Origin of the sequence: Prevotella sp. P3-92, from assembly GCF_002251205.1 — a bacterium.
In the GTDB taxonomy this organism is placed as follows: Bacteria; Bacteroidota; Bacteroidia; order Bacteroidales; family Bacteroidaceae; genus Prevotella.
In genome coordinates, this window is record NZ_NPJE01000047.1 from 1 (window position 1) to 57671 (window position 57671).

The window sequence follows — 57671 nt, forward strand, 5'->3', positions numbered from 1 at the left end:
TATTATATGTAATGTGCAAAGATAAACATAAAATTCCGATTTATAGGGTTCTTTTGAAAAAAATAGCCTTTAGCATGTATATTTTTCATGAATTTATACTACCTTTGCGTTACAAAAGTTAACACCAAATACATTTTAAATATGAGAGTTATTATTGAATCTGATTATCAGAAATTGTCGCAATGGGCTGCAGAACACGTTATTGAGCGTATTAATGCTGCCAAACCTACCAAAGAACATCCTTTTGTACTCGGTTTGCCAACTGGTTCTTCACCAGAGGGAATGTATGCTTGTCTGGTAAAAGCCAACAAGGAAGGTCGTGTGTCGTTTAAGAATGTGCTGACATTTAATATGGATGAGTATGTAGGATTGCCTGAAAGTCATCCTGAAAGCTACCATTCGTTTATGGCTCGTAATCTTTTTGACCATATTGATTGTCCGAAAGAGAATATCCATATTCTTAATGGTAATGCAGAAAATCTTGCAGAAGAGTGTGCTCGTTATGAGCAGATGATAGCCGAAGCAGGTGGTATAGATCTTTTTATTGGGGGTATAGGTCCTGATGGTCATATTGCTTTCAACGAACCTTATTCTTCGTTGACATCTCGCACTCGTGTCAAGACATTAACAACCGATACGATTATTGCCAACTCTCGTTTCTTTGACAACGATGTAAACAAGGTGCCCAAGTTGGCGCTTACTGTAGGTGTTGGTACTGTGATGGATGCTCGCGAAGTGATGATTCTCGTCAACGGCCACCATAAGGCTCGTGCCATGAAGGCGGCTGTAGAGGGTGCTGTTACTCAGGAGTGGACTATTTCTGCCCTTCAGATGCATCAACATGGTATTATCGTGGCTGATGAACCAGCTGCTGACGAACTGAAAGTTGCCACCTACAAGTATTTCAAGGATATAGAGAAAGACAATCTGTTGTAATCAGACAATTGCGATGAATGTCAAAGGCGAATAGCTGTCAGACTTTCGTCGTCTGAAGACAAACGGACAGATAAACGCAAGCAGGATTATCGAAAATGATAATCCTGCTTGTATTTTATCCTCTTGTTTGTATGGTACATCCCCAATCAATATAGGAATTGGAATGTGTACGATTGGAGTTGATGTGTTATTGTTTCAGTTTGAAAGAGTTTTCGATGCTGGTCACTTCTTCTACAAATGCCTTATCAACTTTCATGCGCTGGTCTATCGTATTGCAGCTGTGAATGACTGTTGAGTGGTCGCGACCACCTACCAACTGTCCAATTCTCGATGCAGGCATCTTGGTGTATTTCTGTGCGAAGTACATGGAGAGTTGTCGGGCAATTACAAATTCGCGTTTGCGAGAACGGCTCATTACGTTGGGTTGGGTGACATTATAGTGTGCGCATACCTTTTCGATGATATCGTCGATGGTCAGGGGACGGTTGTCCACCTTCACGGCACGTTTGATGACACGTTCAGCGAGGCGCATGTCAATATCGCTATTATATACAATAGAGTATGCCATCAATGAGTTGACCACTCCTTCCAATTCACGTACAGAACTATTGGCGGTTTCGGCAATAAACTGAATGACGTCGGCAGGGAATTTTAGACCGTCACGGCGACATTTGGTATTGAGGATGTCAATGCACAATTGCACGTTGGGTTTATGCAATTCGGCTATCATACCACATGAGAAGCGAGTCAGCAAGCGATCCTTCACACCTACCAAATCAACTGGTGGACGGTCGGCAGCCAATATAATCTGCTTTCCACAACGGAACAGATGATCGAATACGTGGAAGAATGTGTCGAGGGTCTTGGTGGCTGCAGCCCATTCCTGAATGTCGTCAACGATGAGCACATCGATGGTTTGATAGAAATGAATGAAGTCGTTGACCGTGTTCTGACGTACCGCATCGGTATATTGCACTTGGAACAATCTGGCAGATACGTAGAGTACACGTTTCTGTGGATAAATCTCTTTGCAGCGCACACCAATAGCATTTATAAGGTGTGTTTTACCGCTACCTGACGGACCGTAGATAAAGAATGGATTGAAAGTGGTGCGTCCGGGGTGCTCGGCAATGGAGAGACCGATGGTGCGTGGCAACTTGTTGCTATCGCCTTCGATGTATCGCTGGAAGTTCTTATGGGGATCCAGTTGTGGATTTAAATCCTGTGGGGTTGCTGCATCGAGGGTGGTGGGGGATTGGTTGGCACGTGTTGAAACCTTTGGCTTGTCGATAGCAACAGATTCGCTACCTTCTTCGTCAACGGTAAGACCGTGTGCTTTGTCAACCACAACACGATATTTCAGCGCAATATTAGTGCCGAAACAGCGATGCAGTACTTTGCTTAGCAATTCCACATAATACTGCTCCAATACTTCATAGACGTAGCGGCTTGGTATTTGCACGACAAGTGTCCTGTTGTCTTCGTCGTAAGAGTCGAAGACAATAGGTTCAAACCATGTTTTGTACTGTTGCTCAGAAACGTTATCTCTTATTAGCGAGAGGCAGTCGTTCCAAAGCAGTCTAGGAGCTTTGTCCATTATGGAATTTCTTTAGTATTTTTAGTTAAAAGATACGGTTGCTTTTCGTTAAGCGGATACAAAGTTCGCACTTTTTTTTCAATTAACCAAATCTTTATTTTTTGTTTGTTATATATATATTCCTCTAACTGCCTATTCCTGTGGTATTTACGGGATATGGCTTGTTTTTGTAGTCGTGAAACACTATTGTAATAATGTAACTCCTTATATAATAGTCTATTAACGCCGTGAATCAAGACCTATTGCAGGTCTGTTCTGCTATCTCTCAGATGGTCACGAAATCGTCTGATAACGAGCATAAGACCTATCTTTTTGGGTCATGTGCTTCTGATGGTTGTTATTTAGACTAATTAAAAACAAGCATCTCTCTTATTTATCCTTCTTTCCGAACACAGAGAAGTGTACGTAACGCTTAGGATGTGCTTTCAAGTCGATGAGTAGAGAATCTGCACTTGCAGCAGTTGAACTGAGTCTGTAGTAGAGTTGAGGATCGCTCATGAGCAGTCCGAGTGTGCCCTCTTTGCTGTTGAGCCTGTTGGTCATTTGCTCTACGTTATCCAGCGTTTGGTTGACTTTTGCCGTCATAGTGGCAATATCCACGGCGCTGAGGTTTGCTGTGAGTTGCTCTGTATTGGTGAGAACTCCATCTGCTTTTTTCATAACCGATGGGACATCTCTGTTCAGACTGGCAGATAGTGATTTGAGTTCTACGCTTGTTTTATTGAGATTGTCGGTCATTCCTTCCACGTTGTGCAGGGTGTTGCGTAGTGCAGGGTCTGCCAATAGGATGTTGAGGCTTGCCATGATGGAGTCGAGTTTTGGGAGCATACGTTCTACGGTCGGCATCATTTGTCCCACTTGGTTCATGAGTCCCAGTTCCATTCCGCCTTTGATAGAGTCGCCGGCAGCCATGAGTTGTGTGGGGTTGCCCGACAGAATCAGGTTGATTTTGATATTGCCGAGCAGATCACTTGCCAGTTCGGCACGTGATCCGACAGGTATGCGCATGGCTTTATCAAGTCCTACAACAGCCACGATATTGTTGGGGTCGTTGTAGTTATAGTCTATGCGTTCCACGACACCTACTTTATATCCGTTGGCATAGACAGGCGATGAAGCCGACAGTCCACTTACATCGTTGAACACGAGATAGTAGGTGTTGGTGTTTGAGAATATGTTGAGTCCTTTAAGAAACTGCAATCCATAGAAAAGCACGAGTATGCCGAAGATGGCAGTTAGTGCGATTTTGACTTCTTTTGTGAAAAATTTCATATTTAAGTTTTTTCTTTATTTCTTGTTTTTGTTTCTTCTGTATTCTTGTATTGCTTGTTGCACATTGGCCCTACGTCCGTCTTTGAAGGCGATGATGAATGCTTCGGGGAAGCGTTCTGATAGTGACTTGCGGAGTTGGTAAATCTCCTGATAGTCGGTTGATGCGCCTACGGTATATTTGAACATGCCGTTTTCTTCGTAATAATCTACGTTTTCCAAATCTTTCAGCATGGGGCTGTTTGGATTCTGACGAGCTGAACTGGCAAGTATCTGTACCTTGAATATGGGTTGTCCGCTTGTCTGTTGAGGTGTGAAAACGGTATTTGCTGGTTTCTCAACCGTCTTTACTGTTGGTTTTGTCGCAGTTTTTACGGGTTCTGCTTCAGTCTTTTGTACTGGTTTTGCCGCAGTTTCGGCATTTTGTTCCGCCTTTGGGGTTGGTGGAGCAACGGTTTTGTCGTGACGTACTTCTGTCTTATGAACGGGTTTTTCTACTGGTTTTACTTCCGCCTTTGGTGTTGGTTTTGAAGCCGGCATTATTGGTTCTCCTTGTTGAGAACTGTTTTTCCCTGTCTGGTTATTGCGAGTTGGATCTGCCATGAGGATAGAATCCACATCGGTTGATGGCTTTTTATTGTTGTCGTCAACGGTTGTTCTTCCTGCTCTGGCGTTGGCCAGTTCCTGCAATACCTGATTTTTTTGCGTCTTGTTGTCTGTTTTTGGCTTTGCCTGCGGTATGTTGTTTGCCAGCGGTTTGTTGTCCGTTTTGTCGTTTTTGGTCTTTGGCGCTTGTTGTTTTTGGCTTGGCGTGGCTATTGTCGGCACGTTTACCTTTTCCGGTTCCTGTATTTGGTATGAAGGTTGTGTTGCCGCGTCTGATTTTTTTTTAAAGTCGAGAAATGCTTGATAGATGCCGAAACCGAGTTTGTCAATACCGTCTTTAGAGTTCAGAAAGCGCTCTTCGTCTGCAGTAGAGATGAAGCCTAACTCGATCAGACAACTGGGCATCGATGTTTCGCGGAGTACAAGAAATCCGGCTTGCTTAACGCCTTTGTTGGGTCTGTTGGCTGATGCGCATGTGCGGCGTTGTACTGCTCGGGCCAGTTCGACGCTCTTCTCCATGTTTTTGTCTTGTATGAGTTCAAACATTATATAGCTCTCGCTTGACCGTGGGTCGAATCCCTGATAGCGTTGCTTATAGTCTTTTTCCACGAGAATAACTGAGTTTTCTCGTTTAGCTACCTCTAAGTTGTCGTTGGCTCTATGCATACCGAGGGTATAGGTTTCGAGTCCTCGTGCTATGCGTCCACCGGGTAGTGAGTTGGTGTGTATGGAGATAAAGAGGTCTGCTTTGTTTCTGTTGGCTATGTCAGCACGTGTGTGCAACGGTATGAAAACATCTGTTTTGCGAGTATAGATGACTCTTACGTCTGGGCAGTTGTTTTCTACGTATTTTCCGAAGGCGAGTGCAACATTGAGGTTGGTGTTTTTTTCCTTAGAAAAAGAGCCTACTGCACCAGCGTCGTGACCGCCGTGACCTGGGTCGATGACAAGGGTGAATCTATCTTTGGCGGCTGCCTGTAAGGCCGTCGCCACCATTATTAATAATAGGTATAAGGTATTCTTTTTACACATATTAATTGTTTACCGTTTGCAAAAGTACGCATTTTCAGTCAAAAACCAACTGCTAAAGCATAGTTTTTTGCTCATTTGTCATAATTACCCTTACTCCGGCTCCCTCGCAATCAGCTCCCATCGGTGGATTTTTCTTGATGATGTTGAGGTCGATTTTTGTAATGTTGGGGTATGTGTCGAAGAGTTTTTTGCAGATTCTTCCCGCCAGATGTTCAATCAGCTTTGATGGAGTCTGCATCTCCTGACTTATTGTTTGATAGACGTCAGCATAACTGATGGTATGGCTCAGATCATCAGTTTGCATGGCATGAGTGAAGTCGTATCCTATCTGGATGCTAACCTCATAATCGTTTCCGACGGTCTGTTCCTGCGGCATGACGCCGTGGTAGGCATGGAAGCGAGCTTTGTTGATGATGATGCTCGTATCAAATGGTGTCTTCATTCTCCTTTTCTGTGAAGGTTCCATCGTTGACGTATTTCTTGAGTGCACGTTCCACGCCGATCTTCCATGTATTGATGCTTTCGTTTTGGAGCTGGAGCGACCCTACCAGTTTTACCACATGTGCGATGGGCATGCGGTAGCGCAGCACACCAGAAATCAGTTTCGCGTAGTTCCAGTATTCTGGGTTGAACTTCTCAGATAGTCCTTCAACGGTTGTTTTGTATCCTCGTTTGTTGACGAACTGGAAGTCATAACGCTTTGTTCCATCTTCGTTTACCTGTTTTACGATTTTTCCGTGTGTGACCGATTTAGGCAACATAATGCCTTCGTCGTCGTCTTGCAGACCAGTAAAAATCTCGTAAGGGTATCCGTCGAGCAGTCCTACGAGTGCCACCCATTTGTCTTTATTGTTTTGAAAGCGCACCACGTCACATTCCAGTTCCTTAGGCCTGACCTCTGTCACTTCTGGTCTCGCCGCCTTGTTGACTACGTGTGAAATCAGTTGGAACATGAAGTTTGCCTGTTCCGGTTCTAGTGCGTTGAGACATGTGTGTAGTATCTGGCTCATAGAGTCAGCGTTTATGATATGTCCGATAGACGTACTGATATCGGCCAATTTACCTGCCACATTCAGCACTTCGTCTGTCTTGGCTGGTGTTTGTTCGTTTATCTTTTCTGTTTGCATACTCATTTTGCAAAGGTACGAATAAGCGAGCGTAATACAAAGAAAAACTCGTTTTTTCTTTTATTACCGAGCGTAAGTAGCTTGGACGCTTAGCGTCAGAGGTAAAGAATAAGCGAGCGTAATACAAAGAAAAAACTCGTTTTTTCTTTTATTACCGAGCGTAAGTAGCTTGGACGTATAGCCTCATAAGGCATTTATATAGACCTAAAGTCCAAATACAAACTTATTATGGGTTGCGGAAAAGTTACATTCGCTGTTCGATAGATTCTGAAAGTTCAAATTTATATAAGCGGTAAATCTACGCTAAGTTTATAATGAAACTATTGGAGTTCTTGACTTCTCGATGTGTTCGGGATGCATTCGGGATGTGTTCGGGATGAAGGTGCTAAAAGAAACAGAGGCGGTACGTCCCAAGTTCCTCCCATGTACGTCCCAAGTAAGTCCCATTTTTTGCAGAGGGAATGGGAATACGATGGGAGGGGGGAGGGAGAAGAGTGTAATTGTTGCCTATGCGAGGATGTTACGCAAAAACAACCATCGGGAAGTCGTATAAGCGTTTAAAATACAGACAAAATGGCATAAATATCTGCCTAAATGGCGCAAAATACAGTTCGGCACAAGTGTTGAATAATAGATAAGTGAACAAGTAACAACAGAAACAAAAATAATTAGGAGGACAAGAATATGACATTTGACAAGTTTACAATCAAAGCACAAGAGGTGGTGCAAGAGGCCGTCAATACTGCTCAGATGAATGGGCAGCAGACCATTGAACCAATCCATGTGCTCAAAGGTATTCTGACGAAAGCCAAAGACGTATCGACTTTCATCTTTCAGAAGTTGGGAGTCAATGCCAATCAAGTAGCTATGCTCGTAGATCAGGAGATTCAGCATCTGCCCAAAGTACAAGGCGGACAGCCCTATTTGTCTAACGATGCTAATAGCGTGCTCACCAAAGCCATGGATACTGCCAAGCAGATGGACGACGAATTTGTTAGCGTAGAACCTATCTTGTTGGCGCTGTTGACCGTGAATAGTACTGCCAGCCGTATCCTTCGCGATGCGGGTTGCAACGAGAAAGACATGCGGGCTGCGATTCAAGAGCTACGCCAAGGACAGAAGGTGCAGAGTCAGAGTGGTGACGAGAATTTCCAAAGTCTTGATAAATACGCCAAAAATCTGGTAGAGCAAGCACGCTCAGGCAAACTTGATCCTGTCATTGGACGTGATGAGGAAATACGTCGCGTGTTGCAGATTCTATCGCGCCGTACCAAGAACAACCCTATATTAATAGGTGAACCAGGTACTGGTAAGACCGCTATCGTAGAGGGATTGGCTCAGCGTATAGTACGTGGAGATGTACCTGAGAATCTGAAAGACAAACAACTCTACTCACTCGATATGGGTGCGCTGGTGGCTGGTGCGAAATATAAAGGTGAGTTTGAAGAACGACTCAAAAGCGTCATCAACGAAGTGACCAAGAGCGAAGGACGCATCATCCTTTTCATCGATGAAATACATACCCTCGTGGGAGCAGGTGGAGGCGAAGGCGCTATGGATGCAGCAAACATCCTTAAACCAGCATTGGCTCGTGGCGAACTGCGTGCCATTGGTGCTACTACGCTCAATGAGTATCAGAAGTATTTCGAGAAGGATAAGGCATTGGAACGCCGTTTCCAAACCGTCATAGTAGATGAACCAGATGAGCTCAGCGCCATTTCTATCCTGCGTGGACTAAAAGAACGCTATGAAAACCACCATAAGGTGCGTATTCAAGACGATGCCTGTATTGCCGCCGTGAAACTCTCCGAACGATACATTAGTGACCGCTTCCTGCCTGATAAAGCCATCGACTTGATGGATGAGGCTGCAGCCAAACTACGTATGGAGCGCGACTCTGTACCTGAAGAACTCGATGAAATCACTCGACGCCTCAAACAACTGGAGATTGAACGTGAAGCCATCAAACGCGAAAACGATCAGCCCAAACTACAACAACTCGACAAGGATATTGCCGAGTTGCGCGATCAAGAAAAACAATATCGTGCAAAATGGGAGGGAGAAAAAGCGTTGGTCAACAAGATACAAGAGGACAAACAGCAGATAGAAAACCTCAAACTGGAGGCTGAACGTGCTGAACGTGAGGGTAACTACGAACGTGTGGCAGAAATCAGATACAGCAAACTCAAAATGCTCGAAGATGATATCAAGCACATTCAGGAACAACTCAAGAGCACACAAGGCGGAGAAGCTATGGTGCGCGAAGAAGTGACCGCCGACGATATTGCAGAGGTGGTAAGTCGTTGGACCGGCATTCCTGTAACTCGTATGATGCAGAGCGAACGTGAGAAACTGCTCCATCTGGAGGAAGAACTCCATCATCGGGTTATCGGACAGGATGAGGCCATTCAAGCTGTGAGTGATGCTGTGCGCCGCAGTCGTGCTGGTCTGCAAGACCCTAAACGGCCAATAGCATCGTTTATCTTCCTCGGTACTACCGGTGTTGGTAAAACCGAACTCGCCAAAGCGTTGGCAGACTATCTGTTCAACGATGAAACCATGATGACGCGTATTGATATGAGCGAATATCAAGAGAAATTCAGCGTTTCACGCTTGATTGGTGCGCCTCCGGGATATGTTGGCTATGATGAGGGCGGACAACTGACAGAGGCCGTGCGTCGCAAACCATATTCTGTGGTGCTCTTCGATGAGATAGAGAAGGCCCACCCAGATGTGTTCAACATCCTGTTGCAGGTGCTCGATGACGGTCGCCTTACTGACAACAAAGGACGTACGGTAAACTTTAAGAACACCATCATCATCATGACGTCAAATCTGGGTAGCCAGTTTATCCAGCAGGAGTTTGAGAAACTCAACGCCACCAACCGAGAAAGCATCATCGCCAATACGAAAATGCAGGTGATGGATATGTTGAAAAAGACCATCAGACCGGAGTTCCTCAACCGTATCGACGAGACCATCATGTTCTTGCCGCTTACCAAAGCGGAAATTGCAAACGTGGTTCGGCTCCAGATGAATGCGGTCAAGAAGATGCTCGAACCACAGGGCTTTACGCTCCGCGTTACCGATGCAGCTATCAACTATCTTGCCGATCAGGGATACGACCCCGAATTTGGTGCTCGACCTGTAAAGCGTGCCATCCAACGACTGGTGCTCAACGACCTGTCGAAAAGGATATTGGCCGAGGAAGTCAGTCGCGAACAGCCAATCACAATCGACGCCAACGGTGCAGGATTGCAGTTCCGCAACTGATCAACGGACAGTATATCATCAATCATTCTGTTACGGTATCGCCTGTAATACATACAGACGGTATCGTTTTTTTATGTTTGTAGAGTACTCTCGTTCGGGAACAAAAAAGAAATTTGCGTATTTCTTTTTGTATTCCGCTCACTTATTCGTACCTTTGACGCTACGCATCCAAGGTACTCTCGTTCGGGAATAAAAAAGAAATTTGCGTATTTCTTTTTGTATTCCGCTCACTTATTCGTACCTTTGTTCCCATAATATTAATAATGTATAATGCAATATGAAGAATCTTTTGACCCGTACATCAATACGCAAATATAGTGATAAACCAGTTGAAGAAGCCTTGCTCGACCGCTTGATGAATGAGGCGGCACGAACACAAACCATGGGAAATCTACAACTCTATAGTGTTGTGGTGACTCGTTCCGACGAAATGAAACGAAAACTCGCACCTGCACATTTCAATCAACCCATGGTGACTGAGGCGCCGGTAGTACTCACCATCTGTGCCGATTTCCATCGCACATCTGTCTGGGCACGTCAGCGAAAAGCCGTTCCTGGGTACAATAATTTCCTGTCGTTTGTCAATGGAGCCATCGATGCACTACTCTATACGCAGACTCTCTGCAATCTTATGGACGAAGAGGGACTCGGTTACTGCTACTTAGGAACTACCGTCTATATGCCACAGATGATTATCGATACACTCAATCTGCCGCAACAAGTAGTACCTTTGGCAACTCTGACCGTTGGATGGCCTGCCGAAAAACCACAGCAGACTGACCGACTGCCCTTGGATAGCTTTGTCCATCGGGAGACCTACCACGACTATACGGCTGATGACATCAACAGATACTATCAATTGAAAGAGAGTTTGGAAGAAAACCAAAACTTCTGCAAAATCAACAATAAAGAGACTTTGGCGCAAATATTTACCGATATTCGCTATACGAAGAAAGATAATGAGGCGATGTCTGCCGGACTCTTGGAAGTGCTCCGCAAACAGGGTTTCATGGAATAAAATAGCTCATGAAAAAACAAGTAAAGACTGCATCTGCCTTTCTGATGCTTATATTGGGCCTCGTCATTCTGGCCATGACAACCTGTCGCGGATCTCATAACAAGCCGCAACAGGTTGCCAACGATACACTCGGAGTGATGGTCATGCAGATACAGAAATGTAGCAGACTCTATACTGCAGAGGCTCAGGTGCGTAAAATAGTGACGCAAGACGATCAGATGCGCTTGCAGGGATCTATCTTCAGTCATAAGTTTGACGTTCATGTACCTGGTTCTGAACGAAAAGTTGCAATCCCCATCGATGCTACTGTTAAGGCTTACATTGACTTTGGATCTTTCAGCAAAGAGAATGTGGTGCGACATGGCGACAGAATAGAGATAATCTTGCCAGACCCGCAGATGGTGATGACCAGCAGCCGTATAGACCACGAACACATGAAAGAACATGTGTCATTGGCTCGCAGCAACTACTCTGATAAAGAACTGGCGCAACTCGAACAGCAAGGACGCGATGCCATCATCAAGGATATTCCCCAGCTGGGACTTATAGAAACGGCGCGACTTAGTGCTGCCAATATCCTAATACCGATGCTGAAGGATATGGGCTTTGCCGAACAGCATGTTACGGTGACTTTTAGAAAAGATTTCAATGTCGACAAATCACAGTTGAAAGTGGTGTCCTCTGACGTCGAACAACAATAGTGATGAATTATGATACGAACAATAAAACGAATCGGCATCTGTCTTATCCTATTAGCCTTTCTGGCTTTTGGAGGATGGGTGTTCTGGATGAACAAGGATAACGAGGTGGCTGTAGAACCACAACAGCAAGTGGAACTATCGCCTACACAGGTGCGCTCGATAGAGGCAATAGGTCAATGGGAGTTTCTTGCCGTTAGCGACGAAGAATTGGTGGATACTATTCGCAAAGGCTTCTTCTCCGACGATCAGTTGACACGAATCTATTATGGCACACTTCGCCTGGGGGTTGATATGAGTCGGGTACAGGAAGGATGGGTCACCATGCGTGGCGATACTATTGTCTGTACGTTACCTCCTGTGCAGTTGCTCGATAAAAATTTCATAGACGAAGCGCGTACACGTTCTTTTTATGAGAGTGGGAAATGGAGTAATGCCGACCGCGAAGCACTCTATCTTAAGGCTTGTGACATGATGCGTCGTCGCTGTCTGACCGCTCAGAATATGAATACCGCACGTGACAACGGGCGCACACAGTTCAGACATTTGCTTCAAACCATGGGCTTTGACAAGGTCGTGGTTAAGTATGAAGATAATTAATCAGACAGTTCCAATAGCCTTATGACCCAATTGGCGATAATCTGTTTTTATGGTCTATAAAAAACAAATCGGTCATTATAGGTGTGTTTAATCCGCGGTCATGCATGTAATATAATGACCGATTGAAGATAGATAAGTGAAAAGGGAAGAGCATAGCTCTTCCCTTTTCTCAGATGATTATTGTACCAATCGGTCTTGGCAACCGAAATGGAATGATGATAATATCTTTTCTTTTTTGGTCTTATTCAAACAATCAGACTTTGTGATTATTCAACCACGATGGGCTTGTATTTTGGAACGAGCACCTTCATAATAGTCCAACCAATGATGTAAGCTATGGCACAGATGCAGAAAACAATCATGTAGCCTGCAGGTTTGCCTTCAAAACCGAAGAAGGTGAAGTCTGCACCCTGCTGTTCTGCATAGGTAAAGAGCTTACCCGAACATTTGTTGATAAGCATCGACCCCAGTCCTCCAGCCATAGCACCGATACCGGTAATAGTGGCAATAGTAGATTTCGGGAACATGTCGCCAATGGTTGAGAACAGGTTGGCTGACCATGCCTGATGACCTGCACCTGCAAGGCCAATGATGATGGCGGGCCACCATGCGGGGTCGATAGGAGAAGCCTCCCATGCTGCCAGAGGCTGAGCAAGCAGAGCAGTCATCGGGAAGAATGTGAAGAGCAACATAGCACGCATGCGACCTGCATAGGCTCCCATACCCTTCTTCTCAACAAAGTATTTGGGCAGATATCCACCAAAGATGGACAATACGGTTACTATGAAATAGAGGGTGAAGATGAGCAACTGACCCATACCTGACGATGATTTGTAGCCAAACTGGTCAGAGAAATAGGCAGGAGCCCAGAACAGGAAGAACCACCATACACCGTCGGTCATGAATTTACCCACGATGAATGACCATGTCTGACGATAAGTGAAGCAGTTGAGGAAGCTGATCTGTGGACCTTCGTCGTCTGCATCCTTAGGATCTGCATCGGTTTCGGCATCCTGATTGATATAAGTGAGCTCTGCAACATTCACATGGTTGCTCTTGTTGGGTTTCTCATAGAATACTACCCAGAAGCCCATCCATACAAAACCGAGCACACCGATGATGATGAATGCCATCTCCCAACCGAACCACTCTGCCAATGGGGGAATAGACAGCGGGGCGACAAGAGCACCTACTGATGCACCGGCATTAAAGATAGATGTGGAAAATGCACGGTCTTTTTTCGGGAAATACTCGGCTGTTACCTTAATAGCGGCAGGGAAGTTTCCTGATTCACCCATCGCCAATACCGAACGGCAGAACAGGAAGAGATATACGCTGATGGTGGCTATCGACAAGGCTGTGGCAGATCCTGCTTGTACGGCACGAAGTGCTTCTACCGAGTCAAGACCTTCATACTTCATCGTTATCCAACCGCATACTGCATGGAGACATGCACCCAGCGACCATACGAAGATAGACCAAAGGTATCCTTTCTTAGTGCCCATCCAGTCGATAAACTTACCGGCAAACAGACAGAATACGGCATACAGGATGGAGAATACTGCCGTAATCGTACCATAATCGTCGTCGGTCCAATGAAATTCAGGAGCGATAAAGTCCTTCCAAGTCAAGGAAAGCACTTGTCGGTCCATGTAGTTGATGGTTGTTGCAAAGAACAACATCGAGCAAATTACCCAACGGTAATTGGTCATTTTTGTGGTCTGTACAGAACTCATATTATTGTTTTTATTGATGTTTTAGCGTAGTTTGGATGCAAAGTTACTAATAAAAAATGAAAAAAAAACGAGTGTGTGGACCTTTTTCACGTAAACGATAACGTTTAGAAGATTGTCCACACACCCGATTGTGTTGTATGTTAGTCTTGGAAATAGACTTTCTTTACGCGATTGCTCACACCAGTCAGTACTTCATAAGGTATGGTGTCGAGCACATCGCTCAGTACTGTTACCGGCAAATGTTCGCCGAATATCTCTACGCTGTCGCCTTCCTTACAGTCAATATCAGTCACATCAATCATAGCTACGTCCATGCAGATATTACCAACATAAGGTGCTTTCTGTCCATTCACCAAACAATAGCAGGCGCCACGACCTAAGTGTCGGTTCAGTCCGTCGGCATAACCGATGGGGATAGCGGCTATGATGGAGTCACGCTCCAATATACCACGGCGGCTGTAGCCTACGGTTTCGTCCTTCGGCACATGGTGCATTTGTAGTATGGTGGTCTTCAGTGTGCTGACGGTATGTAGTATTCTATTGTCGCGAGGATCGATGCCGTAGAGCCCAAGTCCCAGTCGGCACATGTCGAGTTGGCGTTCTGGAAAGTGTTCGATACCTGCAGAGTTGTCTATATGACGCAGTATCTTGTGAGAGAAGGCTGCTTGCAACTTACTGCTTCCTGCATCAAATTTACGGAACTGCTCTGCTGAGAAAGCATCAAAGTCATCGCTGTCGCTACCTACGAAATGCGAGAACACCGAACGGGGGATGATGGCACTCTGTTGTTTCAGTCGGGCTATCAACTCTTCGATATCTTTTTCTGGATCGAATCCAAGTCGATGCATACCTGTATCGAGCTTGATATGTACAGGCCAGCCGGTAATACCTTCTTTTTCTGCGGCATGGATAAGTGCATCCATCAAGCGGAATGAATATACTTCAGGCTCAAGATCATAGTCAAACATGGTCTTGAATGCAGTCATTTCGGGGTTCATGATGATGATATTCTGTGTGATTCCGTTGCGACGTAGGGTTACACCTTCATCGGCAACTGCCACAGCAAGATAATCCACGCAATGGTCTTGTAGGGTTTTTGCCACTTCTACAGCTCCTGCGCCGTAGGCATCGGCTTTTACCATACATACCAGTTTTGTCTCAGGTTTGAGGAACGAACGATAGTAGTTCAAGTTTTCAACTACCGCATTGAGATTCACTTCGAGTATGGTCTCATGAACTTTCTGTTCCAGCAGTTCGGTCAATTGGTCGAAACCAAAGGCTCGTGCGCCTTTCAGCAGTATCACTTCATCGTGTAACGAATGGAATGTTTCACTCTGTACAAACTGATTGGCATCGGTAAAGAAAGCCTTATCAGCAATGGTGATACAATCAGCACATTTCATAAGCATCGGACCAATGCCGATAAAGCGTGCCACACCGCGTTGCTGACAGAGGTTGTTGACTTCGTCATACAGCTCGAAATCACTTTTTCCACTCTGTTGTATGTCGCTCAGTATGAGTGTGCGCTTACGGCCCTGATGGTCTGGACGCCGGTTCATGAAGTCGAGTGCGATATCAAGTGAGTTCACATCTGAGTTGTAGGAATCGTTGATGAGGGTACAGCCATGGCGACCTTCCTTCACTTCAAGGCGCATTGCTACTGGTTCGATTGCCTGCATACGCAAGTCAAGGTCTTCGTTTGTCACACCGAGATAGCGTGCTGCTGCAGCACAGGCTATGGAACATTCCACCGATGCTTCATCGATAAATGGCAGATGATATATTCCGCGTTCTCCTTTATATATATAAGCCACTTCTGTCAAACCGGGTTTTTCGTTAGAAGGCTTAACGCTTGCCACATAGAAAGGTGCCAATTCGTTCTCACGGCTCCATCCTATTTTCTCACCGTCATAGCCGGAACGGCGTATACAACGGCTCACGGTGTTGTCGTCGCTATTATAGAAAATCACCTTTGCTCCGTGGAACAGATGGAGTTTCTCTGTACATTTCTCATCCATCGAGCGGAAATTCTCCTGATGTGCATCACCAAGGGATGTCAAGATGCCAATGGTGGGCTGGATGATATCGCGCAGACTTTCCATCTCTCCTGGTTGGCTGATGCCTGCCTCAAACACACCAATGTCTGTTTGTTCCGACAGCAACCATACCGACAGGGGCACGCCAATCTGCGAATTATAGCTACGTGGTGAACGGGTTACTGTCATTTGTGGGGAAATCAGTTGGTACAGCCATTCCTTGACCATGGTCTTTCCGTTCGAACCGGTGATGCCCACAATGGGGATATTAAACTCATCACGATGGCGTTCTGCCAAGCGCTGCAAGGCAGAAAGGGTAGAGGGTACAATCAGAATGTTTGCATCGGTATATGTTGTAAGGTCTTCACCTTCCACTTGCAATTTTTCCACAACAAAGTTACGAACACCTCGTCGGTAGAGGTCTTTGATATAGCGATGTCCGTCGTTGCGCTGTGATTGCAGTGCAAAGAACAGCGATTCTTCGGGGAAACACAACGAACGGCTGTCGGTAAGCAACCATCCTATCTGAGCATCGGTATTACCGATACGACGCGCGCCAATAAGCGTGGTAATCTTTTCAATAGAGTAAATCATAACGCAAAATTACCATATTTTTTTCTTAGTTCTTCTACTTTTAACATAGTTTTATTCATAAAAGTGCGATAAGCTTCTGATTCTGGCGCAAAAGGCTTATGTCCTAGTGCCTGTTTCACAGGTTGCCATTCGCTTAGAAACTGTCGGGCACGATCACTGAGATATGTTTCACAGAGCCGTTCCCAAATATAATCCACTGCTTGCTCAGAGGGATGGAGCATGTCTGCGGCATAGAAACGGTAGTCGCGCAACTCATCGTTGACAATCTCGTAGGCAGGGAAATAGTGCACATTTGGCATTTTCGCCACTTCGTCGGCTGCCAGTAATAGAGTGGCTTTCGACAGTTGGCTGCCATGGTAACCGTATTTCCTATAGCGGATAGGACTGACTGTTAGCACCACTTCCACATCGGCACTGCGACTTTGCAATAGTGCTATGGCTTGTCGCAGATAGTCGGCACACTGACTGACCGTCAATGTTTCCTCTTGAAAGAGGTGGTGTGGGCGTTTCTCGCAGTTATCTACAATTTCGCCAGTTTCCTTCAACCGATACACATGGTTGGTGCCGAGTGTGAAGAAGGCCACGGGGAAAGTATCGCTGGTTCGCATCACCGTATGGAGAATGGATACTGGATTATACATCACACCATAGGGATTGACCGTCGCACGAAACTTATTTTCCACAAACCGCTGACCGATATTGTCGGCGAAGCAAGAGCCTACAAACAGTATCTGTTCTAAGGGCTCTATGCGGAATGATGGTTCCGTGATAGTGACAGGTGTTCTGAAATCCATATATCAGTTTCTATTATTTTATGAATACGTTCTTAGTTTCTATGACTTGGCTTGTCGCTGGCAACGAATATATTCAGCAATCAATACCACAATCAGCAAGAGCATGATGCCCATAGCAATATAGGCGATGGTTTCAGTATGTGTGATGCTCTTCGGTTTAAAGGTGAGCACCACCTGATGGTGTCCGGGCTTCACGTTCAAGGCACGGAGCACATAGTTGACACGTCCCAGCTCTTGTTGCTCGCCATCTACTGTGGCAGTCCATCCTGGATAGTATATTTCAGAGAATACCACCACTCCGCCTTTGCCAGACTGCACTTCGTAGGTCAGTTCGTTGGGTTGATAGTTCTTGAGTGTGACAAGGCTAACAGCATCTTGCTGTGTGCTGTTGCCCAATATATCCTTGAACTTGCTGTCAGCAACTGCATGATGACGCAGGTCAATCTTATCGAGTGCGTCAATCTCGGCATTGGCATTCTCCACATAATCCACTTGGTCCACAAACCAAGCATTGCCATAGCGGTATGGGTTTTCTATCGGTACCGTTTGGTTGGCTTGCAGTGGCAGAATGAAATATTTGGTGTTGAGCATGTTGAGCACTGGATAAATCGAGTCGCCATTTACTTTGGTCATATCACCCTGTGCCTTGTTGAAAGCTGTTGCGAGACCTAGAATCTCCTTTTTGATATGTTCGTCAATGAGCTCCTGATAACGGCGCAACTTAGCAGCATGGTATCCACCGATACTCTTCAGGTAGAAACTTGTCTCGTTTTCGTTGAAGGTGTCGCCTGCCAGATTGAGCACACGGAAGTCGAGTGTCTTGTCCTGTAGGATATGGTCAATGGCAGCCGACTTCTGTACAGGTTCTTCACGTACCGTCTTTGAAACAAACATTTCATCGTTGAGGTATCGTTTGTTCACTTGCCACATATCCACCAGACAGAGCACAACCAATGCTCCCACGAGCCATTCCTTGCGTATTTTCTTCATGCTGAAAAGAAGCAGTAGTGCAGTACCGATAGCAATGATGACAAATGATCGAATGCAGTCGGCAGTGAATACGGCTTTGTGCATAGCGGCCAGACTTGGCAAGATGCGCGGATATATATTCTGCTGATAGTTGGCAAGCATATCGGGATAGTTGCCCAACACATTTGTCAATTGAGCGTTGAGTCCATTGATGGCATCTGCATCGTGTATGGAATTGAAGTCAAAGAATACGTCTGGCAGTATCGCAAACAATAGTGCCAGTCCACCGGTAAGTCCGAATGAAAGATAAAACCACTTCTTCTGTGTTTTCAGTATTTCGGGTTCATCCACTATTTTTTTCAGTGCCAACATGGCAAGCAGTGGAATGGTAAATTCAGCAATGACAAGAATAGATGCCACCGTTCGGAACTTAGCATACATCGGCACATAATCGAGGAAGAAATCGGTAAACGGCATGAAGTTTCTACCCCATGATAGGAGGATAGAAAGAATAGTGACTGCCAGTAATGCCCACTTCATGGGGCCTTTGACGATAAACAGTCCGAGGATAAACAGCATCAATACAAAGGCACCGACATATACAGGTCCTGCAGTCATAGGCTGTGTACCCCAGTATTCCGAGAAACTGCCGTAGATATTCATGTTGAATGTATTCTGGAAGAAGTCGCTCACCTCTGCATCTGCTTTTTTCATGGCAGTGGGATCAGAGGCAATGCTCACGCTGGCACCACCTTTAGTGTTGGGCACCAACAGGGTCCAAGTCTCGTCTATTCCGTAGCTCCATTGTGTGATATAGTCACGATCCAGTCCGCTTGATGTTTGGTTAGCGGTATTCTTCTTCACCAGTTCGCTTTGTCCACGCATCGTCTCCTTGCCATACTGCCATGTATGGTAGAGGTTCGACATGTTGATGCAAATACCGATTGTAGCACCCGCTATACATACACCAGTAGCTTTAGCCAGATGTTTCCAGTCTTTCTTCATCGCACCTTCTATGATGAAGGCAATAGCCATTGCTACTACAACAAACAGGTAATAGTAGGTCATCTGCACATGATTTGCCAATACCTCCAGTGCAGAGAATAGTGCAGTGACCAGGAGTCCCAGCATATATTTTCGCCTATAAGCCAATACTACACCGGCAATCATCGGTGGTAGATAAGCCAGTGCAATGACTTTCCAAATGTGTCCAGCGGCAATGATGATAAAGAAGTAGCTGGAGAATGCCCATACAACAGCGCCCAGTGTAGCAAGATACCATCTGAAATCGAATGCTCTCAACAGAATATAAAATCCCAATAGATAGGCAAACACATACCATACGTTTTCCGGCAGCCATAGATGGTAGGCATTGCCCACTTGTGCAATGGTGTCGGTACTATGATATGATGGCGACGTCTGATAGGTAGGCATACCTCCGAAGAGCGAATTGGTCCATCTTGTGCGTTCTCCTGTACGTTGATAATACTCTGATGCTTCCTGTCCGGCGCCGCGTCCTGCCGATGAGTCGTGCCGGTATAGGATACGTCCTTCAATATCTGCAGGGAAGAAATAGGCAAACGATATTGCCGCAAACAAAATCACTACCAAGATGTCTGGTAGCCACTGTTTCAAACTTTTCATAACCGTTTTGTTTTTGTTTCTGAGTGCAAAGATAACCATTTTACACAAATTTTCGTAACTTTGCACGCATAAATCAATAGAAACAAAACATGAAAATAGGAATTATCGTTGCAATGGACAAAGAATTGCAACAATTACAACACCTCTTCACCGATGGCAACGTGGTTGTTGAGAAGTGTGGCATTGGTAAGGTCAATGCAGCTTTAGGTGCTGCCGAAATGATTCGCAGGCACCATCCCGATGTCATTGTGTCGAGTGGATGTGCTGGTGGCAACGGCGATGATATCCATGTTCAGGATGTTGTGGTAGGTGCAGAAGTGAGTTACCATGATGTGTATTGCGGTACTTCAATCGATCAAACCACTGTTTATGGTCAGGTGCAGGGAATGCCTGCCCGTTATAAAGCCGATGGACAATTATTGGCGAAAGCCTGTCGAGTGAAGTGTGAAGGCTTTTCTGTCCATCCCGGATTGATTGTCACTGGCGATTGGTTTGTTGATTCCAAAGACAAGATGCGTGACATCATCAGCCATTTCCCCGAAGCCAAAGCCGTTGATATGGAGTCGGCAGCCATTGCCCAAACGTGCTATAAGTATGGAGTACCCTTCATCTCGTTTCGTGTGGTGAGTGATATTCCTCTTCGCGATACCGATGCTTCCATGTATCATGACTTTTGGAATACCATTGCCGAAAACTCTTTTCAAGTAACCAAGACATTTGTAGAATCGCTATATGAATAAGATACCCAGTTTTACGATAGACCATGAGCGTTTGCTCCGTGGCATCTATGTGAGTCGCAAAGACCAAGTAGGTGGTGAGACCGTTACCACTTTTGATATCCGTATGAAGGAGCCCAACCGTGAACCCGTGCTCCACAATGGTGCCATCCATACTATCGAACATCTTGCTGCTACCTATCTGCGCAACGATGCTGAATGGAAAGATCGCATCATCTATTGGGGACCGATGGGCTGTCTGACTGGTAATTACCTTTTGATTCGTGGTGATTACGAGAGTCGTGACATCCTCGAACTCATGCGCCGCACCTTCCGTTTCGTTGCAGATTATGAAGGCGAGATACCCGGTGCTGCACCTCGCGATTGCGGCAACTGGTTGCTCCACGACCTTCCCATGGCACGTCTTGAAGCCCGCCGCTATGTAGAAGAGGTTCTCGATCATGCTACTGATGAGAACCTCCACTATCCGGAATAACCCAGACTTATTATTTATCCTCCATCGGTCTGTTTGCCGATGTGGGATATATCCGATTCATATATCCTCGGTTACGACTTATTAGCCTTTTTGCGCTGGTCGTGGTCGAGGATAATTTTACGCATACGCATTGACTTAGGAGTAACCTCTACGAGTTCGTCTTCCTTGATATACTCCAAGCACTCTTCGAGCGACATCACTGTCTTCGGTATGATGCGAGCCTTATCGTCCGAACCTGAAGCACGTACGTTGGTCAGCTGTTTGGCTTTTGTCACATTCACCACAAGGTCGTTGTCGTGAACATGTTCGCCGACTACCTCACCGTAATATACATCTTCGCCTGGATCGATGAAGAACTTACCACGGTCTTGCAACTTGTCGATAGAGTAGGCGAAAGCAGTTCCAGTTTCCATGGCAATCATCGAACCGTTGGAACGTCGCTCTATATCGCCCTTGTAAGGTTGATATTCTTTGAAGCGGTGTGCCATGATAGCCTCACCTTGCGATGCTGTCAATACATTGGTACGCAGTCCGATAATGCCTCGTGAAGGGATATTAAATTCGATATCCACACGTTCTCCGAGATTGATCATCGAGGTCATGTCGCCTTTGCGTCGTGTCACCATGTCAATCATCTTAGAGGCAAATTCCTCAGGCACATTGATGGTGAGTTCTTCGATAGGTTCGCATTTCACTCCGTCAATCTCTTTATAGATTACCTGAGGCTGTCCCACCTGCAGTTCATAGCCCTCACGACGCATGGTCTCGATGAGTACCGAGAGGTGCAGCACACCACGTCCGCTTACTATCCAGCGGTCGTTAGCGTCTTCCACTTGCCTTACGCGCAGCGCAAGGTTCTTCTCCAGTTCCTTGTTCAGTCGCTCGCTGATATGTCTTGAAGTCACAAACTTACCCTCTTTACCGAAGAATGGTGAGTCGTTGATAGTGAAGAGCATCGACATGGTGGGTTCGTCGATAGCGATAGGAGGCAGTGCTTCGGGATTTTCTGCATCGCAGATGGTATCACCGATTTCAAATTTCTCCAATCCGATTACGGCACAGATGTCGCCGCAATCTACTCGTTCTGTGCGCTGGTGGCCCATTCCATTGAACACGTGCAACTCTTTTATCTTTGTTTTCTCCTGCGAACCATCGCGGTGGCAGATGGTCACTTGTTGTCCGTCTTTCAGATATCCACGGTGTACACGTCCCACAGCGATACGTCCGGTATAGCTGCTGTAGTCCAAACTTGTAATAAGCATCTGTGGAGTGCCCTCAATCTGTTTTGGTGCTGGAATCACCTCAACAATCTTGTCGAGCAGATAAGTGATATCGGTGGTAGGCTTGTTATAGTCTTCGCCCATCCATCCGTTTTTAGCTGATCCATATACTACAGGGAAGTCGAGTTGGTCTTCTGTAGCATCGAGAGAGAACATCAAGTCGAACACCATTTCATATACTTCCTCTGGTCGGCAGTTGGGTTTATCTACTTTGTTCACCACCACGATAGGTTTCAGACCGATTTCCAATGCCTTTTGCAGCACGAAGCGAGTCTGTGGCATAGGTCCTTCAAACGCATCGACCAGTAGCAGACAACCGTCTGCCATGTTGAGTACGCGTTCCACTTCGCCTCCGAAGTCGGAGTGTCCTGGAGTGTCTATGATGTTGATTTTTGTACCTTTCCAGTTAATACTTACGTTTTTGGAAAGAATCGTGATGCCTCTTTCGCGTTCCAAGTCATTGGAGTCCAATACTTGGCTACTCAGGTCTTGTCCCTCACGGAATAAGTTTCCTGCCAGCATCATCTTGTCCACGAGCGTAGTTTTGCCGTGGTCCACGTGTGCGATAATCGCAATGTTACGGATATCCTGCATTCTCTTAATTTTAAAATCGACTGCAAAGGTACGAATAAGTGAGTGAAAAGCAAAAGAAAACGGAAATTTTCTTTGCTTTTCCGAACGAGAGTACCTTCGTCGCATAGCGTCAAAGGTACGAATAAGTGAGTGAAAAGCAAAAGAAAACAGAAATTTTCTTTCGCTTTTCCGAACGAGAGTACCTTCGTCGTGCAGCGCCTACCTCCGTCTTATAGCGTTCAAAGTTCTATCAATATGTGGTTGTTTGACGTTAAAACTTCTCAATGCTGCCTATTCTTTTCTGTTTCTTTTATCGATATTCTCCTCTTATATATCTCGCGTGTGTATGCGCACGCACACGCGCACGCGACGTCATCATTTTGTTACCATCGACCACCTTTTGTTCTAATATGCAGAGATTCAAAAGTATATGGTGTGGTCGATGTTGGGCAATTGACCACCGATTGACCACCATTCGACCATCGTTAGAACAATTAAGCAACCGGCAGTTGGGGCATGGAGAATAACAACAAAGGGAAAGGTTGTTGACCTTTCCCTTTGTCTGTATCTGGTATGACGATGCTGTTTACTGTTGTTTATTGCTATCGATGGCTTTGATCTTTTCGCGCACCAACTGCACTTGGTCTTTCAATTTCTGTACTTTTCTGTTCATTTCGTCAATGAGTGAATTTCCTTTCTTAGATGACGCATTGAGGAAACCGAGATTGTTTTCGTAGGTCTGCACCTCGTTTTTCAACTGCTCATACTGTCTCATCAATCGTGCCCGCTCGTTGTCGAGGGCGTTTTCACCACGTCCAGCCACCTGTTTGAGGTTGTCTTTGAAATTGTTGAGTCGGCGCTTGGCAGAACTGATGTTCAGTGTCTTGTAGAGTTTATCCAGTATGGCATGATATTCTTCATAGATTTTGTCCTTCTCTTTGTAGGGTACATGACCTACGGCTTGATATTCTGCCACGAGTTTCTGCACCTTAGACTGAAGGTCGTCGCCAGCTTGTTCGGTGAGCGCTTTGAGTTGCTCCACAATTTCGCGCTTCTTGTTGAGGTTCTGGTGCTCCGCGCTTCGTGTGCCCGCTCCAGCAGCATTAGCCGCTTCGAAGAACTTGTTGCAGATGCCGTTGAACTCCTGCCACATTTGGTCGCCCATTTTCTTGGGCACAGTACCGATAGTTTTCCACTCTTTTTGCAGATTGATAAACTTATCGCTTGTCGATTTCCAATCGGTAGAATCCTGCAAGGCTTTCGCTTTTTCTATCAGTGCACGTTTCTTATCGGCATTGTTCTTATATTCTTCCTTTCTGTTTCTGAAATATTCAGCTTTGTTTTTGAAGAATTCGTCGCAGGCCTTACGGAAGCGCTCGAAGATTTTGACGTTCATCTTCTGTGGCGCAAAGCCAATGGTTTTCCACTCGGCTTGCAACTCCATAATAGCCTTGGTATGTTTATCCCAATCGTTGCTGTTTTTATTGTCTTCCTTAACGACTGCCTCTATTTTTTCACAGAGTGCAGTCTTGCGGGTGAGGTTTTCTTCCTCTTGTGCCTTTCGTTCATCGAAATACTGCTGGTGCTTCTTGTTGATAACGGTAGATGCAGCTTTGAATCGTGCCCATATTTCTTCGCGTAGCTCTTTAGCCACAGGACCAGTTTCGCGATACTCTTGATGAAGCTGTTGTAGTTGATGGAATGCACTGATAGCATCGGGTGTTTCAGCGAGTTTCTCCGCAGCTTCGCATAGACGTGTTTTATTTTCAAGGTTCTTCTTGAAGTCTAATTCGCGTGCTACACTGTTGAGTTTGAGCAGATCGTAGAACTGTTCCACATAGAGCTGGTAGTTTCGCCACAGTTCGTTGGCTTTTTCTACGGGCACATTTTTTATTTCTTTCCATTCCTCTTGCAGTGCTTTGAAGTCTTTATACGACTTGTTTGCCTCTTCAGGCGATGTAATCATCGCTTTGATTTTCTCTATGATATCGAGTTTCTTCTGCAGGTTGTCTTGTTTTTCCTGCTCCTGCTCGAGGAATAGTTTCTGTCTTCTTTCCTTGATGATGCTCATCTCTGCTTTGAAGGCCTCCTCTGTTTCGTCGGGTACGATTTGGTAGGTGTCGGGGTTTCCTCCATTGGCAATATAATCTTTGAGCTTAGCTTCGCGTTCGGCAGTGTGCAGTTTGTAGAATACCGTTTTGAGGTAATCCACTTCGTCTTTCTGTGGTGCTTCATCGCTTTGTGCTATTTCGCGCACGCGTTCGAGCACTTCCTGTTTGTTCTGATACTGCTTACGCTCGTGCTGTTGCAGTGCATTTTGCTCTGTTTCAGCCGTTGGCTGCTGGATGTTGCGCTCTTGTTCGAGCGTTTGTTCTTGAGAGTCCATCATCTTAATGTTTGAGTTCATGAAAATGGGTTAGAGTACACATAATAGGCTTCAAAAGTACGCAAAATATCTGAAACAGCCTAATTTTAGGTCAGAAAATTGATGTTTTTCCCCTTAAATGAGTCGTTTATGTCTGAAAACTGCCCATGATGCCACTGATATAATGAGTGACAGAATGATGGCGATGGCGAAGCCTATGGGACTTGTCTCCATGCCGTTGATGAGGTTCATACCGAAGAAACTTGATATGAGTGTGGGTAGCATGAGTATGATGGTTACCGATGTGAGCGTACGCATGATGGTGTTCATGTTGTTGTTGATAATGCTCTGATAGGTATCCATTGTTGATTCGAGAATGTTGGAATAGATATTGGTAGTTTCCCGTGCCTGTGTCATCTCGATGTTTACATCTTCGATGAGGTCGGCGTCGAGTTCGTCAATCTGCAGTTTAAATTTCAGTTTGGAGAGCAGCACCTCGTTGCCACGGATAGATGTGTTGAAGTAAGTGAGTGAGTCTTGCAGTCTTGACAGTCCGATAAGACTCTCGTTGTTTACTTCGCGGTCGAGATTTCGTTTGGCTTTGTCGATGAGCATAGAGATTTGCTTGAGTCGTTTCAGATACCAAACAGCCGACGACAGGAAGAGTCGGAAAATCATATCGACATGGTCGGTGAATCCCTCAGCTCTTTTTTGCTGGAACGAAACGAAGTCGATCATCATATTGGTTTCGTAGTAGCATACGGTGATGGTGACATCGCGCTTATGGATGATACCCAGTGGCACGGTGGTATATGGCGTACGTGAGCGTACCTCTTTGACGTAGGGGATACGCAGGATGATGAGCATCCAACCATCGTCGTACTCATAACGTGCCCGCTCATCGGTATCGCTGATGTCGGATAGGAAATAATCGGGAATGTTATACTGTTCTTCGAGCAGTTGACTGTCTTCCTCTGTTGGGCATGTAACCTGTATCCAACAGTTGGGCTGCCACTCTTTGATTTGGGTCAGTCCGTTGTTAGTGTTCCAGAATGTCTTCATTGTGCTAATCCTTTTTTGGTGCAAATGACTTTGTGGCAAGAGGATTAGCTGTCTTGCCATGCTGCTCCTCACGCCTTACGAATTGTAATTATCCGCCGGGTAGTCGTCCATTTTATGTTGTTACTTTGGTTTTATTGCTTGCAAAATTACAATAATCAGTTGAAAATGCAAAGGTTTTTTCGTTTTTTCTTTCTCTTTAGGCAACAAAAAAGTCAATGGCAGACACATCAGGTGTCTGCCATTGACGGGTATGATACGGTCTTTCGGTGCTGTTTGTTTGCATGCACCGACCGTTGGTTGTTATTTCTCAGGAATATCAGCCAGTGTTTTCTTGAGCAGTTGCCAGAAGGGTTCCACGGTGCTGATGAGTGCGCGTTCGGTCGTGGTGTGAGGTGATTCGAGCGTCGGGCCGAGGCTCACCACATCGAGGTGTGGGTATTTGCCGAGTATGACGGAGCACTCCAGTCCGGCGTGTACTACCTGTACGACACCGTCTTTTCCGAACAGCTCCTTATACTCTTTGAGCAGCAGACCGAGGATTTCTGAGTCGGGGTTGGGGTCCCAACCGGCATAATCGCCAGTAGCTTCTACCTTCATGCCAGCCATGTTGAAGCAGCTTTCGAGGGTCTTCACGAGATTCTCTTTCATGTCTTCGCGGCTTGAGCGTACGAGAATCTTCATGGCAGTCTTACCCTCCGCAATGTCGATGATGGCAAGGTTGCTCGATGTCTCTACTACGTCGAGATAGTGGGGAATCATGCGGAACACACCATTGTGGCATGCGTAGATGACGTTGATGAGATTGTCTTGCAGTTCTACGGGCACCTGTTTGGCTGGTGTTGCCACTTCTTCTACGGTCAACTGGATGTTCTTTTCAATGGGAGCATACTCCTCTTGGAAGTCAGTGAGCCAGTCGGCAGCCAGTTCTTTGAGTGCCTCTACATTCTCTTTCGGCAGGGTGAGCACCACTTCAGCCTTGAATGGAATAGCATTGCGCATGTTTCCGCCGTGCCATGAAGCCAGCCGTGCTTCGGTCTCTTCGATGGCTTCGCGCACAAAGCGCACCATCATCTTGTTGGCGTTGCCGCGTCCTTCTTGGATTTCCAGGCCGCTGTGACCGCCGCGGAGTCCCTGCAGTGTCACCTTAACGGCAACATCTGTGGGGTCGGTATCCACTTCCTGATAGTCGAGCGTGGCAGTAACATCCACTCCACCAGCCGAACCAATGACAAATTCGCCCCATAGCTCGGTATCGAGATTGAGCAGGATATCGCCATGGAGTTCGCCACTGGGCAGGTTGTTGACACCCACCATGTGGGTCTCCTCATCGGCAGTGATGAGTGCTTCCACAGGTCCGTGCACGAGCGATTTGTCTTCCATTACCGCCATGATAGCTGCTACGCCGAGTCCGTTGTCAGCTCCGAGTGTGGTGTTTGTGGCTTTCACCCATTCTCCGTCAATCCATGGTTGGATGGCATCGGTCTCGAAATTGTGTGGTGAGTCTGGTGTTTTTTGTGGCACCATGTCCATGTGAGCCTGTAGGATGACGCCTTTTCTGTTTTCCATGCCCGGTGTGGCAGGTTTGCGGAAAACGATATTTTCTGCTGGGTCCTTGAATGCTTCGACCCCAACCTGTTTGCCGAAGTCGAGTAAGAACTGCTGAATTTTCTCCAGATGTCCACTTGGGCGTGGTACTTGTGTCAGGGCGTAGAAGTTTTTCCAGATGCACTGTGGATCCAGTTTTGTGATTTCGTTCATAGTCTTTGAAATTTTATAATTTGTTGAACAATGTTGTTTCTGATGTTTTTTCCCCGATGCTGTTGTGACGATGGGTAAAGGCAAGCGCGATGCAGGCATAGATGCCGAGTGCCACCACGAGTAGTGTCTGTATGGTGTGTACGATAAACACGAAGCAGAGTGCCTGCGTGTCTGCCACGCCGTAGAGTATCAGCATGGTCTTTACGGCAAAGTGCCAGGGCCCGGCTCCGTTGGGTGTCGGTACGATAACTGCAATGCTTCCTACGATGAAAGTGACCATGGCACATCCTATGCCGAGGTTTGCTGTGAAGTCGAAACAGAAGAATGTGAGGTAATAGTGTAGGAAGTAGCTCAGCCAAATGGCAACGGTAAAGACGATGAACAGTGGCACATTGGCTACGTCTTTGAGCGAGATGACTCCTTGCCAAATGCCTTTCAGCGTGGCTTTCACCTTATCGTAGAACGAGAGTTTGCGCAGCAGAAAGTGGAGCAACACCATCAGTGCCAGCAGACAGATAGCCACCACGAAATAGCCTGTCCATGAGAAATGGTGGAGAATGGTGCTGAGGTTGGTGCCTGTCTTATGGAAAAACATGCCGAAAGTGCTCATTTCGAAGAGCAAAACCACAGCGGTTATGCCCATGACGAGTAGTGAGTCGATGGCGCGCTCGGTGACCACCGTCCCCAATGCCTTAGGAAACGAGATGTTGTCGTAGCGCTTCAACACGCCGCAGCGAGTAAACTCGCCCACGCGCGGCACGATGAGTGAGGCTGCATAGGATAGAAAAACGGCATGAATGCTGACGGAGTGGCGAGGGTGCTCGCCCATTGGTTCGAGCGTTTGACGCCATCTCCACCCTCTGAACATCTGTGCGAGTATGCCGAAAGGAAAGGAGAGAAGCATCCACGTCCAGTCCATTTCGTCGGTCATAACGTGTTGCATCTCTTGCCAGTTTTCCCCACGATACATCCAATAGAGTATCGCTCCGCCCAGCACAAGAGGCATCAGTATCTTGATGATGATGTTTGTTGTCTTCATGTTTCCGTAGGCAAAGGTACGAATAAGCGAGCAGAATAAAAAAGAAAAAAGCAATTTTCTTTTTTATTCTTGAGCGTGAGTACCTTGGGCGCGTAGCGCCAAAGTCTGTTTCTCCTCCCTCCCTACACCTTATTATACAATATACTGCCGTATGAAGCACTATGAATCCGATATTCCCCAGCTATATAGTTACATTTCCGTGAAAATGTATTGATACATGTCAAATCTTTGATATGGGTCAAAGAATAGGGTATTTTTGTGTTGTTTGCGCACACAATGCTTGCAAGGTTGATATTTAGTGCGTACCTTTGCATCGCATTAAGAGAAATGCACAGGATAACAATTACAGGATAACACAAATTAAAAAGAAAGGAAGAACATGACTTTAGTATTGTTAATTGTGGCTGTTGTAGCTATTACGATTGCTGAGGCAGTCAGAGTGAACAACAAGGTTAATCTTGGTAAGTAACTCATTTAAGAGATGAAAAAAACGAGGCGAGCCTTCGGGCAGACCTCAAAGTAATAACAAAACACAAAGAAAGGATAACTATTATGGTAGTATTTGAAATTATGGCAATTGCCACTGTTCTCTGCGCTGCAGCTGTTGCAACAGGTGTAGTAATCGATATGAAGTTGCAGAACAAAATCTAAAAACGTACGCGCGACATCTTTGTCGCAGTACTAATCGAAAATCAACAAACATGATGATAATGGGGAAGTTGCCTAAGGGCGACTTCCCCTTTTTAGTGTGTTGTGGTATCATGACGATGATAAGTGATATTTGTCAATAGATCGTGAAACGCGTGTAACTTGCAGAAATATAGCATGTTGTTGCGCTTTAGACGGAGTATGGGTGAGCAAATCAAATTGATTTGCTGAGGAAATCAAATTGATTTGCTCAGCAAAATAAATTGATTTGCTGAGGAAAACAAATTGATTTGCTGCCCCAAACAATATTGATAGGGTAGTTATGGGGTATGAAAAGATTTGCTTTCGCTATCGTTTTTTGCTAATTTTGCAGTCACAATTAACTCATATCATTTAAACACACGAAGATTATGGCAGTAAAATTTATGTTGGTAAAGGGAGAAATTAAGTCTCGCAATCATTATGGCATGTACTATGCCCACACCATACGTGGTGCAGAATTGACGCTCGAACAGATAGAAGAACGGATACAAGCCAACTGTTCGGCAAAGGTTTCCGATGTGCGGATGGTCATGGCAGAACTCTTTTCCACCATTCGATTGGCATTGAGTGAAGGACAAGTGGTCAACCTTGGCGACTTGGGAAAACTCTATCTCTCAGTGACCAGTAAACCCGTGGAACGCCCGCAAGACTTCTGCGTAGATAAGCACATCACCGGAATTAAGTGCAAATACATCCCCTGTGGACACCGCATGCAGCAGGAAGGCATGAAAGGCAACATCAAAAGACTGCTGACGCAAGGGTGTAAGGCGGTACACGACCGGAAAGCTACACAACGGTCGTTGGACATCTGACCGATAATCCATCATCCACAACGACATCTGCTCAGAGGCGCCCAAGGCGATAGGGTGTATGGACATGAGGGTGGGGTGATGAGGCAAAATAATAGACCTATATATAATAAGTGTTCGCAAAATTTGTGAATATTGAATAATTGTTTTACCTTTGCAAAGTACCTTTAAGGCGCAAGAATGAAACAAGTAAGACCCAAAAAAAACCTCGGTCAGCACTTTCTGACCGACCTCGGCATTGCCAAACGCATAGCCGATACTGTTGATGCATGCCCAGATTTGCCCGTCCTCGAAGTGGGACCCGGCATGGGAGTGATGACTCAATATCTCGTGGAAAAGCCCCGCCCACTGAAAGTGGTAGAGATAGACCGCGAGAGTGTGGCGTATCTGAACGAACATTTTCCTAAACTCAGAGAGAATATACTCGGTGAGGATTTCCTCAGAATGGATCTCACCAAGGTGTTCGATGGCAAGCAGTTTGTATTGACGGGCAATTATCCCTACGATATTTCATCGCAGATATTCTTCAAAATGCTCGACAACCGCAACCTCATTCCTTGTTGCACGGGCATGATACAACGTGAAGTGGCACTCAGAATGGCGAGTGAACCGGGGAACAAGGCATACGGCATTCTCTCGGTACTGACACAGGCGTGGTATGACGTGGACTATCTCTTCACCGTGGATGAAACCGTGTTTAACCCACCGCCCAAGGTGAAAAGTGCGGTCATACGCATGACACGCAACTCCGTGGAACACCTCGGATGCGACGAACTGCTGTTTAAGCGCGTGGTGAAAACCGTTTTCAACCAGCGCCGCAAGATGTTGCGCGTGTCGCTACGCCAGTTGCTGCCTAACCTTTCGACTATCGACAGCCCACTCACACAGCATGAAATGATGACCAAACGACCTGAGCAACTCACCATTCCACAGTTTGTCGAATTGACTAATTTAGTGGAAAAAGAGTTGTGTGTGCGAACACAATAAATTGATTAAGGTCAATTATACACCCATTTTCAAAGTTTTGTAAGCAGATTCTGTGGCAGGTTCGCAGAATCTGCTTAACTTTGCAACGTGATCAAGAGAGAACACATTCAATAGGATAACATAAGATTGTTAGTAAGAAAGGTAAATAGGTAGAATAGGTAAGAAGATAGGATAACACAGAAAAAACTCAAAAGGAAAAGATTAGGATAACACATCAGGAAACAGGATAATACAATAGGTAAATAGGTGAAAGAATGAGGATAATAGAGAAGGCAGTAGTAGTTTGATTGTTAGGTTAATGTTTAATTTTAGGTATTAAAAAGGTAAAGAGATGATTAACATGACATGGATTACCCTGTGTGCAGCATTAGCTGCAACAGGTTTGTGGGTGAGAAACAACGACAATCCACAAATTTAAGAGAAAGTAGGTTTTTTAGTTATTAATAGGAAAAGAAAGAAACAGCCTCGACTTGTATGAAGTCGGGGCTGTATGCTTTATACCCAGTGGCGGGTCAGGTGCGCATGCGATTTGCCCAACCGCCATGCCACAGACGGGTAAGGAATATCAAACCGCGGAACGTCAGTTCGATGGCCATAGCGGTCCAAACGCCTGGCAGACCGTGGCTCACAGCGAGCAAGGCTGCCAATGTGAGACGCACACCCCACATGGACGCCAGACTCATCATGGCAGGGCGCAGTGTGTCGCCTGCACCGATAAATACTCCGTTACACACAATGGCTGCTGCAAACATGGGTTCGGCAAAGGCTTCGATGCGTAAACATACTGTGCCGACCTCCTGAATGAGCTCGACGGGAGTCATCAACACCATGAGTTGGGGGGCAAAGAGATACATCATACCACCCATAAACGTCATCACCAAAACTCCAAGTCCTACAGACAGATAGGCAAAAGAACGGGTCAACAGGCGCTGTCCAGCGCCGATACCTTGACCAACAAGCGTTGTGGCTGCCTCGGCAATGCCGTAGCCCGGCATGTAACACAGGCTCTCTACCGTGATGGCCAACGAGTGGGCGGCAATGGCGATAGTGCCCAATGGCGCTACAATCATCGTACTCACAATCTGTGCGCCACCCATCAATAGGTGTTGTAAACCCATGGGGGCGCCGATGCCAAAGGCGGCCTTCACTGTGGAGATGGTGGGACGGAACGAACCGCGCCGTCCTTTCAGATGCAGAATGTCGGAACGGAAGATGAGAAAATATCCCATCAGCGATGTGATGACAAGGTAGGCACAACTGGTGCCCATGGCTGCACCGACTACGCCGAAGCCTAAGATGAAGATGAAAATGCTGTTGAAAATTACATCGAGAAAACACATCATGATGTTGAGCATACTGGGCACCTTCATATTACCTGAGCATTTGAGCATCGAACCAAACAGGTGTTCGAGTTGGAACAAAGGGGCAGCGCAGGAAAATATCAGAAAGTAAAGCGATGAATCGGAGGCAATATCGGCTGTTCCACCCAACCAATAGGGGAGGGCGCGATGGATGATAATGCCCGTAGTGGCTAAACATGCGCTGAAAATGAGACAGCAGGTGATGCCTTGACGAAGAATGTGGCGTGCACGATCGAAGTCGTTGGCGCCGATGGCGTGTGCCACTTGGACGGAAAAACCCATGGAACAAGCGGAGGCAAGTCCGCCAAAGAGCCACGAAGTGCTCTCTATCAATCCGATAGATGCGGATGCCTTGGCACCCAGATGTGCCACCATCGAGGCGTCAATGAAAAACATAACGATGGTGGAGAGCTGTGCGAGCATGGAGGGAATACTCAACTGAATAATCAGATTGAGCTTTTCCCTCCGTGTCATCGTACGGCCCTCGCGGATGTAAGCGAGCAGGTCTGTCTTTTCTTTCTTTCTTGTTGTCATCTGTTACGATGTGTGTCTTTCATTATAAATAGGTGCGCACCATGTGCGCCTGCTGACGATTATTGGGCTTCAAGGAGCAATACGCGGCTCGACCAATCAGTGCGTGCGTTCCACTCCGTATTGTTGCGGTAAGGCACGTCGAGACCGTGGTTCATCAGGTATGCACCGCTGAACAGCTTGCCCTCAATGGCGAGTGGCTCTACGTCGATGCGGTTCAACTCCTTCACGCGATACATCTTAGTGGCGTCAAGACCTGCCATGTGGACACGTGGCAAGTGCTCGTTTTGGAACGATTCGGTCTTCCACCAGTAGAACACTGCCTTATCTTTGGCTTCGGTGACATACATCATCGAGGCAAGACCCTTCTTGTCGTAGGGCGAAACAAGGCGGTAGATGTCGCCAAACTGTACGATGGGACGTATCTGCTTGTATTCGGCAATGGCTTTGCGACACAGTTCTTTCTCGGCATCGGTCATGTTTTTCGGCTGAATCTCCATGCCCAAACGACCGCTCATGGCTACGTCGATACGGTATTTCAACGACGTGGTGCGGAACACAGTATGGTTGGGAGTTGCGGAAATATGGCTTGCCATGGCGATTGCTGGGAAGAAATAGCTGGTCCCCCACTGCATGTAGATGCGCTGGAGCGCATCGGTATTGTCGGAAACCCAGAACTCATCGAAGTAGGGGAGTATGCCCCAGTTGGCACGACCGCCTCCTGAAGCGCATGCCTGGATGGTGATATCGGGATATTTGGCGCGGATGCGCTTGCATACGGCATCGAACCCACGGTGGTAGGCTATATACAGATGGCTCTGGTCTGCCATGTTGAGATACTGTGAGCCGTGGTTCATAATCGCCATGTTAGCGTCCCATTTGATATAATCAATCTCTGGATATTTCGTCAGGAGATTATCTATAATGCTGAAAATGAAGTCTTGCACCTTGGGATTAGACAGGTCAAGCACCAACTGCGTGCCGCCGCGACCCAGCACGGCGTCGCGCTTAGGGGCCTTGATGATCCAGTCGGGATGCTTTTCATAGAGTTCGCTGACGGTATTGGTCATCTCTGGTTCCAACCAAATGCCGAATTTTACTCCGTTCTTCTTTGCGTCGCGCAACAGACCTTCGATGCCATCGGGCAACTTGTTTTTATCTACGGTCCAGTCGCCAAGTGATGAGTTGTCGGTCTTGCGGGGATATTTGTCGCCAAACCAGCCATCGTCCATTACAAACAATTCACCTCCCATTGAGGCGATATCAGCCATCATCTGATCCATGCCCTGCTGGTTGATGTCGAAATAGACACCTTCCCAAGAGTTCAAAAGGATTTTGCGCTCCACATTGCCGTGCATCAGTTTGTAATTGCGACCCCATTTGTGGAAATTGCGACTGGCGCCTGAAAGACCTTCGTTGCTGAAGGTTAGGGCAAGAGCTGGCGTCACAAAGGTTTCTCCTTTCTTAAGGTGATACTCTGAATTGTCTTCGTTGATGCCTGCAAAGAAATAATGGTATTCGGTGTCGTCGGTATTGACTTTCAGACGGTAGTTGCCACTGTAGCACAGGGCTGCACCTATCACCTGACCGCTATTCTCGCGGGCTTTGCCATCCAAGGAGAACATCACTTCGGCGTGAGAGGTATGCGAATTGCGCGTGCCGTCCTTGTTGACAATCACACGCTGACCGGCATGGAGTGGTTCTTCCACCAGGCGCCCCTCGTTTGCCCACGATCCATAGAGGTGGCTCATCCATACATCGCCACGGCGAATGGGTAGCATGGCAGAGGCAAAAGTGGTGAGGGTGACGGTCTGTTTCTCGCCGTTGGTCACCTCGCTCCATGCTTCAATCATATCTACATCGCGGTATGCTTTATATTTCAGATTGACGGTGATGGGATAAACAGGGTCTTTCAGGCGGATGGTGGTCACGTCGCCATTGCGACTTACACCATCGGCATAAAGTGCTGACGATAGGTTACCGTCTGCATGGCGCATGGCAAAAGCTGCTTCTGCCGGTGTGTTGAGACCATAGGCAGGATAGGCATCCATGCGTCCTTCCACGGGTTTTTGCAGATGTGTAAGTTCTTCGGCATTGAGTTTACTGCCGAAATACACGTATTGTGGATGCTTGCCTTGCTCTACATCGAGTACCATGGTCATGTTTTTAGTCTCCACAACCACCTGTTCGCCCCATGCCATAACGCTCATGAGGCAACCGATTACGGTCAGAATTACATTTCTCTTCATTGTATTATTGTTTTTTAAAAATATTTGTTTAGGTTATTGCTCCTGTTTCTGCGGCGTTCCCTGGCGCTTTAGGTCAGTTCCCGCTCCCGTTGCTGCTGCTTTTCCAGCAGCCTTAGGTCAGCTTCCGCTCCCGTTGCTACTTCCTCTCCAGCAGCTCGAAAGACAGCCGTTTCTTGTTTTCTTGTATCTGCGAGCATCTATTTTCTGTTTCCGTTGCCAAAGTTACACATTTTTTTTCAAACCATCAAGCTCTGTATCTTTTTTGCATATATTCTGATAGAATAGTATCACTGAAAAAACTCTGTTTTGTATATTCTTACTCTTTTGAGTTGCTATATAAACTATCATCCTTCGTGTTACCACGTGCGTGTGATCGTGCGCACGCGCGCATTATATATAAGGTATATACGAACAGTCACGGTGTGTTTTATAGCATGTTTTAACAGCTCTGCATGTTTCAAAAAGTATTTATATTGCACACTATAGGGGTTGAATCTCTACTTTTTTGCTCTGACGCGTTTTCTTGGTCGACAGAAAACTTTGTGTTGTGTAAAATATACCCTCATCCTGTGTAACAAAATTCAAAATGTAACAAGAAACAAAGTTTTTTTTGCCGATTATGAACAGATGTTAAGGAATAATAAATTATATTTGCATCGCCTTACCGCAACAAATGCGTGAGGCAACCTAAACAAACCAACAACAATATTAACCAATCAATAACTAATTTTAATCTGTTCTATTTATGTCAAATTCAACTAACTTAAGAAAGATTGAAAAGCCGTTGTTTTTACTGTTGCTGCTCTGTTTATTCCCCTTGGGGATTTCGGCACAGAGCCTTGTAAAAGGAACAGTAAGTGATGAAAGTGGCGAACCGATTATCGGTGCAACCGTTAAAGTGCTGGGCACAAACGACGGTACCGTGACTGATTTCGATGGTCGCTTCCAGTTGAACGTGAAAGCCAACGCACAGTTGAGTATCTCTTACGTGGGATATGCTACTGAAAAGGTGGCTGTCAACGGCAAAACCAATCTCAAAGTTGTCCTCAAGGGCGATGAAACAGTACTTAACGACCTCGTTGTAGTAGGTTATGGTACAATGAAGAAGTCAGACATCTCTGGTTCTGTGGCTACTATTAATAAGGAGCAAATGGAGCGCAAGGTGCCTGTTAACATCGCTCAGGCCCTCCAAGGTGCAGCTGCTGGTGTGATGGTTACCAATCAGGACGGTGCTCCTGGTTCTAAGTCTGCCATCCGTATCCGTGGTATCGGTACTATCAACGGTGATGCGCAGCCTCTCTATGTAGTAGATGGTGTGTAGGTTGGTACCAATGCCGACTTCGTTAACCCTGCTGATATCGAGAGTATTGAAGTCTTGAAGGACGCTTCTGCTACTGCAATTTACGGTTCTGCCGGTGCGAATGGTGTTATCATGATTACCACTAAGCACGGTCAGAAAGGCAAGATGAACATCAAGATCACTGCTGACCTTGGTATTCAGACTCTTCCTTACAAACTGAAAACCCTCACTGGTAACGATTATGCTCGTTCTATCCGCGAGTCTAAAGCTAATGACGGCGCTACGCTGAACAACCAGATCTGGGCTGAGGCTTACGATGGTAAGCGCAACCTCATCGACTGGCAGGATCAGATGTATCGCACTTCACTCCGTCAACAGTATGGTATCTCTGCTAATGGTGGTACTGAAAAGACTCAGTACAACTTCTCTCTTGGTTACTTGCAGAACAAGGGTATCATCGTTAACACCAAGTATGACCGACTCACCTCACGCGCCAGCGTTAAGACTAAGGTCAATGACTACATTGAGTTTGGTGGTGATATGAACTACATGTACTCTACCGTTAAAGGTAACAACATCGGTTTGGGTAACAATGGTAACCTGTCATCACAGCGTGATATCGCGCAGATGGCTCCATCACTCGACTATATCGATGACGTAACTGGTCAGTTGGTTAATGTTAATGTGGTGAACCCCGATGGTACCTATGGCGCAGGTAAGGCTCCTACGCCTGACGGATGGGAAGGTATGACCGCTCAGGCTCAGAACCCCTATGCTTCACAGATGGAAATCGGTCGCGTAACTCGCAACTCACGTATTTCTATCAACCCCTACATCGACATTACACTTCTCAACCTGAAGGAGCATAAGCTCAATATCCACGCTATCGCTTCTTGGACACAGACCAACTCTGACAATGACGAGTTCTCTGGTATGTACAAGCGTTACAACAATATCGGCGGTACTATGACTGAAGTGAAGTACGAAGGTCGTAACCAGGCTTACTATGACTTCGGACTCAGCCTGAGCAAGGGTCTGAGCAAGAGCATTGAAACTTACATGACCTATAACTGGAAGACTGATTTCAATAACCTGACCTTGATGGCTGGTAACTCTGTAAGCAAGTATGAAGGTTCATGGGTTAGCGCAAGTGCGCACGGCTTCCTCTCTCCCAACAACCGTGTGATCTCTCTCACCAATGATGCTAAAAGTATCAATGGTAATGGTGGTTTCAACGCTGAAGTACGTACTATCTCATACTATGGACGTTTGATTTACAGTCTCTTCGACCGCTACGTGGTGACTGCTACCGTACGTCGCGACGGTTCTTCTAACTTCTCTGAAGGACACCGTTGGGGTACTTTCCCATCAGCTGCCATCGCTTGGCGCGTGAAGGAAGAGTCTTTCCTGAAAGACGTGAAGGCTATCAGCAATGCTAAGGTTCGTATCGGTTGGGGTCAGACTGGTAATGCCGGTGGTATCGCAGGACGTTCTACTTATGCCCTGTCTTCTGCCGATACCAAGTACAACTTCTACGCTCCTGGTCTTGGTGGTGGTACTACCGGTTCGTTCGACCGTGTTGTTGGATTCTATGCACCATTGGTTGATACCAACTTGAAATGGGAAACCAACGAACAGACTAACTTCGGTCTTGACCTCGGATTCCTCAACAATGACTTGACTGTTACCATGGACTTCTTCACTCGTAAGACTAAGGACTTGCTCCTTGAGCGTCAGATTCGTCCATCAGCAGGTAATACTTCTATCTATACCAACTACGGTCAGATTGATAATACCGGTTTCGAATTCTCTGTAAACTACAACAAGAAACTCAATAAGGACTGGGCTATCAACGTGGCATTCAACGGTTCTACCTTGAAGAATAAGATTAAGAAGATGGGTGCGGACTACACTGCAACATGTACCGGTGGCAACAGCACATATTCTGCCGACGAAATCGACGGTTCAAACCTTGGTGCTATCAGTGGTACAGGTTTCAACTGGAACAACCACTCTATCTGTCGCGAAGGCGAAGCCGTAGGTTCATACTATGGATATAAAGTTGCAGGTATCATCAAAACTCAGGAGCAACTCGACAAAGCTAAGGCTCAGGGACAGAATGCACAGATCGGTGACTTCCTCTTCGTTGATACTGATAAGAACGGCACACTCGATGATAATGACCGCGTAATCCTCGGCAATGGTCTGCCTAAGTTTAACTTCGGTTTGAACCTCAGCGCTACTTATAAGGATTGGGACTTCAGTCTTTACACATACGGTGTACTGGGTATGGACATCCTTTCTTATTCAAAGATGCGTCTTTCTATCATGAACCCGTCGGATGACTCTTGGACTCCTGCTCTGCTTAAGGATAGCTACAATAACATGTACAACGCTGAAACCAATCCTAACGGAACACTTCCACGCCTGACCCGCCTCGACAACAACAAGAACAGCAGTATTAGCGATGCATGGGTAGAGAACGGTAATTTCCTCAAGATTAGCAATATTCAGGTGGGCTACAACGTTCCTAAGAAGTTCCTCAGCTCATTCGGTCTCACTGCAGTACGTGCTTACGTAGCTGTTCAGAACCTCTGCACAATCTCTCCATACAGCAAGTATGGTGATCCTGAAGTTGGTCAGGGTAGCGTCATCTACTCAGGTCTTGACACTGGCCGTTATGCAACTCCACGTACTTACATGTGCGGTCTTAACATTACCTTCTAATTAACTATAAAGAAAGACAATTATGAAAAATATAATTAAATATTTTGCATTGGCAGGTTTAGGATGCGTCGCTTTCTCTTCATGCGACAACGATAAATTCCTTGACGTACCAAAGTATGACATTCTGGACATAGAATCTCAGTTTGAGAATGATGATAATGCCCGCCTTGGATTGAACGGTATCTATGCCTATAACAACGTCAGCAAACAAGATGATAGCTGGGGCTTTAAACCAAATCTGTTTACTGGAAGCCACCCAACAATGGATACACAGTGTACCGGTTGGGACGTAAAATTCCTCGACCAGACATGGGATGCCAACGTTGGTGAACTGGGTCAAGGATGGTCACACGCTTATGCTGCCATCGCACGTGCTAACCTCTATCTGGCTGGACTTGAGAATGCAGAGAAAGTAACCCCAGAAGCTAAGAAGCTTTGCGAAGGTGAGGCTCGCGCACTCCGTGGATATTTCTACACTTGGTTGGCTACTACATTCGGTCGTGTTCCTATGCTCGCCACCGGTGAAGACTTCAATAATACTCCTGTCAAGGCTGCTGCAGAGACCTACGAAGAAATGTGGGACTTCATCATCGAAGACTTCTCTAAGGCTGCAGAACTGCTGGATTGGACTCCATACAACAATCAGTATGGCCGTTGCACCAAGGGTATGGCCAAGGCATACCTCGCTGATGCATACATGTGGAAAGCATTCCGTTGCCCCGATCAGGCTGCTGATTGCTATGCCAAAGCTAAGCAAGCGCTGAAAGATATTATCGACAGCAATACTTACGAACTGTCTTCTAACTTCGCTACCAACTGGGATCCTGCAGGATTCTGGAATAAGGAATGTATCTGGGCGATGTGTTCAGACGAAGGTAACGAATGGAGTAGCTGGGGTAGTGACCGTACTATCACTTTCTGTAATCCAAACATGTTTAAGTGGTTCTGCGCTTGTCCTGAGAATGGTGGATGGGGTGCTGAATACCTCTCATGGGAATGGTATGCATGCTATGAACCAGGTGACACACGTCGTGACGCTTCATGTGCTACAGGTGCTATTCCAGAAGATAAATTGGCTGAATATGGTATTCAAAAATCTAATAATGTATGGGGCTACAACCCTTATCTGAAGGACTCTCTGGGTGTTAAGGATGCCAGTGGTCATGTCGTTGCACCATTCATTAATGCTGAAGGTGTACAGTCTGGTACCAAGACTCGTCAGTTCCACTTCACCAATGGTGAGTTTGCTCCTGCTATCTGGACGACCAAGATCTGGCGTTCTGCCTATGCTGATGGTAACTCATGGGGTACTCAGATGTGGGCTCCTGTGATTATCTATGGTAAGCGTTATGCTAACGTATTGCTCGACTATGCAGAGTGCTGCTTCCGTACAGAAGGTGAAAATTCTCCTGCTGGATGGGCTGCAATCGATAAGATTCGTGACCGTGCATGGGGTAACGAAACTATCGGTAAGGACTACAGTGCATACTATGGACACTATAACAATGTGTATGCTGGCAACGGGAAGAACCTCACTATGACCAGCTATCCTGTTGGCGTGCTGACAGCAAGAGTTTCCGTTCCTGATGCTAAGGCTTACTATACAGCACTTCAGGCTAAGCCTAACCGCGTTGGCTACAAGCACACTTCTCCAGTATGGAAGGTTGCTGTCAATGAGGAGCGTCGTAAAGAGTTCAACTCAGAGTGGAGCCTCTGCCCAGATATGATCAAGTCTGGCTATATTGAGGATCACGTCAATTACAACTATCCAAAGGATGATGGTGGTGATGACTATGCTAACTATCCTTGGACAAAGCGTACATTCGACTTTGATATCAACAAGATGGATATGCCAATTCCTGCTACAGAACTCATGAAGAACCCGGCTCTGAAGCAGAATCCTGCTTACGCTGGTAAGGAAAACAAAGAATAAATAAAACATTCTTCTCATATCTCGCCACGCTCCATCATGGGGCGTGGCGATTTCTTTAATATCTATCTGACTGCTATGAGCCTTTTGTCTATCACATCCATCACCCGTGGTCTGCCGAAAGATATGGATTAAACGGTCAGGATGATGATGCGAATATTTTGCCGTAATAGTTTGGGTATGTGTGGAAAAATATGTAACTTTGTGGGTTAGAAACTATAAATGAAGAAAACCGTACTGTTGATATTGGTGCTGAACGTGGCACTTCATGTGTCGCTCTTTGCTCTGTGTGTTCCGATACTGAACTATGCAGAGGGGTGGACTACGTTCTATTGGGACAGTCACTATCTGTCGTATGCACTCTATCAATATGGAGTGGGAGAGGTGGTGCGCCAATTCTTCCTGCAATATTTTGCTCATTCTATCATCGGCATCCTTATGACAATGATTGTAGCATTGTTGGTGGCTGTATTGGCAATGGTCATTATCCGCCTATTCTGCAAAAAGACTGGATGGCTGTACCTGTCACTTGTACCCTCATGGCTTGCGAGCGTGGGCTTGTTGGCGTTGATAAGCCCCAATGGCTTGTCGGCACTAACAGCCCGTTTTACCCCAGCAGGCCAGCAGCAAACCCAATATATTGAAATGAGTAATATGGTGCGAAAGCAGGATTGGGATGGCATCATTGCCCGTTGTGATGAGGGTGGGAGAGTGACCAATCTGTTGACACAGAACTTTCTGAATATGGCACTTGCCGAGAAAGGATTGCTCGGTCAGTGTCTCTACGACGAACCATGTATTGATATCCGATCTGTTTATATCGATGCCATACAGAACGAAGACTTCGCAGTATTGCTCAGCGACATCTATTACTCTATGGGACATATCGCCCAATCGCAGCGTTATGCCTTCGAACTGAATGAGAAAAAGAATGATTTCTCACCGCGCCTGCTGATGCGACTGGTACAGACCAACATCATCTATGGGCAATATGCTGTGGCAGAGAAATACATCCGATGGTTAGAAAAGACTGTTTATTATAAGACATGGGCTATGTCGCAAAGGCGATTCCTCTATCATGATGATGCCGTAGCGAAGGATGCGGAATATGGCGTGAAGCGCCGATGCCTGATTACCGATAATCGTTTTTCCGGTATTAAAGGCCTTGACGACGATCTGTTGCATGTGGCTCGACAGACACGTGGAACGGTGCAATGTCGCACCACGCTCCAGTATTTGGGTGCGCTCTATCTGCTTGCACACTACAATCAACAGTTTGTGAGCCTTTGTGATGAATTTCCTGAATATCAGTTGACACAACAGAAATACTTTGCCGATGCCTATAAAAAACTGAAAGGAGGAAACCGAAAATGATCAAGAAAATATTGTTTGTCATGCTGTCGGCATTTGTTCTGGCTGCTTGTACGCTCCACAGACAAGAGGCAGAACCGTTGCGTCAGTCTGCACCACTGTTCCCTGACTACGCCGATGTGCTGCTTCCGGTGAATATCTCCGCTCCAACCTTTGCTCTGAACGACAGTGCGAATGCCTTGGAGTCTGTGCAAGCCGTATTTAGTTCAGGTTCAGAAACGATAATCGTGGGCAGCGATGACACTGATGGCATCTGCATATCGGAAGCCGATTGGCATAAATTGGTGGCAGCCTCACATGTGATAACAGTGACCATTCAGGGAGAGAAAAATGGTAAATGGGTGGAGTATGATGCCTTTAAGATGAATATTTCGCCCGATTCCATCGACAATACATTGGTTTATAGACTCATCGAACCTGGTTATGAAGTATGGAATGAGATGGGCATATACCAGCGTAGTGTGGAAAACTATGACGAGGAAGCTATCATAACCAACCGCCAAACGGATAAAGGTTGCATGAACTGCCACTCGTTCTGTAATTACAATCCAGAACAACTCATGTTTCATCTGCGCCTTAACCATGCTGGAACCTATATGAAAAACGGTAAGGCACGATTGCGCAAACTCGTCACGCCGAAGTCGTTGGTCTATCCTTCATGGCATCAAAGCGGTCGCTTTATTGCTTTTTCGCAGAACGATACCAAGCAGATGTTTCATACTACTGACCGAAACAGAATAGAGGTGTTTGATTTCTCCTCCGATGTCATGGTCTATGACCTTGAAGCCGATACGTTGATCACTACACCGCTGTTGATGTCGAAAACCAAGTTTGAAACTTTCCCGTCATGGAGTGCCGATGGTAGAACCTTGTATTTTTGCAGTGCTGACAGCGTGAAAATCCCTGATGACTACGACCAGGTGCACTATTCGCTCTGTAGTATAGGGTTTGATGCAGAGAAGAAACAGTTTGCTGATAGCGTACATGTCATCTATGATGCCCGTCAGACACAGAAGAGTGTATCATTTCCCCGATGCTCTCCCGATGGTCGCCACTTGGTGTTTACACTTTCCGATTATGGCAATTTCTCTATCTGGCACAAAGAAGCACGCCTCATGATGATACCTGCCAATGCCACTACCGCATTAGAAATGGTATCGATATTGCCCGATTTTCGTGCGTCATACCATTCGTGGAGTAGTAATTCACGATGGATGGTGATGGCAAGCCGACAGGATGACGGACTCTATACCCGACCATATATCGTGCATATAGATGCTGATGGCAAGGTTTCCAAACCGTTTCTCTTGCCGCAATCCGATGCTGCCTATTATCTCCGAACCATGAAATCCTATAACATTCCGGAGTTTACGCGTGGTAAAGTAAATGTTACGCTTGACGGTATCTGATTGTCATCACCGTTTCTCCTATGATGTATAGCAGTTTGGGGTGACACGATATGCACTGTTGGTCGATGTGTGGTCGAATATTTTGATATTCTTGACCGATAAGGATGAAAAACTCGCGAAGCCGCAATATCGCATGAATCTGATACTATTTGAAAACAATATGAAACACGAGAATACATATAATGTCCGATGAAATGCCTAATTTTGCAACAGCAATAACTAAACAATTATTCTGTATGAACTGTAGAAAACTACTGCTTGGTATGGCTGTTGCAACCGCTTCCGTGGTATGTGCACAAAATCCCGTTATCAAAGGACAATTCACAGCAGACCCCACAGCCAGGGTCTTCAATGGTAGAGTGTATCTCTACCCCTCGCACGACATTCCCAGTCCAATAGAAAAACTGAAGGATTGGTTCTGTATGGCAGACTATCACGTATTCTCATCCTCCAATCTCACCGACTGGGAAGACCATGGCGTGATCGTGTCGCAAGATAAAGTGCCCTGGGTGCAGGATGGCTCTTATACCATGTGGGCGCCCGACTGTGTAGAGAAAAACGGTCGCTACTACTTCTATTTTCCCGCAGCACCCAAAGGAGAAGAACGTGGTTTCGGTATCGGTGTGGCTGTGGCAGACCATCCCGCAGGTCCTTTCATGCCGATGTGGAAACCTATCAAGGGTGTGCATGGCATAGACCCCTGTGTGCTGATTGACCACGACGGACAGGCTTACATCTATTATGCAGGTGGTGCTCTGTGGATGGCACGACTCAAAGACAATATGACCGAACTGGCTTCTGACCCTGTTCGGATAGATGGACTGCCTGAAGGATTCAAGGAAGGACCCTTTGCCTTTGAACGCAATGGCAAATATTACCTCACCTTCCCTTGGGTGAGAAAGAAAAACGGCACAGAGACTTTAGCCTATGCCATGGCTGATCATCCCATGGGACCATTTACATTTAAGGGCATTATCATGGATGAATCGCCCACGGGATGCTGGACCAACCACCATTCTATCGTACAATATCAGAACCAATGGTATCTGTTCTATCACCATAACGACTATTCTCCACGCTTTGATAAAAACCGCTCGGTGCGTATCGATTCGCTCTGTTTCAATGCCGATGGTACTATCCAAAAGGTTGTTCCCACACTCCGTGGTGTAGGAATCGCCAATGCCCGCAATCGAATAGACATAGACCGCTACTCGTCTGTCAGCAGTAAAGGGGTTTCCATCGACTATCTTGACACCACAGACTGCTTCAAAGGATGGAAGACACTCTTCTCTGGAAAGCAGAATGCCCTTATATATAATAAGGTGGATTTTGCTCAAGAGAAGGTAGAACGCTTTACCGTCCGTGTGCGTTCACCTAAAGGTGGCACCATGACCGTTAGGGCTGATGGTGCCAAAGGCACTGTCATTGCCAAGATGAAACTGCCCAAGAGCAATCAATGGACACAAGCCTCTACCCCAGTAGTGACACCTCCGTTGGGCATCCACGACTTGCACTTCACCGTGCAGACCGCAGGAACAGTAGAAGTTGACTGGGTAGGATTCGACGCACTGCCGTGGACCCAAGGCGCATTCGACACCCACCAGTATCGTAACCTCTTTGCTGAACTTGGTTATCCGCAGAGCGAGATAGACCGCAAACTCAAAAGAATCTTCCATGATGTGTTTGAAGGTCCCGATAAAGTATATTTTGAAGTAGGCGACTCGATGGCATATATCAGCGATATCAAAAATCATGATGTGCGTACCGAAGGCATGTCGTATGGCTTGATGATTGCCGTGCAGTTTGATAGAAAAGACATCTTCGACCGCCTTTGGCGTTGGGGAAAGACATATATGCAACATCAGCATGGCCCGTTGGAGGGATATTTTGCATGGAGCTGTAAAACCGATGGTACGCGCAATGCCCAAGGTCCTGCTTCCGATGGCGAACTCTATTATGTCACTGCACTGATCTTTGCCTCTAACAGATGGGGCAATGATACAGGCATCAACTATCTGAAGGAGGCTCAGTACATCCTCAACTGTTCGATGCAAAAGGCTGGTATGGATCAGAGTGCACCGCTCATCAACCTCGAACACCAACTCATCACATTCACACCCGATAAGTTTGGCGGACGCTTCACTGACCCATCCTATCATCTGCCAGCATTCTATGAGGTATGGGCTAAGTGGGCTAACGATGGTCGTTCGCAGTTCTGGAACGAATGTGCACAGAAGAGTCGCGAGTTTCTCCATAAAGCCATCCATCCAGTGACCGGACTGAATCCCGACTATTGTAACTACGATGGAACACTGATGGGCGGTCGTGGCATTATCGGCGATGCTTTCCGTTTCGACTCATGGCGTGTGCCGATGAATATAGCCTTGGATTATAGTTGGGCATGCAAGGATCGCCAGTGGCAACAGCAATATGGCAATCGTATCCAAAACTTCCTCTATTCGCAAGGCATAGACCATTATGTCGATCAGTACAACATCGATGGTACTGCGGTGAAAGACACCCTTCAGGCAGGCACCGAGTATAAGGCACTACGCCATTCCACAGGATTGGTGGCAACTGCAGCAGCAGTGTCGCTGGTATGTACCCATAATAAAAGCCGTGAATTTGTAGAACGGCTGTGGAATCTGGAAAACAAACCATATTCCGATGGATTCTTCGATGCCTACTATGATGGCTTGCTCCGCCTCTTCGCCTTTATGCATCTGAGCGGAAACTACAGAATTATAGAACCCCAAAATAGATAACAACTAATAAATGACATTATGACCCACAGAACATTACTCCTAAGCCTTGCAATACTGAGTATGCCGGTAGCATTGCAGGCACAGCAATTGCCTTATCAGAATCCGTCACTCTCTGCCCATGAGCGTGCAGTGGATTTGTGTAGTCGCCTTACTTTGGAAGAGAAAGCCCAACTGATGCTGGACGATTCTCCCGCCATACCCCGTTTGGGCATCAAGCGCTTCCAGTGGTGGAGTGAAGCCCTCCACGGCGTTGCCAATATGGGCGATGTCACCGTATTCCCAGAACCTATTGGTATGGCAGCTTCGTTCAACGATGGTTTGGTATATAAGGTGTTTGATGCCACCTCTACCGAGATGCGTGCCAAATGGAATCAACTCCAGCAACAGGGAGGCGAGGTCACGCGCTTTCACGCCCTGTCGGTATGGACTCCCAATGTTAATATCTTCCGTGATCCACGTTGGGGGCGCGGTCAGGAGACCTATGGTGAAGATCCCTATCTGACCAGTATGATGGGGTGCGCCGTGGTGCGTGGCTTGCAAGGTCCTGAAGATACTAAATACCGAAAGTTATGGGCTTGTGCCAAGCACTATGCCATCCATAGCGGTCCAGAGTGGTCTCGCCACACCGATAATATCACCGATGTGACACCGCGCGACCTATGGGAAACATATATGCCTGCCTTTAAGTCGCTCGTGCAGGATGCTAAGGTGCGCGAGGTGATGTGCGCTTATCAGCGTTGGGACGACGAACCCTGTTGTGGGAGCACTCGTTTGCTTCAAACCATTCTGCGCGATGAGTGGGGATTCAAATACCTCGTTGTGTCCGACTGTGGTGCCGTGACTGACTTCTGGAATAACCATAAGGTATCGAGCAGTCCAAAGAATGCTGCCGCTAAGGGAGTATTGGCAGGTACCGATGTAGAGTGTGGCTTCCAGTATATGTACAAGTCAGTGCCAGAAGCAGTGAAATATGGCGCACTGACCGTAGCAGAAGTTGATAAACACGTTGTGCGCCTGTTGGAAGGTCGCTTCGACCTGGGTGAGATGGACGACAACAGCATCGTGTCGTGGTCAAATATTCCTGCTTCAGTATTGTGTAGCAAGGAACATCGCAACCTCTCCCTCCAAATGTCGCTCCAGACCATGACCTTGTTGCAAAACAACAACAATGTGCTCCCTCTCAGCAGACACGAGAAGAAGATAGCCGTCATCGGTCCTAATGCCAACAACGAACCCATGATGTGGGGCAACTACAATGGCACACCCCGACAGACCATAACCATCCTCGACGGTATCAAGAGCCGATTAAAGAAAAGCCAAATCATAACATTCAAGGGCTGCGACTTGGTCAACGACCAGACGCTTGAATCCTATTACAATCAGTGTAGTATGGATGGCAAAACAGGTTTCAAGGCTACCTTCTGGAACAATCGTGAGCGTGAGGGCAAACCCGTTACTGTCACCTACGAGAAGAATCCCATACAGGTCACCACCCACGGCCAGCATACCTTTGCTCCCAATGTCAGTCTGACCGGTTTTTCTGCAGTCTATGAAACCGTATTCCGCCCGCAACAGCACGCCAAGGTATTGCTCGATGTGGATGGTTGCGGACACTATGAGGTATATCTCGACGGAGAGCTCAAAGCCCAACAATCTACATGGCGCACCACCGAGTCGCGCATTGAATTTGACGGAGAGAAAGGCAAATCTTACAAGATAGAAATCCGTTATCATGAGATGCCAACATATAATGCCGACCTCAAAATCAATATCGGCCATGAGACACCTATCGACTATCAAGACGCCATCAATCAGTTGAACGACTGCCAGACGGTAGTCTTTGTAGGAGGTATCTCTTCACAACTTGAAGGCGAGGAAATGCCCATCCATGTACCAGGATTCAAGGGCGGTGACCGTACCGATATCGAACTGCCTGCCGTACAACGCAATTTTCTGAAAGCATTGAAGGCAGCTGGAAAGAAAGTGGTATTTGTAAACTGCTCAGGTTCGGCTATTGCACTCACTCCAGAGTCACAGAGTTGTGATGCTATCCTACAGGCATGGTATCCGGGACAAGAAGGTGGTGAAGCTGTTGCACGCGTACTTTTCGGTGAATACAACCCCGGTGGCAAACTCCCCGTCACCTTCTATCGCGACACCAAGCAGTTGCCCGACTTCAAAGACTATTCTATGAAGGGTCGCACCTATCGTTATATGAACGACGCCCTCTTCCCTTTCGGCTACGGACTGAGCTATACCACCTTTTCTATAGGTGATGCACAACTTTCTGCTACCTCATTCGGAAAAGACGGAAAAGTCACGCTGACTATTCCTGTGAACAATGTGGGTAAGAAAGACGGCACCGAGACCATTCAGGTCTATATCAAGGATCCAACAGATGCAGATGGTCCGTTGAAGTCGCTCAAAGCCTATCAGCGTGTGACAGTGAAGGCTGGCCAAACCACCAATGCTGTAATCACACTTGACAGCAAGAGCTTCGAACTTTTTGATGCAGCCACCAATACCGTTCGGACTAAGGGTGGCAAGTATGAAGTATATTATGGTAATAGCTCTGCAGATAAAGACTTGAAGAAAGTCAATGTAACTGTTAATATCTAAAAAACGGATTTGTATGAAGAAAAGCTATATGCGTAGGTGGGCGATTTGCATTTGCGCTTTCGTGCTCGCCGTAAGTACTGTAACGGCACAGAAAAAGAAAGTCTTGCCGAAAGCAGTACCGGGCACTTCCGAGCCCCTTGCCCTCGTCTCGCTTGGCGATTGCACACCAGGTTTGGCACCATTTAATTTCAATAGCGATAATTCTAAATGGAATTTCAGAAAACAATAACCATGTTGCTGGTGGGACTTGCTGTCCCACTGGCAATAGCTGCTAATAGGGAAATAAAGGCAGTAAAGTCTACGGCTGTCAGCAACGGATTGGAAGTGGTTGACGGGTTGTCACGACTGCGTGTAGAGTTTGTGCGTGCAGATATTGTTCGTGTGCAGTATCAGCCCGATGGACAGTTGACAGACAATGGTACTGACGTCTGTGTGGCGCATCGGAAACGGACGTTGCCTTTGACCTATAGCGATGACCTGTGGTCGGTCTCTTCCGATAGTATGACGGTCTGTATTGATGCTGCAACAGGCGCTGTCAGCTATTACGACCTGCACCATCGACTGTTGCTACGTGAGCATCCTCGCTGTCCGCGAAGTGCGGAGAAGGTCTGGCAAGAGAAAATTACCTATGATGAAACAAGCCGACGTACTGCGCATACCGCCAATGGCGATGTGGCGGTGATGGACGTGTTGCGTCGCGATACTATCGGCAGCACCTTCCGCTATCGCACGTATTTCGACTGGACTGCCACCGAAGCCCTCTATGGACTTGGTTCCCACATGGAGAATTATATGAATCTGCGTGGCAAGAAAATGTATCTCTGCCAACACAATCTTAAGGCAATGGTACCTGTGCTCAACTCTACTGCAGGCTATGGATTGCTCTTTGATGCTGGTTGTGCCATGGTTTATAACGATGTGGCAGACAGTAGTTATGTAGAGATGGAAGCGGCAAGGCAGATAGATTATTATTTCATCAAGGGGAGAAATATGGATCAGGTAGTGGAGGGGTATAGGTGGTTGACAGGTCAGAGTCCTATGATGCCACGTTATCTCTTTGGTTATACTCAATCGAAAGAACGCTATTGCAGTTCCCAAGAACTTCTTGACATAGTTGGTGAGTATCGTAAGCGCCAGATACCTCTTGATATGATAGTGCAAGATTGGAACTATTGGCCAGCAGGTCAGTGGGGACGGATGATGATGGATCCGAAGTATTATCCCAATAAACGTATGTTGGCTGATAGTCTGCATGCAATGAATTGTAGGTTGATGGTTTCTATTTGGCCCAATGCGCAGCACTGTCCGCAATATGATGATTTCAATAGCCGTGGATGGATTTTGCCAGGCAGTTCTGTTTATGATGCCTATCGTGCCGATGCTCGTTCGCTCTATTGGGACTATGCCAATCGGGAGTTCTTTAGTAATGGTTTTGATGCTTGGTGGTGCGATTCTTCGGAACCCATCGATGGTGATTGGAACAATCCAGTGCATCCTGATTATGGTTATGACAATCATTTTGAACGTTGGCAGATTAATACCAAGGTATTGAGTGACGTGTTGGGTGCGGAACGTAGCCAATCCTATTCTCTTTATCATGCAATGGGAATCTATAAACATCAGCGTCAGACCACTGATAGTAAACGAGTGGTCAACCTAACACGAAGTTCCTATGCTGGACAACAGCGTTATGCCACTATCACATGGAATGGTGATACCTACGCTTCATGGAAGACCTTTGCACAGATGATACCTGCAGGACTCAACTTTATGGCTACAGGATGTCCCTACTGGACTGTTGATGTGGGTGCATTCTTTGTAGGTCCTGATCGTTGGAATCGTTGGTTTTATAAAGGAGAGTATCCCGATGGATGTAATGATCCCGCTTATCGTGAACTCTATACCCGAATGTTCCAATATGCCACTTTCTTGCCAATGCTCCGCAGTCACGGTACTGATACCCCACGTGAAGTATGGCGTTTCGGTAACCCCGGTGAACCATTCTACGAAAGTATCGTCAACCATATCCGACTGCGTTATTCACTTTTGCCCTATATATATTCAATGGCAGCAAAGGTTAGCAATGAGAGTTATACGATGACCCGCGCTTTGGCATTTGATTTTGTTGGCGATAGTGCAGTATATGATCTTAAAGACGAATTTATGTTCGGTCCTGCCTTTCTGGTGGCGCCTATGACACGTCCCTTGATGGCTTATGGTAAAGCTTCCAGGCAGGTTTATCTGCCTCAAACAAAAGGAGGATGGTATGACTATTGGACTGGTATTAGGATAGAAGGTGGTCAAACAATCGATGCCCCAGCGCCTATTGACCATTCACCACTGTATGTGCGTGGCGGTTCTATAGTGCCCATGACCGCTCCACAGCAATATGCCGATGAACACCCCGATGCTCCTTATATAATAAAGGTGTATCCTGGTGCGGATGCTACATTTACCATCTATGAAGATGCTGGTGACGGTTATGACTGTGAGCGCAAAGGCTATGTCACCTATACATTACATTGGGACGACAGCCATCGCCAACTATCAATATCTGCACGGAAAGGTAGTTACAAGAAAATGGTAAAGCGTCGTCAGCTGACTTTTGTAATGCCTGATGGCTATCAGCAAACGGTGGTTTATGATGGAAAGAAAGCGATAGTAACACTAACGGCAAACAATTGATAACACAACTTGAAAAGAAAGATATGAAAAAACTAACTTCTTTTATTACTTTGGTAGGTTTAGCCATGTCTCTTGAAACTATGGCGCAAGAGAAACTCTACCAAGATGAATTTCCATTAGGCGATATTGTCTTGCTTGATGGACCGCTGAAACATGCACGTGATTTGAATATTGCGAATCTGCTGAAATACGACTGTGACAGAATGCTTGCTCCCTATCGTAAAGAAGCAGGACTGGCACCTCGTAAACCAACCTATCCTAACTGGGATGGTCTTGATGGACATGTGGGAGGACATTATCTCTCTGCTCTTGCTATCAATGCCGCTACAGGTAGTGAGGAATGTAAGAAACGTATGGAGTATATGATTGGCGAGTTACAGTTGTGTTTAGATGCCAACAATCGTCGCGGTGAGGATTGGAGTCGTAACTATGTGGGTGGATTTCCCAATAGTGCGAAACTATGGTCCACTTTTCGCAAGGGTGACTTCAGTGTGTATTTCGGTTCGTGGGCACCTTTCTATAATCTTCATAAGATGTTTGCCGGACTCCGCGATGCCTGGCTTTATTGTGGAAACGAACAGGCCAAGACTCTATTCTTGAAGTTTTGTGACTGGGCTGTTGATATCACGTCAGGTTTAAGTGATGAACAGATGGAGCGTATGTTGGGCAATGAGCATGGAGGAATGGATGAGGTGCTGGCTGATGCTTTTGCAATAACCCATCAACAGAAGTATTTGAACTGTGCTCGTCGTTTCGCCCATAAACAGTTGTTGACACCTATGGCGCAACATCACGACTGTCTCGATAATCTGCATGCCAATACTCAGATACCAAAGGTTGTAGGTTTTCAGCGTATTGCCGAACTGGATGGCAATTTGTCTTATCATGATGCCAGCCAGTATTTTTGGGATATTGTTACCAAGCAGCGCTCGTTAGCATTGGGTGGTAATAGCCGTCGTGAACATTTTCCCACCAAAGAAACTTGCATCGATTATGTCAACGATATTGATGGTCCTGAGTCGTGCAATACATATAATATGTTGAAGTTGACCGAGTTCTTGAACCGCGCTAACCCCAATGCTGCCTATGGTGACTTCTATGAATTGGCCATGTACAATCATATTCTTTCCACCCAGCATCCTGAGCATGGAGGTTATGTATATTTTACATCGGCTCGTCCTCGTCATTATCGTAACTATTCTGTTGCTAATATGGCCATGTGGTGTTGTGTGGGAACAGGTATGGAGAATCATGGTAAGTATGGACAATTTGCATGGACTCATACCAAAGGAGCCAAGCCTGCCGACGATGCCCTTTATGTCAATCTTTTCCTTCATTCGCGGTTGAACTGGCGTGAGCGTAGTTTCGTTATCCGACAGGAAACCGCTTTCCCTTATAGTGAAACGTCGCAAATTGTAGTAGAGAAAGGCAAAGGTGTATTCACTATGAAGATTCGCAAACCTGAATGGTGCGACCGTTTTGAGGTGAGAGGAGTAGGATTTACTCTTAATAGTAAGGAGGAAAATGGTTTTGTATGTATCCAACGCAAGTGGAAAAAAGGTGACCGTATTGAGATATCCATGCCCATGCATGCTAGTATCAAGGCCATGCCAAATGTGCCACAGTATGTGGCAATCATGTATGGTCCTATTCTATTAGGAATGAAGACTGGCACAGAAGATCTTGCTTCACTACTTGCCGACGATAGCCGTTTCGGTCAGTATGCTGGTGGACGTAAGCTTCCGCTTGACAAAGCACCTATCCTTTTGCCTAAAAAAGTGGAGGATATGGTTGCTGATTTGCGTCCGGTAGCAGGCAAACCCCTACATTTCAAATTGGCCACCCGTATGGAGAATGCCATTGATGGCGAATTACAACCATTCTTTGAAATTCACGATTCACGCTATATGATGTATTGGTTGGCGCTTGGAGAACACGAATATAAGGCTTATATGCAAGATCTTGCCGATAAGGAACAAGCCCGTCAGGCGCTTGAGACACGCACTGTTGACAAGGTGAGTCCTGGAGAACAGCAACCAGAAACTGATCATCGCATGGAAACTGATGGCAGTGAACGTGGCAATACCGAAGGAGTGTTCTTCCGTGATGCTCGTAACGGACACTCATTCAGTTATCTGATGCAGACTGGCGGTGAGTCGTCTCTGAGTTTGCAACTCACCTTCTGGGGACAGGATGAATGGCGTACCAGCGAGTTTGATATCTATGTTGATGACCAACTTCTCTGTAGTGTAAACAACAGCCATCGTTGGCGTACTAGCCAGTTTAAGACGGTTGACTATGCCATCCCCTCTGCTATGTTGCAAGGAAAGAATGAGATTCGTATTCGCTTTGTGGCGCATAAAGACCGTCAGATAGGACAGATTTATGGTGTCCGACTGTTAAAATAATACGAGACAATAACTATAAATTGAAGAACATGATGAAACATCTTTTGTTGACAGCCTTACTGTCTGGTATGTCTGGAGTGTCTTTGTGGGCACAATCCATCAATATGCCAATCATCCAGACCAAATATACGGCAGACCCTGCACCGTATGTTCATGGTGATACCGTTTATCTATACACCACCCACGATGAAGATTATTCAGAGGGATTTATGATGAAAGACTGGTTGCTCTATACCTCTACAGATATGGTTAATTGGCAAGATCATGGTGTTGTAGCATCGTTGAAAGATTTTCCTTGGTATAAGGGGGACAATGGTGCATGGGCCGAATGTGTGGTAGAACGCAATGGCAAGTGGTATATGTACTGTCCCATTCATGGACATGGTATCGGTGTACTTGTGTCCGATTCACCCTATGGACCATTTAAAGATCCATTGGGTCATCCTCTGGTTTGGCGTCAGGAACATTGGTACGACATTGATCCGTCGGTTTATATCGACGATGACGGACAGGCTTATATGTATTGGGGCAATCCCTATACCTATTGTGTGAAACTCAAAGAGGACATGATTTCCATCGATGGTGATATTATGACTATGGATCGTATTGATGATTACCAGGAAGGACCGTGGTTTTGGGCAAGAAAGAATGATAAGGGAGAGAAGTGGTATTATCTCGCTTTTGCATCTACCTGTTGCCCTGAAGGTATCGGCTATGCCATGAGTAAATCGCCCACTGGACCTTGGAAACATATGGGACATATTATGGATCATACTCCACGTACACGTGGCAATCATCCAGGTATTATCGACTATAAAGGCAAGTCGTATTGTTTTGGTCTGACGTATGACCTATTCCGCCTTGAGAGTTCTCGACATGCTGAGCGCCGTTCTGTATCGGCAGCCGAGATGACCTATAATGCCGACGGTACTATCAAGGAACTGCCTTATTTCCAAGATTGTAAGTTGAAACAGATAGGCACCTTTAATCCTTATTGTCGTGTTGAGGCTGAAACCATGGCGTGGGGCTATGGATTGAAAACTACACGTGAGAATCCTTCAGGACCATGGAATGAGACGCTTTTCGTTACCGATATCGATGATGGCGAGTATATCCTCGTGCGCGGTATTGATTTCGGCAAGAAGGGTGCCCTCAAGTTTCATGCTTCTTGCTCGTCGCAGTTGTATGGTGGCAGAATGGAAATTCGTCTCGATGCAGTAGATGGTTCATTGGCAGGAGCCATAGATATTCCCAATACCAAGTTTAAGTATCGGGAGTTTATCACTGATGTGACTCAGTGTAATGGTGTACGCGATGTCTATTTCGTATTTAAGAGCACATCCATTCAGAAGAAAAATCTCTTTAACTTTGACTGGTGGAAGTTCGATAAATAACAATTCATATCATTAAAACTAATTAACAACAATGAAACAGTATATTTTGGGCATGATGGCATTTTCGCTCATTGCCCTTTCAGCACAAGCAGAAGAAAAGCAGTTGACCAGTCCTGATGGACGTTTGGTTGTTACCGTATCCGATAATCAAGGCTGTCCCAGTTATCAAATTAACTATGATGGCAAGGCGTTTTTACAACCATCGGCACTTGGTCTCAATACCAATGTTGGTGATTATACTCATGGTCTGACTATGACTAATGCTTCTGATGTGACAACCATCAAGGAGAGTTATTCGCTGTCTCGCATCAAAAAAAGCAAAGTCGATGTTGATGCTCATCGCCAGGTTTTTACCTTCTCAAAAAACGAAAAGGCCGTATTTGATGTAGAGTTCCATGTGGGAAACAACGATGTAGCTTTTCGCTACTTGTTGCAAAGCCATGGCGACACTCGTTGCTGTGTGATTAAACAAGAAGCTACTTCGTTTGCTATGCCACAAGGAGCTACATCGTTTCTCTGTCCGCAGATGGCTCCAATGACAGGTTTTGCGCGTACTGCTCCCAGCTATGAAACCAACTATGATCTTGATGTTCCTGTAGGCACTCGACTGAGCAAAACGGGATATACCTTTCCTTGTCTGTTTCGCAATGGCAATGACGGATGGTTGCTTATCTCAGAGACTGGCACCGATGGCGACTATTGTGCTTGTCGCTTGATGGGGCATGACGATGGCTCCTATCAGATAGGATTTCCACAGGAGGGCGAGATGAACGGTCTCGGCTCTACCTTTGCTGGTATCACCTTGCCGGGCAAAACACCTTGGCGCACCATCACTTTGGGTAGCACACTGGCTCCCATTGTCGAGACAACTATCCCCTTCGATGTTGTTGAAGAGAAATATCCCGCATCAAAAACCTATGAAGGCAGCAAGGGATCATGGTCATGGATTATCCGTATGGACAATTCTTGCAACTACGATGAGCAGAAAGAATATATCGATTTCTCTGCTGCTATGGGATGGCAGACGGTATTGGTAGATGCCCATTGGGACAGCCAGATCGGTTATGAGAAGATTGTAGATCTGGCGCGCTACGGCAAAACAAAGGGTGTTGACCTCTTCTTGTGGTACAACTCTAATGGTTATTGGAACGATGCACCACAAGGGCCTCATGGAAAAATGGCTAAATCAGGCATTCGTCGCAAGGAGATGGCATGGAT

General features: G+C 46.3%; 33 protein-coding genes and 3 pseudogenes (1 of these 36 running past the window's edge). 20 read left to right on the plus strand and 16 right to left on the minus strand.

Annotated elements, in window-relative coordinates:
- The first annotated feature begins 141 nt into the window (after nucleotides 1-141).
- Nucleotides 142-936 carry a glucosamine-6-phosphate deaminase gene (gene nagB, locus CIK93_RS06965; protein ID WP_094436585.1) on the plus strand — a complete coding sequence of 265 codons (795 nt, stop codon included), beginning with the start codon at nucleotides 142-144 and terminating at the stop codon, nucleotides 934-936.
- Nucleotides 937-1123: 187 nt separating this feature from the next.
- Here the strand turns inward: nagB and dnaA are convergent, their stop codons facing one another.
- The 5 genes and pseudogenes from dnaA to CIK93_RS06990 all read right to left on the minus strand — a co-directional run.
- Complete coding sequence (dnaA, locus tag CIK93_RS06970; protein ID WP_094446981.1) at nucleotides 1124-2533, minus strand: chromosomal replication initiator protein DnaA; 1410 nt, start codon at nucleotides 2531-2533, stop codon at nucleotides 1124-1126.
- A gap of 369 nt (nucleotides 2534-2902) precedes the next feature.
- Nucleotides 2903-3805, minus strand: coding sequence for an MlaD family protein (locus CIK93_RS06975; protein WP_094390180.1), 903 nt, complete (start codon nucleotides 3803-3805; stop codon nucleotides 2903-2905).
- Nucleotides 3806-4689: 884 nt separating this feature from the next.
- Nucleotides 4690-5440: pseudogene (locus CIK93_RS06980) on the minus strand (N-acetylmuramoyl-L-alanine amidase); the annotation flags it as partial.
- A gap of 52 nt (nucleotides 5441-5492) precedes the next feature.
- Nucleotides 5493-5882 carry a dihydroneopterin aldolase gene (folB, locus tag CIK93_RS06985; protein ID WP_094446982.1) on the minus strand — a complete coding sequence of 130 codons (390 nt, stop codon included), beginning with the start codon at nucleotides 5880-5882 and terminating at the stop codon, nucleotides 5493-5495.
- Nucleotides 5883-5898: 16 nt separating this feature from the next.
- Nucleotides 5899-6354, minus strand: a pseudogene (locus tag CIK93_RS06990) (ribonucleoside-diphosphate reductase, adenosylcobalamin-dependent); the annotation flags it as partial.
- Between the two features lie 897 nt (nucleotides 6355-7251).
- Between CIK93_RS06990 and clpB the strand changes: the two are divergent.
- The 4 genes from clpB (at nucleotide 7252) to CIK93_RS07010 (ending at nucleotide 12156) form a co-directional block, all read left to right on the plus strand.
- Nucleotides 7252-9840, plus strand: a complete 2589-nt coding sequence (clpB, locus tag CIK93_RS06995; protein WP_094446983.1) for an ATP-dependent chaperone ClpB — start codon at nucleotides 7252-7254, stop codon at nucleotides 9838-9840.
- A gap of 277 nt (nucleotides 9841-10117) precedes the next feature.
- Nucleotides 10118-10858, plus strand: a complete 741-nt coding sequence (locus CIK93_RS07000; protein WP_094446984.1) for a nitroreductase family protein — start codon at nucleotides 10118-10120, stop codon at nucleotides 10856-10858.
- An 8-nt stretch (nucleotides 10859-10866) separates the two neighbouring features.
- On the plus strand, nucleotides 10867-11559 hold the full coding sequence (locus CIK93_RS07005; protein WP_094446985.1) for a DUF4230 domain-containing protein: 693 nt from the start codon (nucleotides 10867-10869) through the stop codon (nucleotides 11557-11559).
- 9 nt (nucleotides 11560-11568) lie between these two features.
- A complete protein-coding gene (locus CIK93_RS07010) occupies nucleotides 11569-12156 on the plus strand; it encodes a DUF4230 domain-containing protein (RefSeq protein WP_173815127.1) in 588 nt (195 codons plus the stop codon).
- A 266-nt stretch (nucleotides 12157-12422) separates the two neighbouring features.
- Here CIK93_RS07010 and CIK93_RS07015 read toward each other — a convergent pair whose 3' ends face one another.
- The 4 genes from CIK93_RS07015 to CIK93_RS07030 form a co-directional block, all read right to left on the minus strand.
- Nucleotides 12423-13892, minus strand: a complete 1470-nt coding sequence (locus CIK93_RS07015; RefSeq protein WP_094390175.1) for an MFS transporter — start codon at nucleotides 13890-13892, stop codon at nucleotides 12423-12425.
- 140 nt (nucleotides 13893-14032) lie between these two features.
- Nucleotides 14033-16522 (minus strand): bifunctional UDP-N-acetylmuramoyl-tripeptide:D-alanyl-D-alanine ligase/alanine racemase, encoded by a 2490-nt coding sequence (locus CIK93_RS07020; RefSeq protein WP_094446986.1) that lies wholly within the window; start codon nucleotides 16520-16522, stop codon nucleotides 14033-14035.
- Nucleotides 16519-17316: a GSCFA domain-containing protein gene (locus CIK93_RS07025; protein ID WP_094446987.1), complete on the minus strand. Its 798-nt coding sequence runs from the start codon at nucleotides 17314-17316 to the stop codon at nucleotides 16519-16521. Before CIK93_RS07025 ends, CIK93_RS07020 begins: the two co-directional genes overlap by 4 nt.
- 39 nt (nucleotides 17317-17355) lie before the next feature.
- Complete coding sequence (locus CIK93_RS07030) at nucleotides 17356-19929, minus strand: YfhO family protein (RefSeq protein WP_094447011.1); 2574 nt, start codon at nucleotides 19927-19929, stop codon at nucleotides 17356-17358.
- 89 nt (nucleotides 19930-20018) lie between these two features.
- Between CIK93_RS07030 and mtnN the strand changes: the two genes are divergently transcribed.
- Both mtnN and CIK93_RS07040 read left to right on the plus strand, forming a co-directional pair.
- Nucleotides 20019-20669 (plus strand): 5'-methylthioadenosine/S-adenosylhomocysteine nucleosidase, encoded by a 651-nt coding sequence (gene mtnN / locus CIK93_RS07035; RefSeq protein ID WP_094390172.1) that lies wholly within the window; start codon nucleotides 20019-20021, stop codon nucleotides 20667-20669.
- A complete protein-coding gene (locus CIK93_RS07040) occupies nucleotides 20662-21141 on the plus strand; it encodes an S-ribosylhomocysteine lyase (protein ID WP_094446988.1) in 480 nt (159 codons plus the stop codon). Before mtnN ends, CIK93_RS07040 begins: the two co-directional genes overlap by 8 nt.
- A gap of 71 nt (nucleotides 21142-21212) precedes the next feature.
- On the opposite strand, the gene typA is transcribed toward CIK93_RS07040, so the two are convergent.
- The 5 genes from typA to CIK93_RS07065 all read right to left on the minus strand — a co-directional run bounded on the left by typA (nucleotide 21213) and on the right by CIK93_RS07065 (nucleotide 29218).
- Nucleotides 21213-23015: a translational GTPase TypA gene (gene typA / locus CIK93_RS07045; RefSeq protein WP_094446989.1), complete on the minus strand. Its 1803-nt coding sequence runs from the start codon at nucleotides 23013-23015 to the stop codon at nucleotides 21213-21215.
- A gap of 565 nt (nucleotides 23016-23580) precedes the next feature.
- A complete protein-coding gene (locus CIK93_RS07050; protein ID WP_094447012.1) occupies nucleotides 23581-25383 on the minus strand; it encodes a DUF349 domain-containing protein in 1803 nt (600 codons plus the stop codon).
- Between the two features lie 111 nt (nucleotides 25384-25494).
- A complete protein-coding gene (locus tag CIK93_RS07055; RefSeq protein ID WP_094390169.1) occupies nucleotides 25495-26421 on the minus strand; it encodes a magnesium transporter CorA family protein in 927 nt (308 codons plus the stop codon).
- A gap of 300 nt (nucleotides 26422-26721) precedes the next feature.
- Complete coding sequence (locus CIK93_RS07060; protein WP_094446990.1) at nucleotides 26722-28179, minus strand: aminoacyl-histidine dipeptidase; 1458 nt, start codon at nucleotides 28177-28179, stop codon at nucleotides 26722-26724.
- Nucleotides 28180-28192: 13 nt separating this feature from the next.
- Entirely contained in the window at nucleotides 28193-29218 is a 1026-nt protein-coding gene (locus CIK93_RS07065; protein ID WP_094446991.1) for a lysylphosphatidylglycerol synthase transmembrane domain-containing protein, read from the minus strand.
- A gap of 1058 nt (nucleotides 29219-30276) precedes the next feature.
- Between CIK93_RS07065 and CIK93_RS07070 the strand changes: the two genes are divergently transcribed.
- Complete coding sequence (locus CIK93_RS07070) at nucleotides 30277-30720, plus strand: hypothetical protein (protein WP_094449281.1); 444 nt, start codon at nucleotides 30277-30279, stop codon at nucleotides 30718-30720.
- A 177-nt stretch (nucleotides 30721-30897) separates the two neighbouring features.
- Complete coding sequence (rsmA, locus tag CIK93_RS07075) at nucleotides 30898-31704, plus strand: 16S rRNA (adenine(1518)-N(6)/adenine(1519)-N(6))-dimethyltransferase RsmA (protein ID WP_094436539.1); 807 nt, start codon at nucleotides 30898-30900, stop codon at nucleotides 31702-31704.
- Between the two features lie 512 nt (nucleotides 31705-32216).
- Here the strand turns inward: rsmA and CIK93_RS07080 are convergent.
- Both CIK93_RS07080 and CIK93_RS07085 read right to left on the minus strand, forming a co-directional pair.
- A complete protein-coding gene (locus tag CIK93_RS07080) occupies nucleotides 32217-33599 on the minus strand; it encodes an MATE family efflux transporter (RefSeq protein WP_094439424.1) in 1383 nt (460 codons plus the stop codon).
- Between the two features lie 59 nt (nucleotides 33600-33658).
- Nucleotides 33659-35797 (minus strand): alpha-galactosidase, encoded by a 2139-nt coding sequence (locus CIK93_RS07085; protein WP_371327196.1) that lies wholly within the window; start codon nucleotides 35795-35797, stop codon nucleotides 33659-33661.
- Between the two features lie 793 nt (nucleotides 35798-36590).
- Here CIK93_RS07085 and CIK93_RS07090 point away from each other — a divergent pair.
- The 11 genes and pseudogenes from CIK93_RS07090 to CIK93_RS07140 form a co-directional block, all read left to right on the plus strand.
- Nucleotides 36591-39872 (plus strand): annotated as a pseudogene (locus CIK93_RS07090) (SusC/RagA family TonB-linked outer membrane protein).
- Nucleotides 39873-39894: 22 nt separating this feature from the next.
- Nucleotides 39895-41805: a RagB/SusD family nutrient uptake outer membrane protein gene (locus CIK93_RS07095; protein WP_094436531.1), complete on the plus strand. Its 1911-nt coding sequence runs from the start codon at nucleotides 39895-39897 to the stop codon at nucleotides 41803-41805.
- Between the two features lie 219 nt (nucleotides 41806-42024).
- A complete protein-coding gene (locus CIK93_RS07100) occupies nucleotides 42025-43176 on the plus strand; it encodes a DUF6057 family protein (RefSeq protein ID WP_094446994.1) in 1152 nt (383 codons plus the stop codon).
- Nucleotides 43173-44582 carry a PD40 domain-containing protein gene (locus tag CIK93_RS07105; protein WP_094439414.1) on the plus strand — a complete coding sequence of 470 codons (1410 nt, stop codon included), beginning with the start codon at nucleotides 43173-43175 and terminating at the stop codon, nucleotides 44580-44582. Before CIK93_RS07100 ends, CIK93_RS07105 begins: the two co-directional genes overlap by 4 nt.
- 236 nt (nucleotides 44583-44818) lie before the next feature.
- A complete protein-coding gene (locus tag CIK93_RS13770) occupies nucleotides 44819-47347 on the plus strand; it encodes a glycosyl hydrolase family 8 (RefSeq protein ID WP_173815128.1) in 2529 nt (842 codons plus the stop codon).
- An 18-nt stretch (nucleotides 47348-47365) separates the two neighbouring features.
- The gene (gene xyl3A / locus CIK93_RS07115) at nucleotides 47366-49966 is read left to right on the plus strand and encodes a xylan 1,4-beta-xylosidase (protein ID WP_094446995.1); all 2601 of its coding nucleotides are present in this window, start codon (nucleotides 47366-47368) and stop codon (nucleotides 49964-49966) included.
- A gap of 13 nt (nucleotides 49967-49979) precedes the next feature.
- Nucleotides 49980-50195 carry a hypothetical protein gene (locus CIK93_RS07120; protein ID WP_094449283.1) on the plus strand — a complete coding sequence of 72 codons (216 nt, stop codon included), beginning with the start codon at nucleotides 49980-49982 and terminating at the stop codon, nucleotides 50193-50195.
- A complete protein-coding gene (locus tag CIK93_RS07125) occupies nucleotides 50174-52651 on the plus strand; it encodes a TIM-barrel domain-containing protein (protein WP_254046757.1) in 2478 nt (825 codons plus the stop codon). The genes CIK93_RS07120 and CIK93_RS07125 overlap by 22 nt, the downstream gene beginning before the upstream one ends.
- 23 nt (nucleotides 52652-52674) lie before the next feature.
- Nucleotides 52675-55059: a beta-L-arabinofuranosidase domain-containing protein gene (locus tag CIK93_RS07130; protein WP_094447015.1), complete on the plus strand. Its 2385-nt coding sequence runs from the start codon at nucleotides 52675-52677 to the stop codon at nucleotides 55057-55059.
- 32 nt (nucleotides 55060-55091) lie between these two features.
- The gene (locus CIK93_RS07135; protein ID WP_094447016.1) at nucleotides 55092-56453 is read left to right on the plus strand and encodes a glycoside hydrolase family 43 protein; all 1362 of its coding nucleotides are present in this window, start codon (nucleotides 55092-55094) and stop codon (nucleotides 56451-56453) included.
- A gap of 31 nt (nucleotides 56454-56484) precedes the next feature.
- On the plus strand, nucleotides 56485-57671 hold the 5' portion of the coding sequence (locus CIK93_RS07140) for a glycoside hydrolase family 97 protein (RefSeq protein ID WP_094446997.1). Its footprint extends 757 nt past the window's final position; only the first 1187 of its 1944 coding nucleotides appear in the window; it begins with the start codon at nucleotides 56485-56487; its stop codon lies beyond the right edge, outside the window.

What these genes read in the sequence shown, in the direction of transcription:
- nagB (WP_094436585.1), top strand. Translation starts at nt 142, where the DNA reads ATGAGAGTTATTATTGAATCTGATTATCAGAAATTGTCGCAATGGGCT.
- dnaA (WP_094446981.1), bottom strand. Translation starts at nt 2,533, where the DNA reads ATGGACAAAGCTCCTAGACTGCTTTGGAACGACTGCCTCTCGCTAATA.
- CIK93_RS06975 (WP_094390180.1), bottom strand. Translation starts at nt 3,805, where the DNA reads ATGAAATTTTTCACAAAAGAAGTCAAAATCGCACTAACTGCCATCTTC.
- folB (WP_094446982.1), bottom strand. Translation starts at nt 5,882, where the DNA reads ATGAAGACACCATTTGATACGAGCATCATCATCAACAAAGCTCGCTTC.
- clpB (WP_094446983.1), top strand. Translation starts at nt 7,252, where the DNA reads ATGACATTTGACAAGTTTACAATCAAAGCACAAGAGGTGGTGCAAGAG.
- CIK93_RS07000 (WP_094446984.1), top strand. Translation starts at nt 10,118, where the DNA reads ATGAAGAATCTTTTGACCCGTACATCAATACGCAAATATAGTGATAAA.
- CIK93_RS07005 (WP_094446985.1), top strand. Translation starts at nt 10,867, where the DNA reads ATGAAAAAACAAGTAAAGACTGCATCTGCCTTTCTGATGCTTATATTG.
- CIK93_RS07010 (WP_173815127.1), top strand. Translation starts at nt 11,569, where the DNA reads ATGATACGAACAATAAAACGAATCGGCATCTGTCTTATCCTATTAGCC.
- CIK93_RS07015 (WP_094390175.1), bottom strand. Translation starts at nt 13,892, where the DNA reads ATGAGTTCTGTACAGACCACAAAAATGACCAATTACCGTTGGGTAATT.
- CIK93_RS07020 (WP_094446986.1), bottom strand. Translation starts at nt 16,522, where the DNA reads ATGATTTACTCTATTGAAAAGATTACCACGCTTATTGGCGCGCGTCGT.
- CIK93_RS07025 (WP_094446987.1), bottom strand. Translation starts at nt 17,316, where the DNA reads ATGGATTTCAGAACACCTGTCACTATCACGGAACCATCATTCCGCATA.
- CIK93_RS07030 (WP_094447011.1), bottom strand. Translation starts at nt 19,929, where the DNA reads ATGAAAAGTTTGAAACAGTGGCTACCAGACATCTTGGTAGTGATTTTG.
- mtnN (WP_094390172.1), top strand. Translation starts at nt 20,019, where the DNA reads ATGAAAATAGGAATTATCGTTGCAATGGACAAAGAATTGCAACAATTA.
- CIK93_RS07040 (WP_094446988.1), top strand. Translation starts at nt 20,662, where the DNA reads ATGAATAAGATACCCAGTTTTACGATAGACCATGAGCGTTTGCTCCGT.
- typA (WP_094446989.1), bottom strand. Translation starts at nt 23,015, where the DNA reads ATGCAGGATATCCGTAACATTGCGATTATCGCACACGTGGACCACGGC.
- CIK93_RS07050 (WP_094447012.1), bottom strand. Translation starts at nt 25,383, where the DNA reads ATGATGGACTCTCAAGAACAAACGCTCGAACAAGAGCGCAACATCCAG.
- CIK93_RS07055 (WP_094390169.1), bottom strand. Translation starts at nt 26,421, where the DNA reads ATGAAGACATTCTGGAACACTAACAACGGACTGACCCAAATCAAAGAG.
- CIK93_RS07060 (WP_094446990.1), bottom strand. Translation starts at nt 28,179, where the DNA reads ATGAACGAAATCACAAAACTGGATCCACAGTGCATCTGGAAAAACTTC.
- CIK93_RS07065 (WP_094446991.1), bottom strand. Translation starts at nt 29,218, where the DNA reads ATGAAGACAACAAACATCATCATCAAGATACTGATGCCTCTTGTGCTG.
- CIK93_RS07070 (WP_094449281.1), top strand. Translation starts at nt 30,277, where the DNA reads ATGGCAGTAAAATTTATGTTGGTAAAGGGAGAAATTAAGTCTCGCAAT.
- rsmA (WP_094436539.1), top strand. Translation starts at nt 30,898, where the DNA reads ATGAAACAAGTAAGACCCAAAAAAAACCTCGGTCAGCACTTTCTGACC.
- CIK93_RS07080 (WP_094439424.1), bottom strand. Translation starts at nt 33,599, where the DNA reads ATGACAACAAGAAAGAAAGAAAAGACAGACCTGCTCGCTTACATCCGC.
- CIK93_RS07085 (WP_371327196.1), bottom strand. Translation starts at nt 35,797, where the DNA reads ATGGCATGGGGCGAACAGGTGGTTGTGGAGACTAAAAACATGACCATG.
- CIK93_RS07095 (WP_094436531.1), top strand. Translation starts at nt 39,895, where the DNA reads ATGAAAAATATAATTAAATATTTTGCATTGGCAGGTTTAGGATGCGTC.
- CIK93_RS07100 (WP_094446994.1), top strand. Translation starts at nt 42,025, where the DNA reads ATGAAGAAAACCGTACTGTTGATATTGGTGCTGAACGTGGCACTTCAT.
- CIK93_RS07105 (WP_094439414.1), top strand. Translation starts at nt 43,173, where the DNA reads ATGATCAAGAAAATATTGTTTGTCATGCTGTCGGCATTTGTTCTGGCT.
- CIK93_RS13770 (WP_173815128.1), top strand. Translation starts at nt 44,819, where the DNA reads ATGAACTGTAGAAAACTACTGCTTGGTATGGCTGTTGCAACCGCTTCC.
- xyl3A (WP_094446995.1), top strand. Translation starts at nt 47,366, where the DNA reads ATGACCCACAGAACATTACTCCTAAGCCTTGCAATACTGAGTATGCCG.
- CIK93_RS07120 (WP_094449283.1), top strand. Translation starts at nt 49,980, where the DNA reads ATGAAGAAAAGCTATATGCGTAGGTGGGCGATTTGCATTTGCGCTTTC.
- CIK93_RS07125 (WP_254046757.1), top strand. Translation starts at nt 50,174, where the DNA reads ATGGAATTTCAGAAAACAATAACCATGTTGCTGGTGGGACTTGCTGTC.
- CIK93_RS07130 (WP_094447015.1), top strand. Translation starts at nt 52,675, where the DNA reads ATGAAAAAACTAACTTCTTTTATTACTTTGGTAGGTTTAGCCATGTCT.
- CIK93_RS07135 (WP_094447016.1), top strand. Translation starts at nt 55,092, where the DNA reads ATGAAACATCTTTTGTTGACAGCCTTACTGTCTGGTATGTCTGGAGTG.